The organism is Cellulophaga baltica, from assembly GCF_018861125.1.
GTDB lineage: Bacteria > Bacteroidota > Bacteroidia > Flavobacteriales > Flavobacteriaceae > Cellulophaga > Cellulophaga baltica_A.
Map to the genome: position 1 here is coordinate 33920 of NZ_JAHKQN010000020.1, position 57671 is coordinate 91590.

At 31.2% G+C, this 57671-nt stretch carries 58 protein-coding genes (1 of these 58 cut by a window edge); 21 read left to right on the top strand and 37 right to left on the bottom strand.

Translation table 11 applies throughout. From position 1 onward, the window contains the following. Positions 1–51 precede the first annotated feature (51 nt). The 5 genes from KO500_RS10440 to KO500_RS10460 all read right to left on the bottom strand — a co-directional run bounded on the left by KO500_RS10440 (position 52) and on the right by KO500_RS10460 (position 3560). Positions 52–306, bottom strand: coding sequence for a hypothetical protein (locus tag KO500_RS10440; protein WP_215956491.1), 255 nt, complete (start codon positions 304–306; stop codon positions 52–54). Between the two features lie 173 nt (positions 307–479). Continuing rightward, positions 480–1346 (bottom strand): hydroxymethylglutaryl-CoA lyase, encoded by an 867-nt coding sequence (locus tag KO500_RS10445; RefSeq protein ID WP_215956492.1) that lies wholly within the window; start codon positions 1344–1346, stop codon positions 480–482. A gap of 30 nt (positions 1347–1376) precedes the next feature. Beyond that, positions 1377–2003 carry a LysE family translocator gene (locus KO500_RS10450; RefSeq protein ID WP_215956493.1) on the bottom strand — a complete coding sequence of 209 codons (627 nt, stop codon included), beginning with the start codon at positions 2001–2003 and terminating at the stop codon, positions 1377–1379. A 22-nt stretch (positions 2004–2025) separates the two neighbouring features. Beyond that, positions 2026–3063 carry a quinone-dependent dihydroorotate dehydrogenase gene (locus tag KO500_RS10455; RefSeq protein WP_215956494.1) on the bottom strand — a complete coding sequence of 346 codons (1038 nt, stop codon included), beginning with the start codon at positions 3061–3063 and terminating at the stop codon, positions 2026–2028. Positions 3064–3146: 83 nt separating this feature from the next. After that, positions 3147–3560: a hypothetical protein gene (locus tag KO500_RS10460; RefSeq protein WP_215956495.1), complete on the bottom strand. Its 414-nt coding sequence runs from the start codon at positions 3558–3560 to the stop codon at positions 3147–3149. Positions 3561–3701: 141 nt separating this feature from the next. On the opposite strand from KO500_RS10460, the gene pepT reads away from it, so the two are divergent. Next, positions 3702–4931, top strand: coding sequence for a peptidase T (gene pepT / locus KO500_RS10465; protein ID WP_215956496.1), 1230 nt, complete (start codon positions 3702–3704; stop codon positions 4929–4931). A gap of 68 nt (positions 4932–4999) precedes the next feature. On the opposite strand, the gene yajC is transcribed toward pepT, so the two are convergent. From yajC to nusB, 3 genes are read right to left on the bottom strand one after another with little or no spacing between them, the layout of a single operon-like run. Next, positions 5000–5296 carry a preprotein translocase subunit YajC gene (gene yajC / locus KO500_RS10470; RefSeq protein WP_215956497.1) on the bottom strand — a complete coding sequence of 99 codons (297 nt, stop codon included), beginning with the start codon at positions 5294–5296 and terminating at the stop codon, positions 5000–5002. A gap of 4 nt (positions 5297–5300) precedes the next feature. Continuing rightward, positions 5301–5777, bottom strand: coding sequence for a DUF1573 domain-containing protein (locus tag KO500_RS10475; RefSeq protein ID WP_215956498.1), 477 nt, complete (start codon positions 5775–5777; stop codon positions 5301–5303). Between the two features lie 49 nt (positions 5778–5826). Then, complete coding sequence (nusB, locus tag KO500_RS10480) at positions 5827–6774, bottom strand: transcription antitermination factor NusB (RefSeq protein ID WP_215956499.1); 948 nt, start codon at positions 6772–6774, stop codon at positions 5827–5829. Positions 6775–6948: 174 nt separating this feature from the next. Between nusB and KO500_RS10485 the strand changes: the two genes are divergently transcribed. The 3 genes from KO500_RS10485 (at position 6949) to KO500_RS10495 (ending at position 11749) form a co-directional block, all read left to right on the top strand. Beyond that, complete coding sequence (locus KO500_RS10485) at positions 6949–8703, top strand: ABC transporter ATP-binding protein (RefSeq protein WP_215956500.1); 1755 nt, start codon at positions 6949–6951, stop codon at positions 8701–8703. A 74-nt stretch (positions 8704–8777) separates the two neighbouring features. After that, positions 8778–9143: a PUR family DNA/RNA-binding protein gene (locus tag KO500_RS10490; RefSeq protein ID WP_215956501.1), complete on the top strand. Its 366-nt coding sequence runs from the start codon at positions 8778–8780 to the stop codon at positions 9141–9143. An 86-nt stretch (positions 9144–9229) separates the two neighbouring features. Continuing rightward, positions 9230–11749: a M14 family metallopeptidase gene (locus KO500_RS10495; RefSeq protein ID WP_215956502.1), complete on the top strand. Its 2520-nt coding sequence runs from the start codon at positions 9230–9232 to the stop codon at positions 11747–11749. A 69-nt stretch (positions 11750–11818) separates the two neighbouring features. On the opposite strand, the gene KO500_RS10500 is transcribed toward KO500_RS10495, so the two are convergent. Both KO500_RS10500 and KO500_RS10505 read right to left on the bottom strand, forming a co-directional pair. Further along, positions 11819–12154, bottom strand: coding sequence for a tRNA-binding protein (locus KO500_RS10500; protein WP_215956503.1), 336 nt, complete (start codon positions 12152–12154; stop codon positions 11819–11821). A gap of 18 nt (positions 12155–12172) precedes the next feature. Further along, positions 12173–12715, bottom strand: coding sequence for a YfiT family bacillithiol transferase (locus KO500_RS10505; protein ID WP_215956504.1), 543 nt, complete (start codon positions 12713–12715; stop codon positions 12173–12175). Positions 12716–12827: 112 nt separating this feature from the next. On the opposite strand from KO500_RS10505, the gene KO500_RS10510 reads away from it, so the two are divergent. Together KO500_RS10510 and KO500_RS10515 are read left to right on the top strand one after the other, a co-directional pair. Continuing rightward, on the top strand, positions 12828–13466 hold the full coding sequence (locus KO500_RS10510; RefSeq protein WP_215956505.1) for a peroxiredoxin: 639 nt from the start codon (positions 12828–12830) through the stop codon (positions 13464–13466). A 116-nt stretch (positions 13467–13582) separates the two neighbouring features. Continuing rightward, positions 13583–13774: a cold-shock protein gene (locus KO500_RS10515; protein WP_215956506.1), complete on the top strand. Its 192-nt coding sequence runs from the start codon at positions 13583–13585 to the stop codon at positions 13772–13774. Between the two features lie 362 nt (positions 13775–14136). On the opposite strand, the gene KO500_RS10520 is transcribed toward KO500_RS10515, so the two are convergent. From KO500_RS10520 to KO500_RS10535, 4 genes are all read right to left on the bottom strand, one after another. After that, positions 14137–15069: a peptidylprolyl isomerase gene (locus KO500_RS10520; protein ID WP_215956507.1), complete on the bottom strand. Its 933-nt coding sequence runs from the start codon at positions 15067–15069 to the stop codon at positions 14137–14139. 140 nt (positions 15070–15209) lie between these two features. After that, positions 15210–17258 (bottom strand): M13 family metallopeptidase, encoded by a 2049-nt coding sequence (locus tag KO500_RS10525; protein WP_215956508.1) that lies wholly within the window; start codon positions 17256–17258, stop codon positions 15210–15212. An 83-nt stretch (positions 17259–17341) separates the two neighbouring features. Continuing rightward, positions 17342–18727, bottom strand: coding sequence for a M20/M25/M40 family metallo-hydrolase (locus KO500_RS10530; RefSeq protein ID WP_215956509.1), 1386 nt, complete (start codon positions 18725–18727; stop codon positions 17342–17344). Beyond that, on the bottom strand, positions 18724–19608 hold the full coding sequence (locus tag KO500_RS10535) for a PPK2 family polyphosphate kinase (RefSeq protein ID WP_215956510.1): 885 nt from the start codon (positions 19606–19608) through the stop codon (positions 18724–18726). The genes KO500_RS10530 and KO500_RS10535 overlap by 4 nt, the downstream gene beginning before the upstream one ends. A 313-nt stretch (positions 19609–19921) precedes the next feature. Here KO500_RS10535 and KO500_RS10540 point away from each other — a divergent pair, with 313 nt between their 5' ends. Then, complete coding sequence (locus KO500_RS10540) at positions 19922–20617, top strand: hypothetical protein (RefSeq protein WP_215956511.1); 696 nt, start codon at positions 19922–19924, stop codon at positions 20615–20617. A gap of 5 nt (positions 20618–20622) precedes the next feature. Here the strand turns inward: KO500_RS10540 and KO500_RS10545 are convergent, their stop codons facing one another. The 9 genes from KO500_RS10545 to KO500_RS10585 form a co-directional block, all read right to left on the bottom strand. After that, positions 20623–21786 carry a sigma-54-dependent transcriptional regulator gene (locus KO500_RS10545; protein WP_215956512.1) on the bottom strand — a complete coding sequence of 388 codons (1164 nt, stop codon included), beginning with the start codon at positions 21784–21786 and terminating at the stop codon, positions 20623–20625. Positions 21787–21834: 48 nt separating this feature from the next. After that, positions 21835–22719, bottom strand: coding sequence for a mechanosensitive ion channel family protein (locus tag KO500_RS10550; protein WP_215956513.1), 885 nt, complete (start codon positions 22717–22719; stop codon positions 21835–21837). Between the two features lie 3 nt (positions 22720–22722). Next, a complete protein-coding gene (locus KO500_RS10555; RefSeq protein ID WP_215956514.1) occupies positions 22723–24063 on the bottom strand; it encodes an ABC transporter permease in 1341 nt (446 codons plus the stop codon). After that, positions 24056–24991: an ABC transporter ATP-binding protein gene (locus KO500_RS10560; protein ID WP_215956515.1), complete on the bottom strand. Its 936-nt coding sequence runs from the start codon at positions 24989–24991 to the stop codon at positions 24056–24058. The genes KO500_RS10555 and KO500_RS10560 overlap by 8 nt, the downstream gene beginning before the upstream one ends. Before the next feature lie 235 nt (positions 24992–25226). Beyond that, positions 25227–26351 carry a molecular chaperone DnaJ gene (gene dnaJ / locus KO500_RS10565; protein ID WP_215956516.1) on the bottom strand — a complete coding sequence of 375 codons (1125 nt, stop codon included), beginning with the start codon at positions 26349–26351 and terminating at the stop codon, positions 25227–25229. Positions 26352–26360: 9 nt separating this feature from the next. Then, on the bottom strand, positions 26361–26906 hold the full coding sequence (locus KO500_RS10570; protein WP_215956517.1) for a nucleotide exchange factor GrpE: 546 nt from the start codon (positions 26904–26906) through the stop codon (positions 26361–26363). 201 nt (positions 26907–27107) lie between these two features. Next, positions 27108–28019 (bottom strand): TIGR01777 family oxidoreductase, encoded by a 912-nt coding sequence (locus tag KO500_RS10575; RefSeq protein ID WP_215956518.1) that lies wholly within the window; start codon positions 28017–28019, stop codon positions 27108–27110. A 104-nt stretch (positions 28020–28123) separates the two neighbouring features. Beyond that, entirely contained in the window at positions 28124–28801 is a 678-nt protein-coding gene (mnmD, locus tag KO500_RS10580) for a tRNA (5-methylaminomethyl-2-thiouridine)(34)-methyltransferase MnmD (protein ID WP_215956519.1), read from the bottom strand. 1 nt (position 28802) lies between these two features. After that, positions 28803–29306, bottom strand: coding sequence for a DUF4920 domain-containing protein (locus tag KO500_RS10585; protein WP_215956520.1), 504 nt, complete (start codon positions 29304–29306; stop codon positions 28803–28805). A 106-nt stretch (positions 29307–29412) separates the two neighbouring features. Between KO500_RS10585 and KO500_RS10590 the strand changes: the two genes are divergently transcribed. Further along, the gene (locus tag KO500_RS10590; protein ID WP_215956521.1) at positions 29413–30480 is read left to right on the top strand and encodes a branched-chain amino acid aminotransferase; all 1068 of its coding nucleotides are present in this window, start codon (positions 29413–29415) and stop codon (positions 30478–30480) included. A gap of 57 nt (positions 30481–30537) precedes the next feature. Here the strand turns inward: KO500_RS10590 and KO500_RS10595 are convergent, their stop codons facing one another. Next, entirely contained in the window at positions 30538–30924 is a 387-nt protein-coding gene (locus KO500_RS10595; RefSeq protein ID WP_215956522.1) for a nucleoside triphosphate pyrophosphohydrolase family protein, read from the bottom strand. A 349-nt stretch (positions 30925–31273) separates the two neighbouring features. Between KO500_RS10595 and KO500_RS10600 the strand changes: the two genes are divergently transcribed. The 5 genes from KO500_RS10600 (at position 31274) to KO500_RS10620 (ending at position 35319) form a co-directional block, all read left to right on the top strand. Beyond that, positions 31274–31456 carry a hypothetical protein gene (locus tag KO500_RS10600; RefSeq protein WP_215956523.1) on the top strand — a complete coding sequence of 61 codons (183 nt, stop codon included), beginning with the start codon at positions 31274–31276 and terminating at the stop codon, positions 31454–31456. A gap of 565 nt (positions 31457–32021) precedes the next feature. Beyond that, on the top strand, positions 32022–32360 hold the full coding sequence (locus KO500_RS10605; RefSeq protein ID WP_215956524.1) for a P-II family nitrogen regulator: 339 nt from the start codon (positions 32022–32024) through the stop codon (positions 32358–32360). A gap of 32 nt (positions 32361–32392) precedes the next feature. Next, entirely contained in the window at positions 32393–33673 is a 1281-nt protein-coding gene (locus tag KO500_RS10610; RefSeq protein WP_215956525.1) for an ammonium transporter, read from the top strand. A gap of 118 nt (positions 33674–33791) precedes the next feature. After that, a complete protein-coding gene (locus KO500_RS10615; RefSeq protein ID WP_215956526.1) occupies positions 33792–34826 on the top strand; it encodes an outer membrane beta-barrel protein in 1035 nt (344 codons plus the stop codon). A gap of 157 nt (positions 34827–34983) precedes the next feature. Further along, positions 34984–35319, top strand: a complete 336-nt coding sequence (locus tag KO500_RS10620; protein WP_215956527.1) for a P-II family nitrogen regulator — start codon at positions 34984–34986, stop codon at positions 35317–35319. 67 nt (positions 35320–35386) lie between these two features. On the opposite strand, the gene KO500_RS10625 is transcribed toward KO500_RS10620, so the two are convergent. After that, a complete protein-coding gene (locus KO500_RS10625; RefSeq protein WP_215956528.1) occupies positions 35387–36028 on the bottom strand; it encodes a DUF1684 domain-containing protein in 642 nt (213 codons plus the stop codon). Positions 36029–36170: 142 nt separating this feature from the next. Between KO500_RS10625 and KO500_RS10630 the strand changes: the two genes are divergently transcribed. Continuing rightward, a complete protein-coding gene (locus tag KO500_RS10630; protein WP_252732492.1) occupies positions 36171–36845 on the top strand; it encodes a DJ-1/PfpI family protein in 675 nt (224 codons plus the stop codon). On the opposite strand, the gene KO500_RS10635 is transcribed toward KO500_RS10630, so the two are convergent. Both KO500_RS10635 and KO500_RS10640 read right to left on the bottom strand, forming a co-directional pair. Then, complete coding sequence (locus KO500_RS10635; protein WP_215956530.1) at positions 36832–38244, bottom strand: alpha/beta hydrolase; 1413 nt, start codon at positions 38242–38244, stop codon at positions 36832–36834. The two genes, KO500_RS10630 and KO500_RS10635, sit on opposite strands and share 14 nt — an antisense overlap. A gap of 74 nt (positions 38245–38318) precedes the next feature. Continuing rightward, complete coding sequence (locus KO500_RS10640; RefSeq protein ID WP_215956531.1) at positions 38319–38771, bottom strand: Lrp/AsnC family transcriptional regulator; 453 nt, start codon at positions 38769–38771, stop codon at positions 38319–38321. A 112-nt stretch (positions 38772–38883) separates the two neighbouring features. On the opposite strand from KO500_RS10640, the gene KO500_RS10645 reads away from it, so the two are divergent. The 6 genes from KO500_RS10645 (at position 38884) to KO500_RS10670 (ending at position 47649) form a co-directional block, all read left to right on the top strand. Beyond that, positions 38884–39270 carry a hypothetical protein gene (locus KO500_RS10645; RefSeq protein WP_215956532.1) on the top strand — a complete coding sequence of 129 codons (387 nt, stop codon included), beginning with the start codon at positions 38884–38886 and terminating at the stop codon, positions 39268–39270. Positions 39271–39418: 148 nt separating this feature from the next. Next, positions 39419–40270, top strand: a complete 852-nt coding sequence (gene purU / locus KO500_RS10650) for a formyltetrahydrofolate deformylase (RefSeq protein ID WP_215956533.1) — start codon at positions 39419–39421, stop codon at positions 40268–40270. A 46-nt stretch (positions 40271–40316) separates the two neighbouring features. Then, a complete protein-coding gene (locus KO500_RS10655; protein ID WP_215956534.1) occupies positions 40317–41021 on the top strand; it encodes a DUF4197 domain-containing protein in 705 nt (234 codons plus the stop codon). A gap of 304 nt (positions 41022–41325) precedes the next feature. After that, positions 41326–42630: a helix-turn-helix domain-containing protein gene (locus KO500_RS10660; RefSeq protein ID WP_215956535.1), complete on the top strand. Its 1305-nt coding sequence runs from the start codon at positions 41326–41328 to the stop codon at positions 42628–42630. Positions 42631–42956: 326 nt separating this feature from the next. Beyond that, entirely contained in the window at positions 42957–46196 is a 3240-nt protein-coding gene (locus KO500_RS10665) for a SusC/RagA family TonB-linked outer membrane protein (RefSeq protein ID WP_215956536.1), read from the top strand. A gap of 10 nt (positions 46197–46206) precedes the next feature. Beyond that, a complete protein-coding gene (locus KO500_RS10670; RefSeq protein WP_215956537.1) occupies positions 46207–47649 on the top strand; it encodes a SusD/RagB family nutrient-binding outer membrane lipoprotein in 1443 nt (480 codons plus the stop codon). Between the two features lie 99 nt (positions 47650–47748). Here KO500_RS10670 and KO500_RS10675 read toward each other — a convergent pair whose 3' ends face one another. After that, positions 47749–48528: an alpha/beta fold hydrolase gene (locus tag KO500_RS10675; RefSeq protein WP_215956538.1), complete on the bottom strand. Its 780-nt coding sequence runs from the start codon at positions 48526–48528 to the stop codon at positions 47749–47751. A gap of 223 nt (positions 48529–48751) precedes the next feature. Between KO500_RS10675 and KO500_RS10680 the strand changes: the two genes are divergently transcribed. Next, the gene (locus KO500_RS10680) at positions 48752–48943 is read left to right on the top strand and encodes a hypothetical protein (RefSeq protein WP_215956539.1); all 192 of its coding nucleotides are present in this window, start codon (positions 48752–48754) and stop codon (positions 48941–48943) included. Position 48944: 1 nt separating this feature from the next. Here KO500_RS10680 and pyrF read toward each other — a convergent pair whose 3' ends face one another. From pyrF to KO500_RS10725, 9 genes are all read right to left on the bottom strand, one after another. Continuing rightward, positions 48945–49766, bottom strand: a complete 822-nt coding sequence (pyrF, locus tag KO500_RS10685) for an orotidine-5'-phosphate decarboxylase (protein WP_215956540.1) — start codon at positions 49764–49766, stop codon at positions 48945–48947. A gap of 44 nt (positions 49767–49810) precedes the next feature. Further along, the gene (prfA, locus tag KO500_RS10690) at positions 49811–50887 is read right to left on the bottom strand and encodes a peptide chain release factor 1 (RefSeq protein WP_215956541.1); all 1077 of its coding nucleotides are present in this window, start codon (positions 50885–50887) and stop codon (positions 49811–49813) included. A gap of 102 nt (positions 50888–50989) precedes the next feature. Continuing rightward, positions 50990–52261, bottom strand: a complete 1272-nt coding sequence (locus tag KO500_RS10695; RefSeq protein ID WP_215956542.1) for a DUF3570 domain-containing protein — start codon at positions 52259–52261, stop codon at positions 50990–50992. Positions 52262–52297: 36 nt separating this feature from the next. Further along, positions 52298–52507 (bottom strand): DUF4266 domain-containing protein, encoded by a 210-nt coding sequence (locus tag KO500_RS10700; protein ID WP_215956543.1) that lies wholly within the window; start codon positions 52505–52507, stop codon positions 52298–52300. Between the two features lie 10 nt (positions 52508–52517). After that, positions 52518–53435, bottom strand: coding sequence for an FAD:protein FMN transferase (locus KO500_RS10705; protein ID WP_215956544.1), 918 nt, complete (start codon positions 53433–53435; stop codon positions 52518–52520). Positions 53436–53509: 74 nt separating this feature from the next. After that, positions 53510–53944, bottom strand: a complete 435-nt coding sequence (locus KO500_RS10710; protein ID WP_215956545.1) for a thioredoxin family protein — start codon at positions 53942–53944, stop codon at positions 53510–53512. Between the two features lie 36 nt (positions 53945–53980). Continuing rightward, the gene (locus KO500_RS10715) at positions 53981–54436 is read right to left on the bottom strand and encodes a ubiquinol-cytochrome c reductase iron-sulfur subunit (RefSeq protein ID WP_215956546.1); all 456 of its coding nucleotides are present in this window, start codon (positions 54434–54436) and stop codon (positions 53981–53983) included. 41 nt (positions 54437–54477) lie between these two features. Then, positions 54478–55656 (bottom strand): AIR synthase related protein, encoded by a 1179-nt coding sequence (locus KO500_RS10720; protein ID WP_215956547.1) that lies wholly within the window; start codon positions 55654–55656, stop codon positions 54478–54480. Between the two features lie 84 nt (positions 55657–55740). Next, positions 55741–57671, bottom strand: partial view of a glutamine synthetase III family protein gene (locus KO500_RS10725; RefSeq protein WP_215956548.1) — the 3' portion only. It continues 256 nt past the right edge of the window; only the last 1931 of its 2187 coding nucleotides appear in the window; the start codon falls outside the window, past its right edge; its stop codon occupies positions 55741–55743.

The following is a 57671-nucleotide window of genomic DNA, read 5'->3' on the forward strand; positions in this document are numbered from 1 at the left end:
TAGCTGAAGAATTAACTTTCAAAAATCTATAAGACCTTTATATTTATTTAATTATGCCTGAGCTTGAGCGTTCATTGGTGCCCAGTGAGAACACAACATACCTGATGCAGCCTTTTGAGGATTAGCACAAGACGGACTATTAAATCTTGAACATGTTTCGCAATTTGGATCATTCTTTAATGCTACTTGCATCTCAAAACTATCACAAGTATAATGATCGTTAACTTTTACTTGGTGCGCGCTACAAAATTGTCCTTCAGTGATTTCTTGACAATTAACACAGCTATTTCCTATTCTTATTGACATAATTTTTATTTTTAAATTCATATTAAATCTACAAATAAATCATTACACAATAAAATGTAATGTGCTGTAAAACAAGTATTTATATTTAGACTATATTTAAATAAAAGGCTAAAAATCTTAAAAACAACAGTTTAAAAACTAACTAGAATTAATATAAATAATTTTGAAATTATTTAATGATAAAAATGGAACAATTCAGAGGCTTTGTTATATGCCGCTTCAAAAACCATCCAGTTAACATTACTGTTTGCTTTCACTGAAGTAAAATAAGAAAGCATTTTTTCTGTAGGCATATTACCTGTTAACTCATCTTTAGCCATTGGGCAACCACCAAAACCTTGTACTGCACCATCAAACCTTCGGCACCCTGCCTTATAAGCAGCATCAACTTTTTCATGCCATTTTGAAGGTGTAGTATGTAAATGCGCACCAAATTCAACATTAGGGTATTTAGGTATTAAATTTGAAAACAAATATTCAATCTCAGTTGGTGTGGATGTACCGACGGTATCAGATAAAGAAAGTATATTAGCTCCCATACCAGCTAATTTCTCTGTCCACTCCCCCACGATTTCAACATTCCAAGGATCGCCATAAGGATTACCAAAGCCCATAGATATATAGGTGACTACTTTTTTATTCGCTTTAGATGCTATTGCTAAAATTTCTTCTAGAATAATTACAGACTCATCAATAGTTTTATGCGTATTACGCATTTGAAAGTTTTCAGAAATTGAAAAAGGATAGCCCAAATAGTCTATTTTCTCTTGCTCTACAGCATCTTGAGCACCGCGAACATTAGCAACTATTGAAAGGAATTTACTTTTTGTTATTGAGGTATCAAGCAATGATAACACCTCAGCTGTGTCTGCCATTTGCGGTATCGCTTTTGGTGATACAAAACTACCAACATCTATAGTATCAAAACCACAGTTTAATAATGACTGAATGTATTTTACTTTTTCTTCCGTAGGAATAAAAGTTTTAATGCCTTGCATAGCATCTCTTGGGCATTCAATTATTTTAACTTCGTTTGACATTCGTGTTTTACAAGTGGTATAAAATTACTACTATTTATTTGAAAACAACAAGTAAAGTCCTATTCCTGTAAAAACCACTATTTGCAACCATTTTAAAAATACTCTAAAATTTTTATTCTCTTTTAAAAACTTAGCTAAACTACCCGACAAAAAAGCAATTAATGAAAACACCACAAAAGCTGTAATTATAAATATAAAACCCAATATGCCAAATTGAATAACAGTGCTTAAGCTATCACTGAAAAGGAATCCTGGAAAAAATGCAAGAAAAAATATAGCTACTTTAGGGTTCAGTAAATTCATTAAAAAACCTTGCTTATAAACTTTTAACAAGCTTTGTTTATTAACAAAACTCACTGTCATATCAATTTCTTCTGAACTTTTAAATACTTGGTAAGCTAGATAAAACAAATAAAATGCACCAAATAATTTGATTGTAAAAAATAAGATATTACTCTCCTTAATTAAAGCAGAAACTCCGAATGCTAATAAAGCTGTATGAACTAAACAACCTGAAATAAGGCCCAATGTAGTAACAACACCATACTTTTTACCATTTACAATACTTTGGGTAAGTACATAAATATTATCTGGCCCAGGAGCAAATGCCAACGCTATTGTTGCTACTATAAATGAATATAGAATTTCATAGTTCACGCCAATAGATTTTTAAATTACATTAAGACCTTTCTAATAAAGCTTTATTTATTTTTTTAACTAAAGCAGGTCCTTCGTAAATAAAACCTGTCCAAAGTTGTACTAAATCTGCACCTGCATCTAATTTTTCTAATGCATCTTCTGCTGTATTTATACCTCCAACACCTATAATTGGGAAAGCTTTATTACTCTTTTCCGATAAGAAACGGATAACTTCTGTACTTCTATTCTTCAAAGGCGCACCACTTAAACCTCCTTTTTCTTCTTGTAATAATTGGTGAGATTTTAAACCTTCTCTACTAATAGTTGTATTTGATGCTATAATACCTTCAATTTTAGTATCAGCAACAATCGTAATAATATCTAATAATTGATCATCAGTCAAATCTGGAGCAATTTTAAGCAGAATCGGCTTCTCTTTTACATTCTTTTTTATAGCCAGTTTTGTATTCTGTGCTTTTAACTTGTTCAACAGTTTAGTTAAAGGCTCTTTATCTTGCAACTCACGCAAACCCGGAGTATTTGGTGAACTTACATTAACTACAAAATAATCAACATGATCAAAAAGACTGTCAAAACAAATAGTATAATCTAGTATAGCTTTATCGTTTGGTGTTATTTTGTTTTTACCAATATTTCCTCCGATAATTACTCGGTGTTCTTTCTTTAATTGTTCAACAGCTTCTAAAACTCCAAGGTTATTAAAACCCATTCTGTTAATAATTGCCTTATCATCTTTTAGTCTGAATAATCTTTTTTTGGGATTTCCATCTTGAGGTTTAGGCGTAAGTGTACCTATCTCAATAAATCCGAAGCCAAAATCAGAAAGCTGATTATACAACTTAGCATTTTTATCAAAACCAGCCGCTAAACCTACCGGATTTTTAAAATCAATACCAAATAAATTACGTTCAAGCCTCTTATCTTCTACTAGATAAATTGATTTAAAAATCTTAGAGAACCCAATCTTATCCAAAAATTTAACCGCTCCAAAAATAAAATAATGGACTTTTTCTGGGTCAAATAAGAATAAAACTGGACGTAATAAGTATTTGTACATGATTTGGAAATTTCGTCAAAAATACAAACAACGCTTGTTATCTTTAATGTTTCCAAATAATTTTATTAACACAAAAGTTAACGTTACTTCTCTAAAGCTCTAATTGGTGATCTACCAGCAGTATTACACAATAAAACATAGCGTTCATATTGCTTTTCATTAAAGGTTGAAATCAATTTTTGGTCATATTTGATAGTAGCTTCAAACATTTTATTTTCAATAGCTTTATGTTTTTGACCTAATACTGTTAATTCTTCAGGTGTGCTTTGCGGATGATTTTCAAAAAGGTCTTTTTCTTCTTTTTCTAAAATTGTTAATTCCGCCTTTAAATCACTCTTTAATGTTTTTAAAGTTGTCAATTGCTCATCTTTCAATTGAAAATTTTCAATTATTTTATCAGAATTATTACTCCCAATATCTAAAATACATACTTGAGATTGAGCACTTAAAAACATAAATCCAAAAAAGGACAACAATAACGCTTGTTTAATAATCATAACAGTAACTTAATTTTTATAAAGATTGCACTATAGCAATAACGCAGTATTAAAAAAAAAGTATGTTTTACTACCAAGAATAGACAAATTTAAATTCATAAAACTAACTCCAAATTGTACTTTTATACAAAAAATGACAGCATGCAAGATATTATAGATAGATTTTTAAGCTACGTAAAAATTGATACGCAAAGCGATCCAACATCAAAAGCAACACCAAGTACTGAAAAACAATGGGATTTAGCACATAAACTTGTAAGTGATTTAAAGGATATTGGCATGCAAAATGTTACTATTGATGATAATGCCTATATTATGGCGACATTACCTAGCAATACTGACGCTAAAGATGTACCAGTAATTGGTTTTATTTCGCATTTTGATACTTCTCCTGACTTTTCTGGCTCAAATATAAATCCTCAAATTATCAAAAATTATGATGGAAAAGATATCATTTTAAATCAAGAGAAAAATATTATTCTATCTCCTGATTATTTTGATGATTTATTACAATATAAAGGCCAAACTATTATTACTACCGATGGTACAACTTTACTAGGTGCGGATGATAAAGCTGGCATTACAGAAATTATTTGCGCTATGGAGTATTTAATAAATCACCCGAAAATTAAACACGGAACCATTAAAGTAGGTTTTACTCCTGATGAAGAAATTGGTCGTGGCGCTCATAAATTTGATGTTGAAAAATTTGGCGCAGTATACGCCTACACTATGGATGGTAGCCAGATTGGAGAATTAGAATATGAAAATTTTAACGCTGCAGGCGCAACAGTTACTATCACAGGAAAAAGTGTGCACCCAGGTTACGCAAAAGGTAAAATGATAAATGCTGTTAGCATTGCGAATGAATTTATGTCACTTTTACCAGAAAATGAAGTACCGCAAAGAACAACGGGACGTGAAGGTTTTTTTCATATCCATCATATTTCTGGTGAAATTGAAAATGCAAAATTAGATTTGATTGTTAGAGATCATGACAGAGAAATATTTGAAGCTCGAAAAGAGTTATTATTAAAAATAGCAACTAAATTAAATAATACTTATGGTGAAGATTGTGTAGCGGTTACTATAAAAGATCAGTATTATAATATGAAAGAAAAAGTAGAACCTGTTTTTCATATTGTAGAAACTGCCAAAGAAGCTATGGAATCATTAAACATCACTCCTATTTTAAAACCGATTAGAGGTGGTACTGATGGGTCACAATTAAGTTTTATGGGTTTACCTTGCCCTAATATTTTTGCTGGCGGACATAATTTTCATGGCAAATATGAATATGTACCTGTAGAAAGTATAAAAAGTGCAATTGATGTTATTGTAAAAATATGTGAATTGACAGCTTTGAAATAACAGTTATTTAAAATAAAAAAGCACCGTAACGGTGCTTTTTTTTTATTTTGTGAAAAAGGAAAAGTATATTATTTCTTTTCAGTTACAGGGGCATTAAGCTTAGCACTCATTTCCATTGAAAGAGCTGAACGATCAAACTTAATTTTACCAGCCATAGTTTCAATAACAACAGACGCATCTTTGTCATTTAATTCTACAACCTTTCCGTGCATACCACTTTTAGTAACTACTTTATCTCCTCTTTTTAGTTCTTCCGAAAATTTCTTTTCTTGTTTTTGACGCTTTCTTTGAGGCATTAACATAAAAAAGTAAAAAACAGCAAAAATTGCTAAAATTGGAAGAAACTGTGTAATATTCTCTGACATAAAATTATGAATTTTTCAATGGCCCTACTGGCGCACTATCTTTAGGTGTAACAAATGCTTTAATTTTCAATTGCTCTGTACCTTTTGCTGTATTTGCTGATACTGTAATAACTTTAGTTACAGCATTTTTACCTGAACCGTTAAATTTAACTAACAGCTCACCAGTTTCACCTGGAGCGATTGGTCCTTCTGGTTTTTCAGGAACTGTACAACCACATGTACTTTTTGCATTTGTAATAATTAAAGGTGCATCACCAGTATTCGTAAATTTAAATACCGTTTCTTGTGGTGTACTTTGAATAATATTTCCGAAATCATGCTCAACTTTTTCAAAAGTCATAACAGGAAGTTTTTTAGCGGCATCATCTCTTTCTGCTGCTGCTTGTACGTTTGTAGTATTAACTTTGCTTTTAGCATCGTCTTTACATGAAACTAAAGCAATTAATAGTAATACGTTTAATGTGATAACTATTTTTCTCATAACAGTTTTTAAATTATTTTATTAAATTTTAGAGTAAATGTAACAATATTTACAATAAGCCTCTACCCATTTTATTGAGTTTGCCATTTTTTTGGTATTCTTTAACAAGTTTATCCAAAATTCCGTTTATGAAAGTGCTACTTTTTGGGGTACTATACTCCTTTGCTAGCTCTAAATACTCATTAATAGTAACTCTTTCAGGTATTGATGGGAAGTATAACAATTCTGCAATTGCCATTTTCAATAAAATACCATCAATATCTGCAATCCTATCTTTATCCCAGTTAGGTGTTTTGCCTTCAATTTCTGATATTAAAGATTCATTATTCAATAATGTTTTTGATAATAATCTTTTTGAAAACTCAATATCATCTTGGTCTTTTACCAATGGTGGTAAAAAGTACGATGCTACAGTATCGGGCTTTGCTTTTTTTAATAATTTTAAAATGAATGTATTTACTAATGGTATATCATCTACCCAGGTTAGTTTATCATCTTCAAAATAATCGTAGATTTTTTCGTTTGGTGCTATAATTGTTTTAAACACATCTAAAACAAACTGCTTATCTTCTTCAAAAGTAGAAGCGCCAGAGTCCATATACTTCATATACAAATCACTCGCGATAATTTCTTTATAAAGTAACTTAACATACTCTTCGTTTAAATACCAGTTTTCTAACTTACGTATTTTAAACTCTTCTATTAAAACCTCATTTTCAGAAATTAGTTTTAAAAATCTGTTTTTCACAAACTTTTTGTCATCTTCAAAACTCTTAGTAGAATTTTTAATGTATTTTTTTGATGACAATTCAACTTGTTCTTTAGTTAAATCATGAATTTCTTTTAAAAGACTCATCATCAACAAGTACAAATTGTACGTGTTTTCAATACTGAACTTTAAAAATTTTTGTTGTTTTTCTAAAGAATCATCTTTAGAACGGTTTAATGCATAGATACCTTGCATTACTTTTACGCGCACATGCCTTCTTGTAAGCATTTTTAAAGAACTTAATTGGTTAAACTTGAAGTTGCAAAAGTAGAACTATATTTTTAAAAGTATGTAATGCTTTGATTATATCTTATCAGTTTTATAACATTTAGGTTTCTATTAATAAATTATCTTTGCATGATAATTTATCAAACTCAACTATATTATTAGGTTAACCGCTATATGAAGGAATTAAAGTATATTAATAAATATTTAAAAAAATACGCTGTACAACTACTTCTTGGACTAACTATCACTGTCATTGCTCGAGTTTTTTCACTTTTCACCCCTTCGTTTGTAAAAAAATCTATTAAAGTTGTTGAAGATTATGGTAAAGATTTAATTTCAAAAGACGAAGCCAAAGAACTTTTATTAGAGAATATATTTATTATTTTAGGTACTGCAATTTTGGCCGCTCTTTTTACTTTTTTAATGCGCCAAACTATTATTAAAGTATCAAGATACATTGAATATGATTTAAAAAATGAGATTTTTGACCATTATCAGTTCTTAAGTTTAAACTTCTACAAAAAAAATAGAACTGGAGATTTAATGAACAGAATTAGTGAAGATGTTGGTCAAGTACGTATGTATTCAGGTCCGGCAATTATGTATGGTATGAATACCGTTACCATGTTTTCATGCATTGTCCCTCTAATGTTTTTAACAGCTCCTAAATTGGCTGCTTACACTTTAATACCACTACCTATTTTATCGGTTTTAATATATCAAATCAGTAAAGTAATACACAAGCGTAGTACTATCGTACAAGAATACTTATCTAAATTATCAACTTTTACCCAAGAATCTTTCTCAGGCATATCAGTAATTAAAGCTTACGGATTAGAAGATAATATTAATAAAGAGCTTGAAGAACTAGCCATTGAAGGTAAAATTAAAAGCATGAATTTAGCAAAAGTTAATGCTTGGTTCTTTCCTTTAATGATTTTACTTATTGGTATTAGCAACATATTTGTAATTTATATTGGTGGCCAACAATACATTAATGGCGAAATTGATTCTATTGGTGTTATCGCTGAATTTGTAATTTATGTAAATATGCTTACTTGGCCTGTTGCTGTCGTAGGTTGGCTAACATCAATTGTGCAACGTGCAGAAGCATCTCAAAAAAGAATAAATGAGTTTTTAGATGTGCAACCAGAAATTATTAATGAAGTAACTGAAAGTACACCTATAAATGGAAAAATTGAGTTTCGGAATGTTACGTTCACCTATGATGACACTGAAATTACTGCTCTTAAAAACATATCATTTACCATTGAAGCAGGTGAAACTGTTGCCTTTATAGGCAAAACAGGTTCTGGAAAATCTACCATTTTAGATCTTGTTGCTCGTTTGTATGATGTTACCTCTGGTGAAATTCTACTTGACGATGTTCCTATTAAAAAGTTGAATTTAAATAGTGTTCGTAATGAAATTGGCGCTGTACCACAAGATGCTTTTCTATTCTCTGACACTATAAAGAATAATATAAAGTTTGGTAAAAAAGATGCTACTGACGAAGAGGTCATTAATGTAGCCAAAAAAGCAGTAGTTCATAAAAACATTAAAGAATTTGCTAACAAATACGATACCATTTTAGGTGAAAGAGGTATTACACTTAGTGGTGGTCAAAAACAAAGAGTTTCGATTGCTCGTGCCCTATTAAAAGATCCTAAAATATACTTGTTTGATGATTGTTTATCTGCTGTTGATACTGAAACAGAAGAGAAAATATTAAACAATTTAAAGAATGCTTCTGAAAACAAAACCACATTGATTGTGAGCCACAGAGTTTCTTCCGCTAAAAATGCTGATAAGATTATCGTTTTAAAAGATGGTGATATTTTACAACAAGGCATTCACAATTCGTTAATAAATACCGATGGTTATTACAAAGAACTCTATAATAACCAACTTATTGACAAAGAAAACTAAAAAAAGTTGTCAGATTAGCTTTTTTTTTTCACTTTTGAAAGATACACTAATTATAACTATAGAATATTTTGCAAATGGGGGGAAAAGATTCAATAGAACAAGAGGAAATTTACTCTAAAGTTCTAAGAGCTGGAAGAAGAACTTATTTTTTTGATGTTAGAAGCACAAAGGCTGGTGATTACTACCTAACAGTAACTGAAAGTAAAAAGTTCACAAATGATGACGGATCATTTCATTACAAAAAGCACAAAATTTATCTTTACAAGGAAGATTTTTCTGCTTTTAAAGACAACTTAGATGACATGATGAATTACATTATTGATGAAAAAGGTGAAGAAGTGATATCGGAACGACACCAAAAAGACTTTAAAAAAGAGGATGAAGTTCAAAAAGTTGAAACTACAGAAAGTTTTACAAATGTAAGTTTTGACGATATATAACGTATTCTTTCTTAAATTATTTATAACGGCTCTTATTTTTAAGAGCCGTTTTTTATTTTTATAAAAAACTAATCTAAAACTCAAAAATGAAAAAACTGCTCTTACTCGCTCTTGTCTTAGTTACTATAACATTACAGGCGCAAGAAAACTTATCACTTAACTATTACCTACCTGATAATGTTAGTTACAATAAAAGCATTCCTACTCCTGCCTCAATTATTGGGCATGAGGTTGGTGAATGGCACGTAACACATGATAAATTAGTTTTTTACATGAAAGCTTTAGCAGCTTCAAGTGACCGGATTTCTATTGAGAATAGAGGAGAAACTTATGAAGGTAGGCCATTGTTATTACTAACTGTTAGTTCTCCTAACAACTTAAAAAATATAAATCAAATACAAAAAGAACATCTTGCTATTACAACTAATGAAGGCTACAGTAACGATGTTAATGACCTACCAATTGTAGTATATCAGGGTTTTTCAATTCATGGTAATGAAGCTAGCGGTTCAAATGCCGCTTTAGCTTACGCCTATTACCTAGCCGCTGTTGAAGGTCCTGAAATTGAAGACTTATTAGCTCATACAGTAATACTTTTAGACCCTTCATTTAATCCTGATGGTTTACAACGTTTTTCATACTGGGCAAACACAAACAAAAGCAACAATTTAAATGCTGACAATAACGATAGAGAATATCATGAAGTTTGGCCTGGTGGCAGAACTAATCACTATTGGTTTGATATGAACAGAGATTGGTTGCCCGTACAGTTACCTGAAAGTAGAGCAAGAATTACAACTTTTCATAAATGGATGCCTAATATTTTGACTGATCACCATGAAATGGGAACAAATTCTACCTTCTTTTTTCAACCAGGTGAACCAACAAGAGTACACCCTTTGACACCCAAAATAAATCAAGAATTAACTGGCGAAATAAGTACTTTTCACTCAAAAGCATTAGATAAAATTGGTTCACTTTATTTTTCCGAAGAGAATTATGACGATTATTATTATGGTAAAGGTTCAACTTTTCCTGATGTTAATGGTGGTATAGGTATTTTATTTGAACAGGCAAGTTCTCGTGGTCATATTCAAGAAAGTGACAATGGTATACTTACATTCCCTTTTACCATTCGCAATCAATTTACAACAGCTATATCAACAATTGAAGCTGCAAAAAACATGCGTGTAAAATTATTACAATATCAGCAAAATTTTTTTAAAGATGCAGCTATTGAAAATTCTAAAAATAAAACAAAAGCAATCATTTTTGGAGACTCTAAAGATGCTGCTAAAGCATGGCACTTGGCAGAGATATTACAACGTCAGAAAATTAAATTTCAAAAATTAAATAAAGATGTTGTTATAAACGGTAAGTCTTTTAAAAAAGAAACTAGTTACGTAATACCTAGCAATCAAAGAAACAGTCGTTTGGTTAAAGCAATGTTTGAAAAAAGAACTACGTTCACTGACAGTCTTTTTTATGACATTTCAGGCTGGACATTTCCTTTGGCTTTTAATTTAGATTATACTGAAGTTAACTCGTTATCAAATGCTGGTGATGAAGTAACAGATTTACAGCCTTTGACTGGGAGCATTGAAACTAAAACTAATTATGCTTATTTATTTGAGTGGAATGAGTATTATACACCCAAAGCATTAAATAAAATATTAAATAAAGGCATTAGAGCTAAAGTTGGCGAAAAGCCTTTTACTGTTGGGGGTAGAACTTTTGATTACGGAACTATTATGATTCCAGTACAAAACCAAAACTTAAGTACAGACGAGCTTTATACTTTTTTAACCGAAGTTGCCAAAGAAAATCATATTATTATTTCTTCCGTAGGAACTGGTCATACATTAGGTATTGATTTAGGAAGTGGAAAGTTTAACACTATAAAAAAACAAAAAGTTGCAGTTATTGTTGGTAATGGAATTACATCGTATGATGCTGGAGAGGTTTGGCATTTATTTGACCAACGTTATGACATTAACATTACCAAGCTTGATACAGATTATTTTAGCAGAGCAGATTTAAGTAGATATACGGCAATAATCATCCCAAATTCAAGAAAAGCTTTTGATAAATCCGAAACTGAAAAACTTAGAGAATGGGTAAAAGATGGTGGTACCGTAATTGGGTACAGAAGTACTACTGAATGGCTTTCGAAAAATGAGTTTATTGATTTAAAATTCAAGAAAGATACGTTGATAGCGAAAGATATTAGCTATGAGCAAAAAAGACAATTTTCGGGTGCTCAAGTTACTGGCGGTGCTATTTTTGAAACTAAAATAGATAGATCTCACCCAATTTCATACGGTTACAAAAATAATATGTTACCCTTTTTTAGAAACACTAACGTTTATATTGAGCCGAATAAAGAAAGTTATAACAACCCTATTCAATATACTAACAATCCTTTGTTAAGCGGTTACATTTCTGAAGAAAAAATCAAATTACTTAAAAATAGTGTGCCTTTTCAAACACAACATTTAGGTAAAGGAAGAGTCGTTGTTTTTACAGACAATACAAACTTTAGAGGTTTTTGGTTTGGTACCAATAAATTATTAATGAACGCAATTTTCTTTAGCGACCTCTTATAATCATTTACAAAATTATAATTACAATAAACGGTTCTTTTATCAAGAGCCGTTTGTTGTATAATACTACCTTTAAGATACTTTGAGTCCGTTTTTTACTTTTAAGCCCGGATGCAGTAAAGTAACATCTTTACCCTCAACAGCACCCATCACCAAACATTCACTCATAAAGTTTGCTATTTGTTTTTTCGGGAAGTTTACAACCGCCATTATTTGCCTATTCAATAAATCTTCTTTTTTATAAAGCGTAGTTATTTGAGCAGAAGTCTTCTTCACCCCTATTTCATCTCCAAAATCAATTTCTAATTTATAAGCAGGGTTTCGTGCTTCTGGAAAATCATTCACGCTTATTATTGTACCTATTCTAATATCAACTTTTACAAAATCGGACCAACTAATTGTTTCCATAATTTTTTTATATAACTATTACCAATTATTACGTGCTACGATGCCTTTTAAATGTGCTACATGATGATTACTATGCCAAGCATATCTACCAATATTTTCAGCAACAGTAACCTTTTCATTACTTTCAGGATGTATATAATATTTTTTTAAATCTGTTTTAGATAAACCCTTTAATAAATATACTAGCTTGGCGTGCAAAGCTTTCAAATAATCTAACGATAACTGTATTGGAGCCGTTTTAGCATCGAATAGTTCACTCCAATCTTTTTCTTCATACGCTTTAATTATTGGACCATCTTCAGTTAGCGCCCATTTAAAACGCGTGTAACAGTGATGATGACTATCTGCAAAATGATGCACTAATTGACGAATAGTCCAACCCCCTGGCCTATATGGTGTTTCTAATTGTTTAGCAGAAAGTGTTCCTATAGTTTCAAAAACACTTTGAGGCAACATTTCTAAAGCTGCAATCCAAATTTTAATTTGCTCTTCAGTTATAACGTCTGGGCATTTAAATTCACCTATTGGATATTTTAATTTTTCTAAAGCTAAATCTTTCATCTCTTAAAAATAGTAAATTTTAATACATTTTTAACCTCAATTTGATGGAATAACCTTTTTAATCTACTAATTTTATAGGATAATATAATTTTTAACTTAAAAAACATATACAATGCCAACATTAAGATTAGGAGATGCTGCTCCAGATTTTACAGCAGATAGCTCAATGGGGATGATTAACCTGTATGATTATTTAGGTGATGGCTGGGGAATTTTATTTTCACACCCTGCAGATTTCACACCTGTTTGTACGACAGAGTTAGGTACAGCTGCAAAATTTAAAGATGAGTTTGATAAAAGAAATGTAAAAATGCTTGCACTTAGTGTTGATGGTGCCGCATCACATAAAGAGTGGATTAAAGATATTAACGAAGTTCAAAAAACCGAAGTTAATTTCCCAATCATTGCAGATGAAGATAAAAAAGTATCTGATTTGTATGACATGATTCACCCAAATGCAGATAGCACGTTAACAGTACGTTCAGTATTTATTATTGCTCCAGATAAAACTATTAAGTTAATGATTACTTACCCGGCATCAACAGGGCGTAACTTTAATGAACTTTTACGTGTAATAGATTCTTTACAGTTAACAGCATACCATAAAGTAGCTACACCAGCAAACTGGAAAAATGGCGAAGATGTTGTAATTAGCCCTGCTATTGCTACAGATGATGCTAAAAAAATATTTACAAAAGGGGTTGAAGAAATTAAACCATACCTACGTATGACACCGCAACCTAATTTGTAAAGTGTAATCTATTGTAAATTAATGGTTAACAAATTAAATATAACATTCAAAAAAAGACTGCGTTAAATATTAATACACTACCTTTGTGACTTAATTAATTTTTTTAATATTTTATAATGAATAAAGGAACAGTAAAATTCTTCAATGATTCTAAAGGTTTTGGATTTATCACTGAAGAGGGCTCAAGCGAAGATCACTTTGTACACATCTCTGGTTTAATAGATGAAATTCGTGAAGGTGATGTTGTAGAATTTGAATTACAACAAGGTAAAAAAGGATTGAACGCAGTAAACGTTAAAGTACTTTAATACATACGTAACAATTTTTTTGAAAAAAATTAAAAGCTCAACCGCCCGGTTGGGCTTTTTTATTACACTAAACTTTAAGAAAGTACTTATCTTAAATAAATATTAAAAAAAATTACACAATAACGCAACCATTTTAGAGTTATAACATCTATATAGAAAAGCTAGTTACTCCTATTTTTATAACAAAACTAATAACTCACTCATTATGGGCACATTTTTTCAGATTTTCGGATTGTTACTTTTCATTAATCTTGCATTACTTGTATTTAGCGTAAATCAAAATAAAACAAAGTCTAAAAAATAAAAAAAGGAGCTTCAATTTACATTGAAGCTCCTTTTTTATAAATTATTTTGAGATAGTTTTAGCTAACCTTCATTAACTCTACATCAAAAATTAATGTTGCATCTGGTGGAATTACACCTCCTGCACCTGCACTACCGTAAGCTAAATTAGAAGGTATTACAAACCTTGCCTTATCACCTACGCTTAATAAACAAATACCTTCATCCCATCCCGGGATTACTTGACCAACACCAACTTGAAAATCTATTGGCTCTTTTCTTTTGTAAGAAGAATCAAAAACAGTTCCATCAATTAACGAACCTTCATAATGAACAGAAACTTGCATACCAGCTTCCGCTTTTTGACCATTACCTTTTTGTACTATTTTATAGCGTAAACCACTTTCAGTTTCGTCAAAACCTGCTGCAACTTTATCTAATTCCGCGGCTTGCTTTGCTTTTTCTTCTGCTAATCTCTTTTCTCTTGAACCTTCAAATGTTCTAAAAGCTTCAACTGCATTCCACGCTTCAGCATCAGCACCAACGCGTACAATTTCTAAAGAATCTATTTTATCTCCTTGCGCAATGGCATCAACAACATCTTGTCCTTCTGCAACTTTACCAAAAACAGTATGTTTGTTATCTAACCATGGTGTAGCTACATGTGTAATAAAAAATTGACTGCCATTAGTTCCAGGACCTGCGTTTGCCATAGAAAGAACACCAGGACCATCATGTTTTAAATCTGTGTGAAACTCATCATCAAATTTATAACCTGCATCACCAGTACCTGTACCTTGAGGGCAACCACCTTGTACCATAAAATCAGGTATTACACGGTGAAATTTTAAACCATCATAATAAGGTGTTCCTTGTGGTTTTACTTTATTTTCTAAGTTACCTTCTGCTAATGCAACAAAATTACCTACTGTACCAGGCGTTTTGTCATGCGTAAGTTCAACTAGTATTTCTCCTTTTGAAGTATTGAATTTTGCGTAGATTCCGTCTTTCATTTTACTTTATTTTTTGTTGCGCAAATGTACTACTTTGTTTTGGCTTAGAAAACACCTGATACTTTTAACCTCCAAGTATTTATAATAAAAAAAGGGAATCAATTTTTGATCCCCTTTTACTAATATTTAATATATTAGAATTACCAAATTCTTACTCTAGCTTCTGGTGCTAAATACATTGAGTCTCCTTTTTGGATATCAAAAGCTTCATAAAAAGCATCAACATTTTGCAATGGTTGTGTAGCTCTATATCTACCAGGAGAATGTGGATCAGTTTTTACTTGCGTACGCAATGCATCTTCTCTTGATAAAGTACGCCAAACAGTTGCCCAAGACATAAAAAAGCGTTGCTCTGCTGTAAAACCATCAATTGGATCTGGCTTATCATTGTCTTTAAAATATTGCTGTAAGCCATCATATGCCCCTAAAACACCACCTAGATCTCCAATATTTTCGCCTAATGTAAATTTACCATTTACAAACACACTATCTAGCACTTCAATTTTATCATATTGGTCAGATAAAGCTCCACTACGTTCTGTAAATTTAGCTAAATCTTCTTCTGTCCACCAATTTACAAGATTTCCATTAGCATCAAAACGAGAACCACTATCATCAAAAGCATGAGAAATTTCATGTCCTATAACAGCACCTATACCTCCATAGTTAACTGCGTCATCAGCTAAATAATCATAAAAAGGTGGCTGTAATATTGCTGCTGGAAATACAATCTCATTATTTAATGGATTAAAATATGCATTTACCGTTTGTGGAGACATTCCCCACTCAGTACGATCAACTAGCTCTCCAATTTTTTCTAAATCTTTAGCCTTATTCCACTTTTGCACTGCTAATATATTATCAAAATAACTATTGTTTTCTGTAACTTCTAAAGAAACATAATCTTCCCACTTGTCAGGATATCCTATTTTAACAGTAAACTTGTCTAACTTTTCTACAGCTTTAACTTTGGTTGAGTCACTCATCCAATCTAAAACTTTAATTCTATTTTGAAATGCAGAAATAATATTTTTAATCATTATTTCTGCTTTTTCTTTGGCTTCTGGCGGAAACATTTCATCTACATACAATTTACCTAATGCTTCACCTACAGTACCATTTACAGTTGCTAATGCTCTTTCATCTGCTGGTCTTTGTTTTTTATCTCCTCTTAAATACTTACTATAAAAATCCCAATCTGCAGTTTCAATTTCAGTTGTCAACCTACCAGTGACATTATTAAAAGTAGTCCACTCAACTAACTTTTTTATATCTTCAAAAGAGGTTTTATTTAAAAAATCATTTAATTCTTGCACATACTTAGGTTGTGTAACTATTAACGTATCAACATTTTTAGTAACCCCCATATCTTCCATCATTTTAGAAAGATCAATTGCCGGAATAAGATTTTGTGCCTGTTGTATTGTTTTAGGATTATTCAAATTTCTAGCATCACGCCTTGCTACTTTGTCTAATTTAGGTGTCGCCAACGTTGTCTCCATTGCAAGGATTTTAGTTGCAATTTTCTTTGATTCTGCTTCATTTTCACCTATATACTTTAACATTCTTGTTATATGTTCTACATATTTTTCTCTTATTTCTTTAGATTTTTCATCTTGATCTAAATAATAATCACGATCGGGTAAACCAAGTCTATTATCTCTTAAATAAACGGCATTCATTTTACTATTAGCTAGGTTAGCACGAATATTAATTCCTAAAAATGGTGCACTTACAGCAGGATTAGTAACTATTAATGTTTGTAATTCAGAAATATTTTTTGTTTGATTAATTGCTTTAATTGCAGGTAATATAGGTGTAACTCCTAATTGATTTCTTTTAACTGTATCTAACTTAGATTCAAACAAATACAATGCTTTAGCCTGATCTGTAGAAGCTGCATATTTTCCACTTTTTTCGGCTTTATCTATTATTTTTAAAACATCTGCATCGGTTGATTTTCTTAATACACTAAATCCTCCCCAAGTAGATCTATCATCAGGAATTTCAGTGTTTTTTAACCAGCTTCCGTTCACATATTTATAAAAATTATTCTTTGGACTTACTGTGGTATCCATATTTTCCAAAATAATACCTCTAGATGGTTCTTTTGATGTTTCTGTTTTTTCGTTTTTACAAGAATAAAACATACTAATGCCTACAATTGCAATAATAAACTTGTTTTTCATTTGTTGATGTTTTTAAGTATAATTATTAGTCAAGACCAAGATACAGCAAATTGCCAATTTATATTTACAAACAGTTTACGTATTTAATTTTCTTCAATACCATAGTTATCAAACAAATACACCAAACTTGCCATTGTAGCTGCTCCTAATTGAAGTTCACGCTTATTCACATGCTCAAAAGTATCATTTGCCGCATGATGGTGATCAAAATAGCGTTGAGAATCTGGCCTTAAACCCGCTAAAACCATTTTATCATTATTTAAAGGTCTAATATCAGCACCACTAAAACCTCTATCAAAAAGATGAATTAAATAAGGTTCAAAAAGTGATTTCCAACTTTGCACTTTTTCAAAATTAGCATCGGTACAATTAAACGTAAAACCACGTGGAGAAAAACCACCAGCATCACTTTCTAATGCAAAAATGTGTTTCTCATTTTTATTCTTTGCTACCTCTGCATATTTATTTCCTCCTCGTAAACCATTTTCTTCATTCATAAACAGAACTACTCTAAGTGTCCTTTTTGGCTTATAACCAGTCTCTTTTAGTAAGCGAAGCACCTCCATACTTTGTACACAACCTACTCCATCGTCATGTGAACCATCACCTAAATCCCAAGAATCTAAATGCCCACCTACAACTATAATTTCATCTGGGTTTGTAGTTCCTTTTATCTCTCCTATCACATTGTAAGATTGCACATCATTATACTGCTGGCAATTTTGTTTAAAATAGAATTTTATATCAGGATTTAAACTTAAAGAAATACTCAATAAATCTGCCGCATTAGTACTAATTGCTGCTGCTGGAATTCTATCTTTTACAGGAGTATCACCATAGCTCATTGAGCCTGTATGCGGAAAATCATCTTGCCTAAGATTCATTGAACGAACAATTACACCTACTGCACCATATTTAGCTGCTTCTGCTGCACCAGAATATCGTTGGTCTACACAACCAGAATATGCGGTAAACGTAGTAATTTCCGTAGCATCCATCGGTCTGTTAAAAAAAACAATATTACCTTCTAATCGTTGTTTCCCTAAAATGGCTAAATCATCTAAGCTTTTAACTTCAACAACTTTAGTTTTTATGCCTATTGATGGTGTACTAACAGACCCTCCTAATGCACAAATTGGAACATTAGTAGTAATTCCTGGTTCTGTTTCAAAATAAGCAAACTCAGGTAAACCACGTGTCCATTTTGGCACCATTACAGGTTGCAACCACACGCGATCAAGCCCTACTAAGGTTTCTAGTTGACTTTTTGTATAATCTACAGCTTGTTGTGCTTGCACTGATCCTGAAAGGCGACCTCCAATTTGGTTTGATAAATGGTTTAACCAATCATACCCTTTACCATTTGTAAGTGCTGTATCATAAATAGATTTTAATTGAGCTTCATCAGTATTCTGTGAAATAGCAGATGATATTATAAAAAAAGTAACTAAGCTTAATAATCTTTTCATTCTTGTTCGGTTTCTAATTGTTTTTTATAATCCTCTAAATTAGCTTTTATTTTATCGTTCAGCTCTGGTTCCTTAATATCTTTATACTTTTTTAACTCTTTTAATAAAATTTGTGCTACAATCACGCGAGCTGCTTTTTTATTGTCTGCCGGTATTACAAACCAAGGTGCATTTTTTTTTGAAGTTTTATTAATTGCTTCTTCATAACATTCTTGATACTTATCCCAAAGTTTACGTTCTTTTAAATCGCCTGGAGAAAATTTCCAGTTTTTCTCTTTTAATGCCAACCTACGCAAAAGTCTTTGGCGCTGTTCTTCTTTTGACAGATGTAAAAAGAATTTAAATACTATAGTACCATTTGCGGTTATATGCTTCTCAAAATTATTGATTTGTTCAAATCTACTTTCCCAAAACTTTTCATCTAAATCTTTAACGGAATGAATACCCGGAATATGCTCACTCAGAACATATTCTGGGTGAACCCTTGTTACCAAAACATTTTCATAATGAGTTCTATTAAACACCCCTACTTTACCTTTTGCTGGTAACGAAATATAATGACGCCATAAATAGTCATGTTTTTTTTCTAATTCTGTTGGCACCTTAAAGCTATGCACCACCACACCTCTAGCATTAAAATCTTTAAAAACCTCACGAATCAAACTATCTTTACCAGAAGTATCCATACCCTGTAAGCATAATAAAACACTATACTTACCATGTGCATACATTGTGTCTTGAAATTCACCTAGTTCACGTCGTATTTTTTTTAATACTTTTTTAAGCTTATCATCATCTGTGTCAAAATCTTCAAAAGTATTTATCGCCTTTAAATCAACCGGTTTGATTACCTTATATGTATCTGTATTTATTTTCTTCATCTCATGAAGATAATTTTTTTTAGAAAATAAAACTAAAAGTATACCTAAATGCTTATAAAATGTTAATTAGGGTTTCTATAACTCTTATTAAAAATAGCTATTGTAATTTTGAAAAAGTGTGAAATCACGACTTATCTGTTTTTTGTATATTTAGATTAAATAGCTTTTGATCAAATAAAGCAAAACCTCATACTCACAAACCTGAGTTAAACTAACAACCAAGCAGTTTATCGAATAAAAAAATAAGTTTAAAACTCGCTATCTATATTTGTGGTGTAACACCCCAAATGTTATTAAACTCAATTCTTAACCTATGAAAAACAAAATCCTCCTACTTTGTTTATCGCTTTTATTTTTTTTAACATCTTTTTCTTCGGAAAAAGCATGTGAATATGTAGGTTCAAATATTGAGTATATTACTTCACAGACGCAAAAAGCACTACTAGAAACTGACTTAAATAAAACAAAATATCAGACCTACAAAGCTATTAATGCCATTGAAAAAACAAAAAAACAATTGAATGACTGTGGCTGTAGCGAGGCTTCTAAAAGCTTATTTAAAGGTTTAGAAAATTTAGTAAAAGCTACCAGAACATCAACAATAAGTGCTGCTCATGTATTATTAAACAGGGTTTTAGAAAACACATCAACAAGTTTAGAGTCATTAAACAAACACCATTTACACCAAAGCAAGTATCAAAATGATGTTTTAACTTTAAATACCACAGAGCCTGCCGAAAAAACGCCCAGCCTTTATTCTAAAATGCCTAGCGAAAGAGAAATGCATCAAAAAATTGATATTTCTCTTAAAAAATTTAAAAATTCATTAGACGAGGTTATTAAAGTTCTTGATTGTTCTAATGCCAAGGGATATATGGTAAAACTTGAAAACGAGTGCCAAGATCAATTATTAAGACAAGACCTTACTGACAGTAAAAGATATTACAATTTAAGAACTAAAGAAATAGTAACTGATGCGCTTAAAAAATTACCTGAATGCAATAATTAAACTATTTACTTACTAGCAAATAGTTTAACATCATCTACATCTACTTCAGGTTTTCCTAGAATTATAAGTCTTTCAACTACGTTTCGTAGTTCGCGAATATTACCTGTCCAGTCGTACTCTTTTAGTAATGCAATAGCTTTATCACTAAATATCTTTGGTACTGAGCCCTGTTCTGAAGCTATTTTTTTTGCAAAATGCTTGATTAGTAACGGAATATCATCACGCCTATCGTTTAAAGCAGGAACTTTAACTAAAATTACAGCAAGTCTGTGGTATAAATCTTCTCTAAAACGACCTTCTTCAATTTCTAATTTTAAATCTTTGTTAGTTGCCGCTACTACTCTAACATTTACTTTTATATCCTTATCTGTACCAACTCTTGAAATTTTACTTTCTTGCAAAGCCCTTAATACTTTTGCTTGAGCAGATAAACTCATATCTCCTATTTCATCTAAAAAAATGGTTCCGTTATTAGCTGCTTCAAACTTACCTGCTCTATCTTTTACAGCTGAAGTAAATGCACCTTTAACATGTCCAAACAATTCGCTCTCTATAAGTTCAGACGGAATTGCCGCACAGTTAACTTCTATAAATGTACCGCTACTACGTTGGCTTTTTTCATGAATCCAATGAGCCACTAACTCCTTACCTGTACCATTCGGACCTGTAATTAGTACACGAGCATCAGTTGGGGCAACCTTCTCAATCATCTCTTTTATAGATGATATAGCATCACTCTCACCAATCATTTGGTAATTTTTACTTACCTTTTTCTTCAGAATTTTATTTTCAACAACCAATTCTTTTTTATCTAAAGCATTACGAACAGTTGTCAATAATCTATTTAAATCTGGTGGTTTAGAGATATAATCAAAAGCTCCTAAACGCATTGTATTTACGGCAGTATCTAAATCTCCATGACCAGATATCATAACAAATGGAATTTCTGGTTTTATCTTTTTACACGCTTCTAACACTTCAACACCATCCATTTTTGGCATTTTAATATCACAAATAACTAAGTCGTAATCCTCTTTTTTTAAAATCTCAATACCTTTTAAACCATCTTCAGCTTCATCAACAGAATAGGTGTCATTTTCTTCTGAAAGTATTTTTACTAAAACTCTTCTAATTGCTGCTTCGTCTTCTATAACTAGTATTCTTGGCATATTTTTTATTTTAAATTTCAGATACTTAACAGTATAAATGAAATGTGTTTAACTTCTTTTTATATAAACATCGCGTTGTGGAAATGGTATGCTTATATTGTTTTCTCTAAACTTGGCATCAATTTTATACCTAATAGCACTTTTTATTCTTGGGTCAGAAAAACTATCACTTATATAAAAATTGACTGCAAAAATTAAAGCTGAATCTCCAAAATCTTCAAAAATTACAAATGGTTTAGGATTCTTTAAAACTCCCTTTTCACCAATTACAGCTTCTATAAGAAGTTTAGTGACCAAATCCACATCACTACCATATGCTACACCTAAGCGCACTGTTTCACGAGTTGATTTATGGTTTTGAGTGTAATTGTAAATAGTTTCACTAATAAACTTATGGTTTGGAATAATTACAACCTTATCATCTCTAGTAATACATCGCGTTGTCCTCAATTTTATTTCAAAAACCTTACCAACTTTTCCGTTTATTTCAACAATATCACCTACACTTAATGATTTATCTACAATTATAAAAATACCTCCAATAATATCTTGAAAAAGTTCTTGTAACGCAAGTCCTAAACCAACAAAAAGTGCTGCTGATGCTGTTAGTAAAATAGATATATTAATACCCGCCGCACTCATGGTTACTACAATAACCACCAAATAAACTACATACCTAATAAACTTAAAAACACTTATAAATTTTAGTTTATCATCATTTTGCATGTTACGCGTGAAAAGAACACGCAACCATTTGAGCACAAAACTGGTAAATAAAAAAGCTACAAAAAGAAGTAATATAAGACCAATGGTAATGTGAATTTCTTTTTCACCCTTACCGAAATGAACGCCTATTTCAAGAAAATTTTTAATAGACCCCCAAATATCATTTTCTATGATCTCTTTTACTGTTTCGGCGTTATTTTGTTGCATTATTTAATACTTTAACCACTTGTACAATTCTTTGTAGCTAGGTTTTTTACCATACATTAAAATACCTATTCGGTATATTTTGGCTGCGAACCATACAATACCAATAAAAGTAATAATTAATAATAAAATAGATACAACTAATTGCCAAATAGGAACACCACCTTCACCTAAACCACTAGACAAACGCATTAGCATTACAATTGGTGAGGTTAGCGGAAATAATGAAAACGCTACTGCCGTTGGACCATGTGGATTATTGAATACTGAAAAGAAACCTACGTAAATAGCCAACATTAAAGGCATTATTACTGGGAACACAAATTGCTGTGTATCAGTTTCATTATCAACCGCAGCACCAATAGCCGCATAAATTGAACTGTAAATTAAATAGCCTAACAAAAAATATACGATAAAAAAACTGATCAACATTACCCATGGAATTTTGTAAACCTCCATACCTAAAGCAATTATTTTTTCATTTACCATACCTACAGATGGCATAGCCGCAGGAACTGCTTGAACTCCCATTTGGTTGGCAGCATCAAAACTTGATGGATCAATATCAAAAAAGAAAACAACGGCAGTTAATAATATTGATGCAGAAATAATCCAGATTGCAAATTGTGTTATACCTGCAAGTGAAGTACCAATAATTTTTCCCATCATTAACTGAAATGGTTTAACTGATGAGATGATAACTTCAATAATTCTACTTGTTTTCTCTTCAATAACGCTACGCATCACAAAACCACCATAAATAATAATAAACATCATTATTAAATAACCAAAGCCACCACCTATAAAAGCTTTAATTTCATTAAAACCTTTTACATTAAGTTCACCGGAAAATGTTGCAGTCTGCATCGTATAAGGCTCTTGGATGGTTGCAAATTGTTGTTTAGACACTCCAATTTCATACAACCTATCTTGTTCAAGTCTGGTTTTAAATATACTTTCTAACTTTTCTAAAACAGTAGTGCTTGGCGCCTCTTTAGTATAGAAAAAAGTTTTTATTGCAACATCTTCAATATTGGATGCTTCGGGAATATGCAACATGCCATAATAGCCCATATTTTCAGTAGAATCTATAGCTACATCTAAAGGCAAGTCTTTTAAATTTATATATGAAGTTGTTTCTGTAGTAACAAATTCATTACTAAAAAAATCACTTTCGTTTAAAACAGTAATAATTTGTTTTTCACTGTCATTTAACTTCGTTAAAAAAGCAATTAAAACAACCATAGCTACCATTAAAAGGGGGCTTAAAAAGGTCATTATAACAAATGATTTATTACGAACTTTAGCTAAATATTCTCTCTTAATTATAAGTAATAATTTATCCATTTGAGCCTTTATTTTGGATCGTTTCTATAAAGATATCGTTTGCTGTGGGTATTTTCTCTAAAAAGTGATTAATAGGAGCTTTAGACGCTAAATGCGTTAAAATTTCTCGTGAAGTTTTAGAGACAATTTGCAAATTGAAGTTAAGTTGGTTTTCTATAGCATCAAAGCTTTCTTCAGAAATTGTAAAATGATTTTTTAAATCACTCACAATTTCTAATCCGTTTGAAGTTTGCATACCCACTTCAAATATATTTTTCTTGTACTCTCTTTTTATATCTGTAAGTCTACCATCTAATATTTTTTCAGATTGATAAATGAGTGCTATATGTTCACATAGCTCTTCAACAGATTCCATACGGTGCGTAGAAAATATAATTGAAGTTCCTTTTTTCTTCAACTCAAGAATTTCATCTTTTATGATATTTGCATTAATTGGGTCAAAACCACTAAATGGCTCATCAAAAATTAAAAGCTTTGGCTCATGCAATACAGTAACAATAAACTGTACTTTCTGTGCCATCCCTTTTGAAAGTTCTTGTACTTTTTTATTCCACCAATCACCAATCTCAAACCTATCAAACCAATATTTAAGCTTTTTTTGAGCTTCGGTTTTAGACATGCCTTTTAATTGTGCTAAATATAAAGCTTGCTCACCAACCTTCATACTTTTATACAAACCACGCTCTTCTGGCAAATAGCCAATCATAGCAATATGATTAGGATTTAAAAGTTCTCCGTTAAAAAAGACCTCCCCAGAATCTGGATGAGTAATTTGATTGATTATTCTTATTAGTGAAGTTTTACCTGCGCCATTAGGGCCAAGTAAACCGTAAATACTATTTTCAGGGATTTCTAAAGAAATTTTATTTAAAGCGGTATAATCGCCATAACTTTTGCTTACTTCTTTAGTTACCAAAATATGGTTCATGCAAACAATTTTATCAAAGATATTGATTTGGTTTAAAAAAGGTTAACAGTTTGGTCAATTTAATTTTAAAAACACTAACCCTTTTTAAGTTAAAAATAAGTGTATTTAAAAGCAAAACCCACCCTTAGTTAGATTAAGGATGGGAAAAAAAATTGCTATGAAAAAGAAAATTAACATTGGTTACCCAATGTTATTTTCAAATATACATTTTTTTTAATAATATTTTCTCATATTCTTAAGAGAACATATCTTTTACTTTTTCAAAGAAAGATTTGTCTGACTTTTCTGGACTTGGTACAAAATTTTCATTTGTCTGCATTTTCTCAAAAAACTCTCGCTGTTCTTTATTCAAAGTTTTTGGTGTCCAGACATTTACGTGTACTAATAAATCACCAGCACCATAACCATTTAAGCTTGCAATACCTTTACCTCTTAAGCGTAATATTTTACCTGATTGAATACCTGGCTCAAGTTTAATACGAACTTTACCTGTTACAGCATCAATTTCTTTTGATGTACCTAAAACAGCTTCAGAAATACTTACATACAAATCGTAATGCAAATTATCACCTTCACGTTTTAATGTTTCATGCTCTTGCGTTTCAATAGCTACAATTAAATCACCAGGAATACCGTTGCCTGGAGCATCGTTACCTTTTCCTGAAACTTTAAGTTGCATACCATCTTCAACACCACCCGGAATTTTTACAGAAACAGTTTCTTCTTTAACAATCATACCTTGAGCGTCTGCCTCACTAGGTCTGTTATCTATAATCTGTCCGCTACCACCACATGTAGTACAGGTAGCTGCTGTTTGCATTCTTCCTAATATTGTATTGGTAACTTTAGCTACTTGCCCTCTACCGCCACATGTTGCACAAGTTTTATAGGTCACCCCTTTTGCTTGTACTTTTCGTTTAACTTTTATTTTCTTTTCAACACCATTAGCTACATCTTCTAATGTTAATGAAACTCGAATTTTAAGGCTACTACCTTTAGTTCTACGTTGGCCTCCGCCACCGCCGCCAAAACCACCAAAACCACCTCCGAAGCCACCGCCTCCGAAAATATCACCGAACTGGCTGAATATGTCATCCATATTCATACCACCTCCGCCTCCGCCAAAACCACCTGAACCATCAAAGGCTTGGTGACCGTATTGGTCGTAACGCGCTTTTTTATTTTCGTCGCTTAACACTTCATAAGCTTCAGCCGCTTTTTTAAACATTTCTTCGGCTTTAGAATCTCCAGGGTTTTTATCTGGGTGATACTGTACTGCCTTTTTACGATATGCTTTTTTTATCTCTGCTGCTGTAGCACCTTTACTAATGCCTAATATGTCGTAATAATCTTCCTTCATACCTATTTTTTAATTACCAACAACCACTTTTGGATGACGGATAATTTTATCACCTAGTTTAAAACCTTTTTCGATGACATCAATTATTTTTCCTTTCATTTTTTTATCTGGCGCTGGTATTTGAGTTATTGCATCATGAATTTCTGCATCAAAAACATCGCCCGCTTTAGCCTCAACTTCTTCTAAACCTTTAGCTTTTAATACCTGCTTAAATTTATTTTGAATTAGCTCAACACCTTTAAACATCTCTTTATCTTCTGATTTAGCTAATTCAGGTAAAGCCCTGTCAAAATCATCAGAAACCGGTAAAAGTGCTACAATAACCTCTTGTCCTGCAGTACGGAATAAATCCATACGTTCTTTTGAAGTTCTTTTTTTGTAGTTTTCAAATTCAGCAAAAAGTCTCAAAAATTTATCTTTTTCTTTAGCTAAATCTTCTTTTAACTGCTCTTCAACAGAAAGTTCTTCAACTTCAACTTGCTCTTCTTGAGTTTCAGGAACTTCTTGTTCTAAATTCTCGTCTACTATATCTTCTGATTTATTTTTATCGCTCATTTGTGATTCAATTTTGAAATCTGCAATTTACAATTGGCAAAAGTACTGCCAATTCTTTAAAAATGTCAAAATGTCACCAAACTTTATGGCAAAACATGACTATTGACTAGTTTTTGACTGAAACTAGAATTATTTAAACTTAAAAAGGAATAGAAACTAACTTTATGACACTGCTTGATAATAACACTACTTTAAACTTCCTTACTTACCATAAAATGAAGACAATGCATTGCAAACATTTTGATACTTAAAATCAAAACCTTCGCTAAGAATTTTTTTATTACTTACCCTTTGGCCATCTAATAATAAGGCTGACATATCACCTAAAACAATTTTTAATACTGATGCGGGAACGTTGGGTAAAAATACAGAAGTACCAAGTATCTTTGCTGTTTCTGAAACCAACTTCTCATTCGTCACTGGATTTGATGCAACACCATTAAAAACACCTTCAAGTTCATTCTCTGAAGCAAATAAAAATATACGGGCTAAATCGTTAATATGAATCCAAGATTGCCACTGTTTACCTGAACCAAAAGGACTCCCCACATACCATTTGATTGGCTTTACCATTTCTGGTAACGCACCACCTTTATTTGATAAAACCAAGCCTATCCTCACTTTAGCTACAGTCATATCAAAATTCTTAAAAGTATCAATTTCTTTTTCCCAAGCATTTACAACTTCAGATAAAAAACCATCAATTTCAAGCTCATCATCTTCATTATAGAGTTTAGATAATGAATTTGGATAAATTCCTATTGCTGATGCTGATACAAAAGATTTTATAGTAGAAGCATCTATTTTTTGCAAGCCTTTATTTAATACTCGTAAAGAATTTATTCTACTTGTTAATATCCTCTTTTTATAAGATTCAGTCCATCTTTTTGATATGGTAGCCCCTGCTAAATTTATTATTGAAGTAACACCTTTAAAACAATTAGCATCAATTTCAGAATTATCAGGGTTCCAATAAAAACCTTTATAATTATCTAGAGTTTCAATTTTATCTTTACTAGTCGTTAGATAATTTACCGCAACATTATTTTTATGGCAAATAGCTACAATAGCACTACCTACTAAGCCAGTTGCACCAGTAATCAACACTCTCATAAATAATTTTTAATAAAGGTACTTTTTTTGTAGTTAGAAACTCATATTTAATGTAGGTTTAACACTAATTAAAGGCAACATTTAAGACATTATTAATTAAATAATTATCTTATATCATTTAATAATTTAGTTGCTCTAAGCATTTCTCTTTTTCCCGGAGGACCAGGCAAACGCTCTACTTGAAAACCTACTGCTTGCATTGCCCTACGTACACTACCTTTAGCAGCATAAGTTACCAAAACACCATTTTTCTTTAAAGCTTTAAACATTATTAAAAAGATATCTTCAGTCCATAACTCAGGTTGAACACGTGCACCAAAAGCATCAAAATAAATAAGATTATACGCATCAACATCTTTAATATCGATAAAAAATTTTTGCTGTTTTGTTAATGAAAAGGTTTCTGAAATTTCGCAAGGTTTTCCCCATTCTGATGCATGCATTTCAGTAAATTGATCTTTATAATCGGGCACATTTAATTCTTCAAGATAATTTAACTGTAAAATCTCTTCATTATTAACAGGGTATGCCTCTACTCCAACAAAATCTATTTTTAAGTTTCTTTTTTCAGATTCAATACTTGTAATTATAGCATTTAAACCTGTACCAAAACCTATCTCTAAAATAGCAATTGATTCATTTTCAAAAAGCGAAAGTCCATTTTTAATAAATACATGATAGGCTTCTTGTATTGCACCGTGAATTGAATGGTATTGTTCGTTCCAATCAACAATCTGAATTGTTGTTGAGCCATCAGATGTTTTAATTATTTTTCTTTCCAAATTATTCTTTTAACAAAACACCATCAGCATTAAACCTAAATGTTTTTTTGGGTTTTATAATTTTAGCTATCTCTTCTTCCGATTTTCCACCATCTAAAGCATAGTGTTTTTGATCTTCAACAGACATTTGCTCAACAAAAGCCAAACCATTTACAACTACATCCTTTCCTATTATATTTTTAGGTACAAAAAAGCCATAGTCTTTAAATTTTACCATTGTAGTATTTTTATCATCTAACTGAAGTTTCATCCAACAGCCTTTAGCTTGACAAACATCGAGTACAGTTGCTGAAAAGGTAGTTTGTAACGTATCTAAAACATTTAAATTTTCATATACTTTAGACATTTCTTTCACATTACTAGAATTTTCTAAATTAAATCTAGCACCGTAAGAAGTGTATTTCTGTTGTTCTGATACCGTTTCAACTTCTAAAGGTTTTTTAGACTGCCCTTCACAAGAGATTATAAGCAACAATAATACAAGTAAAATGTTAAATCGTTTCATAAATATTAGTATTTACCCTTTACATACAAAGTTGCTCATTTTTATAGAAAAAATGAAGCTCAAATTACTATAATTCACTAATTTTATTCCTTTAAATAAAAAACAAATGGAAACTACCGGAAAAAACTTTGTTACGGTTGAAAAAAGTACGACATCAAAAATTGACCAGATAGATTTTGATAATTTATCATTTGGGAGCGTTTTTACAGATCATATGTTAGTCTGTAATTACAAAAACGGAGCTTGGGAAGCTCCTCAAGTTGTCCCTTACGGGCCACTAACCCTTGATCCGTCTGCTAAAATTTTCCATTACGGACAATCTATTTTTGAGGGAATGAAGGCTTATAAAGATACTGAAGAAAAAGTATGGCTTTTTAGACCTTTAGACAACCATAAAAGATTAAATATATCTGCTAAAAGATTAGCAATACCAGAAATTCCAGAAGAATTTTTCATGAAAGGATTGAAGACCCTTTTAAAAACTGATGAAAACTGGATACCTAAACAAGATGGAAGCTCCTTGTATATTAGACCTTTTATTTTTGCATCAGGTCAAGGTTTTCATGCGTCACCAGCAGATGAGTATAAATTCATGATTTGCTTGGCTCCTTCAGGTGCTTACTTTTCAGGCAAAGTAAAAGTTTTAATTGAAGAAAAATATTCAAGATCAGCAAATGGTGGCGTTGGTTATGCTAAGGCTGGCGGTAATTATGCTGGGCAGTTTTACCCAACACAACTTGCTGTTGAAAAAGGATACAATCAAGTTATATGGACCGATGATAATACACATGAGTATATTGAAGAAGCTGGTGCAATGAATATTTTTATTCGTATAAACGATACTTTAATTACTGGACCCACAAGTGACAGAATACTAGATGGGATTACTCGTAAAAGTATTTTAGAGATTGCTAAAGATCAAAATATAAATGTTGAAGTGCGAAAAATTACAGTTTCTGAAGTTGTTGAAGCTGCTAAAAACGGGTCTTTAAAAGAAATGTTTGGCGCTGGTACTGCAGCTGTAATATCTCCAATAGCAACATTTGGTTATAAAGGTACAGATTATGATTTACCAGAACTACCTGAAAGTTATGCCAGTTCTTTAAAAAAGTTAATTACAGATATTCAATACAATAGGTCTGAAGATAAATTTGGCTGGAGATTCGAAGCTTAATTTTAATTTAAACCTTTTTTATACATAAAACTAAAAACCGCCTAATAGGCGGTTTTTTTATGACTCTAATATTGATTTTATATTTGGCTTAAAATAATTAGGTCCCTTTAATATTTTACCATCTTCCCTGTAAATAGGTTTGCCGTCTGCATCTAATTTACTCATATTACTACGTTGTATTTCATCAAATACTTCTTCTATTTTATATTCCATGCCATGTTCTAATATAGTCCCACATAAAATATACAACATATCTCCAAGTGCATCGGCAACTTCAACCATATCATTATTCTCAGCCGCATCTAAATATTCTTGATTTTCTTCTGCCATTAAATTATAACGAAGTAAATTTTTACGCGAACCTATATCTGCTTTCATTACTCTAGGAACGCCCATCCCAAAAGTTTCATGAAAAAGCGCCACAGCATCAAGTTTATTTTTCATCCTTTGTATTATTAATTTATCTTAATTAGATTATTTTCGCATAAAAATATAAAATATGTTCAGCAAAGGACAATTAATTTTCGGTATACTATTTTTTATTGTTTTTACAATAATTACCTTTTTTACATACAGAAAAGATATTAATCTACACCGCAAAAACTATAAGGGAGTTATCTGGATTGTAGCAACATTCATATTATTCATCATAACTTTGTTCGTAATTAAAGAATTACTCAAAAATTAACTCATTTTTTAGACTCCTTACAAAAATCACCACTTTTGTATTATTTTTAACTTTTACGTAAGAAAAGTCGTATTTTTGCGTTGTAACACTATAACACGTAGTTCTATGGTAACGTTTTTCAGTATTTTAATGACTTTAATTGCAGTAAATGCAATTTTATTAGTTTTTAGTGTAAATAGAAATAAATCTAAACAGAAGAAAGCTACATCTAGTTTTTCCAAATTATCTACAACATCTCGTGTTTACCCTATGAACTACTCTGAGGCTAAATACAAGAAAGCAGTTTAAACATAGATTGATAAAATCTCAATAATTACACCTCATTAGTAAAAAGTTATTACTATAATTGTATAGTAAGCTTCGATTGAATGAATAGTTCAAACTTCAAGAACTTTATTTTAATTTAATGTTTTTTTACTCAGAATAAGTTTTGATAAGCTTATTTAAGTAACCAATCGTATATCCTATTAAAGTTTAAGCATAAGCACTTAATACGTAGACATATACGTAACTATACTTACGTCTATTTCTCAAATTTTAACAAAAATAGATTTTGTTACAAATAACACATTGAGTGATAGTAATTTTATTTTTTTCATTTTCTCTTCTTTTTTATCTGTTTATTAAACAATTCTCAAAAAAACAAGTGATAAAATCTATATATACCACAATTTTCACAAAAACAACCAGAGCCTCTTTAATTAAAATTAATAAAATCGATTTTTTTTATCGATACCCATAAAAAAAAGGGGGCTTAATTATTATAAACACAAAAATATAATATCAAACCTCTATTTTTTTAGGGTGTTAAACATTTTAACATACATTTGTTTTGTCAACAAACAAATCAATTATGAAAAAAATCGAGGCAATTATCCGAAAATCAAAATTTGATGAAGTAAAAAAAGCGCTACATCAAATTGAAGTAAACTTCTTTAGTTACTGGGATGTAACTGGAGTTGGTAACGAGAAACAAGGTCATGTTTATCGTGGTATATCATACAGTACATCTGATATACAAAGAAGGTATTTAACTATTGTTGTATCTGATGAATTTCTTGAAAAAACTGTTAGCACAATTTTAGAAGCTGCTAGTACAGGTAATGTAGGCGACGGAAAAGTATTTGTTTCCGAAGTAAATGAAGCTTACAGAATCAGAACTAAAGAAAGCGGGCAAGCTGGAATAAACTAACTAACTCAAAAAATTATTAAAACACATTTATTATGAATGACGTACAACAAGAAGCATTAGACGCAGCCGTTTCAACAATAAACGGTGACATGGGAGCATTGTGGATTACCATTGCCGCAGTTTTGGTATTCTTTATGCAAGCAGGATTTACATTAGTAGAAATTGGTTTTACACGTAGTAAAAATTCTGGTAATATTATTATGAAAAATGTAATGGACCTTTGTATTGGTTCTATTATGTTTTGGGCCGTAGGTTACGGTATTATGTATGGTAGTGACCTTGTAATGGGTGGCTTCTTCAGATCTAGCCCTGCAGATCAAGGATATTTCTTTTTCTCTGCAACAGATTGGTATAACTTATTCTTCCAAACAGTATTCTGTGCAACAGCAGCAACAATTGTTTCTGGAGCTATTGCAGGAAGAACAAAATTTTCTACTTATTTAATATTCTCTGCAATATTAACAACTATCATCTATCCAATTTCTGGTAGCTGGTACTGGCCATTTGACGATGATGCATGGTTAAATGTTGCTGGTTTTGTAGATTTCGCAGGTTCTTCAGTAGTACATGCTGTAGGTGGCGCAGCTGCCTTAGTTGCTGCTATATTAGTAGGTCCACGTATCGGAAAATACGAAGATGGAAAAGTAAACGTAATACCTGGTCACAATATGACTTATGGTGCATTAGGTGTATTAATCCTTTGGTTAGGATGGTTCGGATTTAACGGTGGTTCTCAATTAGCTTGGGGTGGTGACGATACTGTTGCTGCTGGTAGCGTAATTATAAACACAAATTTAGCTGCTGCAATTGGCGCAATGGCTGCCTTGTTCCTTACATGGATTAAGTATGGTAAGCCAGACATCTCCATGACATTAAACGGTGCATTAGCTGGTTTAGTTGGTATTACCGCTGGTTGTGGTGCTGTAGATGCATGGGGAGCTTTAGCAATAGGTTTAGTTTGTGGTATTTTAGTAGTATTCTCTATTGAGTTTATTGATAAAAAATTAAAAATTGATGATCCAGTTGGTGCAATATCTGTACACGGTGTATGTGGTTTTATAGGTACTGTATTAGTTGGTGTATTTGCACTTGATGGTGGTCTTTTAAATGGCGGTGGCGCTAGCTTATTAATTGTTCAAATTTATGGATCATTAGCATACATAGTATGGGCGGCAGTAGCTTCATTCATAGTATTATTTATTCTTAAGAAAACAATAGGATTAAGAGTTACTAAAGAAGAAGAAATTGATGGTTTAGATATTCATGAGCATGATTCTAGTGCTTACCCTGAATTTACTATCAACGATAAATAAAACTCAAAACTCATTATTAAACTCACTCACTATAAAGGGTGTATCAACAGCACCCTTTATTTTTAATATTCAATAAATCAAAAACAACAATCCCAAAGAGGGAAACAACAAATCAATTATGAAAACAATTTCAACAAAAAAATACGTAAAAAATATTTTCTTTTTAGCATTAGCATTTGTAGGTACAACAGCAGTTGCTCAAGAAGAGGAAGAAAAAAAATTAAACATCAGTGGTAGTGTTGATGCTTATTATAGAACAAACTTAAGCACTACAGATGTAGCTGATAACGTTACTGGTGGTTTTGTTAACCCAGGTACATCTTTTGCTGATGAAACTGGATTTGCTTTAGGTATGGCTAATGTTATAGCAAGTTACGAAGGCGCTAAAACAGGTGCTGTAGCAGATTTAGCATTTGGTCCTAGAGGTCTTAGTGCTGTTGGTGGTGATACCGGAGTTTTTGTTAATCAATTGTATGCTTATTGGAATGTATCTGAAGGAACAACATTAACTCTTGGTCGCTTTAACACTTACTTAGGATATGAGGTAATATCTCCTGTTGGAAATTTCAACTATAGTACTTCTTATTTATTCTCAAATGGACCTTTTTCACATGTTGGTTTAAAAGCTGATTTTGCTTTATCAGAAGATTTTAGCTTAATGCTTGCTATAATGAACCCAACTGATGTTAATAATAATTTTACTGGAGAGTATTCATTAGGGGCTCAATTAGGCTACTCAGGACAATATTTAAATTTTTATTATGACAACAACACAAGTTTAGGTTTTGAAATAGACTATACTGGTGGTTTTGATTTATCAGATACTTTCTTTTTAGGACTTAATGCTGCTTATGCTGATAATGAAGGTGCTGGTTTTGCTGGTGCAGCATTATACCCGCAAGTTGCAACTTCTGATAGCTTCTCTTTAGGATTAAGAGGTGAATACTTCTCTACTTTTGATGGAGTTGATGGTACAGATGACCCTAGTGTTTTTGCTGCTACATTAACTGGTAGCTATACTGTTGAAAATTTAATCATCAAGCCAGAAATAAGATTAGATTCTTGGAGTGACGACGAGCCATATATTGATAATGACAGTGCTGCATCTAGTAGCTTATCTTCATTCTTAATTGCTGCTATTTATTCTTTCTAAGAGGTAATACAGCAATAACTTATAGTAAAGCGAGAGTTTCAAATGAAACTCTCGCTTTTTTTATGTTTGAAAACTAAATTTATACGATATAAAAATTTTATAAGTTATATATTTAAATAAATTAACAATACTTCACTTACACCAAACACAATAAACCATGAAAAAAATTGAAGCTATAATTAGAAAGTCAACATTTGATGACGTAAAAAAAGCATTAAACAGAATAGATAATATTTTTTACACTTATTGGGATGTTACTGGAGTCGGAAATGAAAAGCAGGGTCACGTTTACCGTGGTATATCCTATAGCACAAGTGAAATTCAAAGACGACAATTATCAATTGTTGTTACTGATGAATTAATGCAACGTACAGTAGATTCTATATTAGATAATGCCTATACTGGTAATTTAGGAGATGGTAAAATTTTTATTTCAGATATTCAACAAACATATCAAATAAGAACAAAAGAAAAACTACAGGTCGTGAGCTAAAAATAAATCAAACTTAAAGGATCATTTATAACACACAAACTGCTTTCAAAATAAACCAAAACATATTCTATTTTTTAAACGCCTTTACCCCTGCTTTAATTGATACATTTAACGTATTAACCTTGGGTACAACCGGACAAGAATATTTTTTATTATAAGCACAATAAGGGTTATATGCCTTATTAAAGTCTAATAAAATAGAATCTCCATCGGGTATTCTTAAATCAATATACCTGCCGCCAGAGTAGGTTTCTTTCCCATTAGTTTCATCTAAAAAAGGTAAAAACAAATAATCTTTAAAACCACTTCTAAGTTTTAATTGTGAATTTTGATACACTTCTAATTGATAATCATCACCTAACAATTTAAAATATAAAATACCAAATACTACTTCTTTTGATTTTCTATTAGTGGTAGTAGGCATAAAAAAAGGTAAAGCATCGGGTGTTCTTTCAAACCTAGCCATTACCCTATATGTGGTATCAGGTGCAAAAAAATCTAAGGATTCAAAATTCACCCTATCCTTATCATATAGAGGTGAAGTTTCAGGGTCTTTATACTCCTCATTTAACTCTTTCTGAAATTCTAGAATATCAGCAATAGCATTAGGTGTGTCTTGAGTTATTTTATTTTCAACGATATCATGGTATTTCTTTTTTCCGTTACAACCAACAATAAAAACCGTTAAAACTATTAGTAAGAGTCTCATAATTCTATATTTGATATCAAAAATACAACATATTGTTTTTAATATATTTATCATTTGTTTGTACTTTCGAAGCAAACAATTGTCATTAAGAATGAAAAGAACCACCCTACTTTTATTATTTTCATTTTGCATTCTATCATGCATGAACCCAAATGCTCGTAAAAATAAGGCTAATAAGGAATTAATTATTAAACCTGACCGCTATAATGTTGCTTTTTTAATCATGAATGGAACCTATAACACTGAGTTTACTGCCCCTTTTGATATTTTTCAGCATACACAATACCGAGAGAATATTAAAGCAATGAATGTTTTTACTGTTGCAAATACTTTAGACCCAATTACTACTTTTGAAGGTGTTAAAATATTGCCAGACTTTGATTACACTAAAAACAACATGCCCAGCATAGATATTTTAGTAGTACCAAGTGCTGAACACCATTTAGACACCGATTTGGAAGATGTTGTAATGATTAGTTTTGTAAAAAAAGTAGATGAAAAAGCTAAATTTATGACTAGCCACTGTGACGGTGCTTTTGTTTTAGCTAAAGCGGGTTTACTTGATACAATTATCTCAACAACTTTTCCTGGTGATTTAAATAAATATCAAAAAATGTTTCCTCAATTAAATGTGAAAAAAAACTCTCTATTTGTACATGACGGAAAATATATTACTTCTGCCGGAGGTGCAAAAAGTTTTGAAGCTTCACTTTATTTATGCGAATATTTGTACGGTAAAGAAGTTGCACAATCGCTAGCTAAAGGCTTAGTAATTGATTGGGATGTAAATAAAGTACCACATTTTATTGCTCAATAACTTCATAACGGGCACCTTTTAAATACTTATTTATCAAAACATTATACTCAGGTGTAATTTTTAAAAGCGCAGTGTTTTCAATAGTATATAGTGATTCTTTATTTTTATAACCTGCCTTTAATAATTCTTCTAAGTAAAAAAGAGCCGTGTCGTAATCTTCATGTTTTGCACTATATGAAATAATATTTTTATAGGCCTGAAAATCATTCGGATGAATAATTGTATTTAACATCCAAAGAAAAAGAAGTCCTTCTTCATCAAGATTTTCTTCTCCATTTAAAGTTTTTAAATTGCTATCAACCAAATAATCAACAAAACCGCTCAAGCGTTTTCCCATGTTACTAACTTGAGCATCATTATCCGCAATAAACTTTTCTATTTCTTCTGATTGATACTTCCACCAACCTAGGTTGTTAAAATTATACGTTAAAACATCTTCATAAATCGCATAATCAAAATCTTCTCGCAACAGTACTTCTTTAAAGTAAGTATTGGTTTCAGTGCGTTTTAATGCTTTATAAGTTTTCTCTTTTTTTAAAGTTTTATATTTCGATTTAAGATCTTCAACCTCTTTTAAAGGTCTGTAAATTTCCTCAACTATCATCATTAAATCAAACGCTGCTAAAAGTTTTTTCTTTTCTACTAATTTGTTAATTTGACTAAGATTAGTATTATATGTTTCATTAATAAATATTGAATCTTTAGCTATAACACCTTTAGCCATAGCACTCAGAGTGAAAGATTCAAAAGCCTTATCTATTATATTGAAAACATTTAAACTTTGTTTATCGTACACATATAATTGATTTGAAAAACGTAATTTATTTAATGATTTCTCTGTTAATTGCATTTCTTGTAAATTGAAATTTTCAATACTCGAAACACCTATATAATGGAAAGGTTTATTAGGATTTAATACATCTGAATTTGAAATTGGCTCTTCGAATGATATTACGCCGTTTAAATTTTTGATTACAATTGGTAAAATTGAAGCATACCTTGCTCCATAATCAAAACCTGCAACATAAATCCTCTTCTGATGAATAGGCAATATAGAAAAAACATTATTCATCATTCTACTTGTTACAAGTATATTTTTAGTCAATGAGATGGAATCAAACACATTATTAGTCGCCGCCAAAATATAACCGTTCTTTTCTGCACCTTGCCTGAGTTTTTTTAAAGACATACTACCCTGACCATTCACATCAAAAGCAAAAACTATTGGCCATTTTTTAGTTGTATCAAAATTTGAAGGCAGAAAAAGAGCATAACTTTCTTGTATTGTATCATTAATTATAATTGAATCAATAATCACCCCCTTTTTTAAGGTCAATTTTTGTGCATTTACAGATAGTAAACTTGTAATAACAAATGCGTAAAAAAATAAATTTCTCATATATGAACAATTATCAAAAACCTAGCCAACAACTACTTAAAACTACAAAATATAACAAATACACTTTTACACTTTTATGACATTTTCTTTTTAATTGGTGCGTTAGACACAACCTCTGATAAAATTATGTGAGTTCTAGTTTCTCCATATTGAATTAATCGATCAATAAATTTTTCTAAATGAAATTGATCTTTAAGTACCACTTGCATAATAATATTTTCATCACCAGTAATTCTGTAACAATTCACCACCTCTTCATAAGTTTTAACCGCTTCTAAAAAAGGTTTTAATTTTCCCATAAATGCTCTTAAGGTTATAATTGCGGTTAATTGATAACCTGCATGTGTATGAGAAACAATTGTTCTATAACCACTTATAACTCCTAAATCCTCCATTTTCTTTATTCGCTCCGCTACTGCAGGTGGCGTTAATCCAATTTTTCTACCAATTGTAGCAAAAGTTTCTCGAGCATTTTTTTGTAAACTTTGGAGAATACTCCAGTTAAAGTCATCTATCTTTTGTTTCAAAGGTTTTTTTGTTTAAAAAATTAGTAATACAAAGCTAATTTAAACATTTACCAACTAATAACAAGTTAAAAATTAAAATCTGGTCGTAATTTTATAAAAAAATTGCTCTAAAATGCCTTATCGAAATTTAAGTACATTACCGGTATATCGTAAAGCTCTTGATTTATGTCATATAAGTCGAGAAATTGCAGCATACGTTTCTTATAATAAAGATCTATTACACTTATATAAATCTAAAAGTCATAGAGATATCATCGCTGATTCTATATTGACAGATGCAATTTTAATTCCTCAAAAAATAGAATTAGCTGAAAGATCTGATTCTAAACACATTAGAACTTCAACTATTCACCATATAAATATAATGACAAAAAATATTTTGTCATACTGTATGGGACTTGAAAAAGATGGCTTAAAAGAAAAGGAATATATAAACTTACTTAGGGAAGAAATAAAAATTTTTAGAAAATCATACAAAATTTGGAAACGCTCTTTATAAGAGCGTTTTTTATTTTTAAATCAATATTTTTACCTAACCTTTCTTACCGTATTATTCATAAATATTTAAGTTGAATATCGTAAAAACAATATACTTATAAGCATTGTTGTTTTATAAAATTATAATTTAGCGATATAAACATTTACATTTGAAAACTACAATACTCATACACTGCCCTGACCAATCTGGAATTATATGCACAGTAACTGGTTTTATACACATGCAAGGCGGTAATATTATCTATATAGACCAACATGTTGATAAGGAATCTGGTGAACTTTTTATGCGATTAGAGAGTGAATTTTCTGATGACATATTTTCGTTAGAAGGTTTTAAATCCAAATTTAACAATGACCTTACCGAGAAATATAGTATTGAGTGGAGTATTCATACCAGTGAGATAAAACCCAAAATGGCTCTTTTTGTTTCAAAATACAATCATTGCTTATACGATTTATTGAGTAGGTTTAATTCTGGAGAACTAGAGGTTGAGATCCCATTTATTATAAGTAACCATAAAGATTTAAGCTTTATTGCTGAGCAGTTCAATATTCCGTTTTATCATATACCTGTTACAAAAGAAACCAAAACAGAAGCAGAAACACAACAATTAAAATTACTGAAAGAGCATCATATAGATTTTATTGTATTAGCAAGGTACATGCAAATTGTTACGAGTAGAGTAATTAATGAATACCCAAATAAAATTATCAATATTCATCATTCATTTTTACCTGCTTTTGCAGGTGCAAAGCCTTATCATGCCGCTTTTAAAAGAGGTGTCAAAATAATTGGAGCAACTGGACATTATGTAACTGAAGAATTAGATGCAGGACCAATAATCGAACAAGACACTACAACTGTAACACATACACATTCTATTGAAGACTTTGTGACTAAAGGTCGTGACTTAGAAAAGATTGTTTTATCAAGAGCAGTTAAATTACATATTAAAAGAAAAACAATGGTTTACAATAATAAAACTGTTATTTTTTCTTAAAGAAATATATAAAATTAAATTTGTGAAAAATTAATATAAATAAACTATGAAAAATAAAATTTTAGCACTTAGTATTTGCTTTTTAATGTTTAGCTGTAATGAATTACAACAAGTTGTTAACCAATTACCACAAACTACGTCTATAGGTAATGATCAAATTGCTAGTGGCTTAAGAGAAGCCTTAGAATTAGGAATTGACAAACAGGTAACCAAGCTTACACAAGAAGATGGCTTCTTCAAAAATGAATTGGTAAAAATTGCTCTACCTGAAGAGTTACAAAAAGTTGATGACGCTCTTAGAAAAATAGGTTTAAGCAGTTTAGCTGATGAAGGTCTAAAAGTTTTAAACCGTGCAGCTGAGGATGCAGTATCAGAAGCTACTCCAATTTTTGTTAATGCTGTTAAGGGAATTACTTTTAGTGATGCAAAAAACATTTTGTTAGGTGATGATAATGCTGCTACAACCTATTTAACTACTGCTACAGAAACAGATTTATACGCTTCATTTAGCCCAGTAATTAAAAATTCTTTTGATAAAGTTGGTGCCGATCAAGTTTGGAGTAATTTAATTAACAAATACAATAACATTCCTTTTGTAACTAAAGTAAATCCTGATTTAACAGATTATGTTACACAAGAGGCATTAGAAGGTGTTTATACCATGATAGCCGTTGAAGAAAAAGAAATTAGAACACAAACATCATCAAGAACAACAGATTTATTAAAGCAAGTTTTCGCTTTGCAAGATTAATCTTACATTTTTTTATAAATAATACAATAACTTAAAAAAGGTTACGTTAAATATTATATAAGTATTTATAACAATTCCCTAAGGTTATTTTAACTTTGGAAAATTAAATACATATTACTTTTGTAATCAAATAATATTTGAGTTTAGTAATTTTTTGAGTTAGTTAGTCTAAAACCGGTGGGAGCACCGGTTTTTTTATGCTCAAAATTTAAATAAATTTTACAAATATCACTATCTGTTAAGTTTTAGTTATAAATCAGCTAGGCTTCTTAATTATTTCTATTTTTGCGGAAATTCATAAATTTTGAACAACAGACGTTTATTTACTTTTACCGTATTTATATTTACGCTACTATTTGCTATAAATAAGTCGTATACTACAGTAAATAATAGTATTAAACTTATTTACAATCAAGAAAAAACAAAACAAAATTTAAATAAAAGTATATTATCTGAAAATATACAACCTTCATTTTCTAATACTGAGAGTGCAAGTTCTGAAATTTTTAAAGAACCAGACAATAATAACCTCAAAACCTTTATAGATTGGTTATTTATGCTAAATGCACTGTTTGGCATTTTTGTCGCTAATAAGATATTAATCAATCACTATAAAAAAGATGGTAAAAATATTTACTTCGGTATATTTTTAAATGGTGTATCATTAATGCTTTTAGAACTATCTATATATTGGTGGAAAGGATTAAACTACAATCCCATAATTCCTCTTTTTCGTGCTCAATATTATTTTTGGCTTCCAACTTTATATTTATATCTGTCAAAAAAAAGAAATAGAAATAATCCATCATCTAAAATTACATTACATTATTTAATTCCAACTTTAATGCTATGCTTTTACATATTTATTAATTTTTATGAGAATGAATTCCTAACAGGAACACTAAATAATGTGTCTCTAAAAGCTATTTACACTGGTTTATACCTTTTATTACTAATCAAGTTATTTACAAAAAATAAAAGCCAACTAAACACTATTAACAAAAAATGGTTTATTACTATACTTACATTCACTATTATATTATTTGTAATACTTACCGCTAGGTCTTACTTTGAATATGATGAACTTGTAAACTCTTTAACCATATATTTTATAGCAATACTTTATGCTGTAATAATTAGTTTTATAGGTTTTATATTGTTTATACAACCAAATATGCTGTTGATAGAAGACAATGAATTGAAAAATGAAGTTAACACTAAATATAAAAATTCAAGTCTAACAGATGACATGCTTAAAGCTCTTAAAACCGAATTAGAAAAATCATTATCACTTGACAAAATTTACCTTGAGAACGGATTAACTTTAGAAAAACTTGCTACAAAGCTTGATACTGATCGTTATAGTTTATCACAAACTATAAACCAAGAGTTTGGTAAAAATTATTATGAACTAATTAATGATTACCGAATTAATGAGGCCATAAATATTATTGAAAACTCTAAAAAGGAAATAGTGGTTGCAGATTTAATTTACGAATCTGGTTTCAATAATAAAGTTTCTTTTTACAAAGCCTTCAAAAAAAGACATCAAAAGACTCCTTTAGAGTATCAAAAAGCATTAAAAAAGTCTTTTAAACACTTCGCTTAACATAAAATTAGCTTAAAATTTAACACTCTTTAAACTTCAATCCAAAAACCTGTTTAACAGTCACTTAAACTAAAAGTTAACGTTAATTTAAGTCGGGAATAGTTTACTTAGGTCGGAAATTAACAGTTAACTAACACTATTCACTTCTTTTGATAGATATAGTTGGTCAAAAGAGGTTAGTTAAAAAAATTATCGTAAAGTTCTTTTTACTTTGATTCGTTTTTTATTAGAATTAGTCACTCCTTAAAAAAATAGACTAACCTCTCACACCTTCTATTTAGACGACTAAATATTAATTATTAACAACTAACTCAAAATTAATCTTCATGAGAATTAAGTATTTATTATTTCTTAAGATTTTTCTTTTGTCCTTGATAGTTCATGGACAAGAAAAAACAGTATCTGGTGTGGTATCAGATCAAAACGGCTTACCATTACCTGGTTCAAGTATTCTTATTAAAGGTTCATCCGTAGGAACCCAAACAGATTTTGATGGTAATTATACCATCAGTGCACCACAAGGAGCAATTTTAGTCTTTTCATACATTGGACAAAAAACTGTTGAAAAAACTGTGGGTACATCTAACAAAATTGATGTTACGCTTTTAGAAGATGCACAATCACTTGATGAAGTTGTTGTAACAGCTTTAGGAATTAAAAGAGAAAAAAAATCTTTAGGTTATGCAACTCAAGAGGTTAAAGGTGACGCTGTCTCTAATGTAAAAAGCAACAACTTTGTTAACTCTCTATCTGGTAAAGTAGCAGGTTTAAGTATTAAAAGCTCAGGAAACCTAGGTGGATCAACAAACGTAGTCATTAGAGGTAACAATTCTATATCAGGAAACAACCAAGCTTTATTTGTAGTAGATGGTATTCCAATTGACAATGGAAACTCAAATACTGATGGTCAACAAAGTGGTACTGGTGGATACGATTATGGTAATGCTGCATCTGACATCAATCCTGACGATATTGCTACCATTAACGTTCTTAAAGGTGCTGCTGCAACTGCATTATACGGATCAAGAGCATCAAATGGCGTTGTTATGATTACAACTAAAAAAGGTAAAAAAAATAAGGGGCTTGGAGTAACAGTCACTTCAAGTATCACTTTAGGTACTGCTGACTCATCAACATTACCAAAATACCAAAACAAATATGGTGCTGGTTATGGTGCGTTTTATGGACCAAATGAGGATTCTTACTTTAATGAATATGACGTTAATGGAGATGGAATTGATGATTTGACCACACCTTTTACTGAAGATGCATCTTATGGCGCTGCATTTGATGAAAATTTATTGGTATACCAATGGAACTCTATTTATCCTCAATTAGATACTTACCAAGAAGCTACTCCTTGGGTAGCAGGTGCTAATAACCCTAATTATGTTTGGGAAACTAGCACAACTGCTGTTAACTCTTTTGCATTAGATGGAGGAACAGAAACAAGTAGCTTTAGATTAGGTGTGACTAACTTAACACAAAGCGGTAATTTACCTAACAGTTCTATAAAAAGAAATACTGTCTCGTTTAGTGGTTCTCAAGATTTATCAGATAAACTTACTGCTTCTGCTTACTTCAACTTTGTAAAAACAGATGGTAAAGGTAGAAATGGTACAGGGTATAGCTCAGGTAACATTATGCAACAATTCAGACAATGGAGTCAAATGAATGTTGATTTTGCTCAACAAAAAGAAGCTTATTTTGCCACAAGAGAGAATATTACTTGGAACCCTAATGGGCCAGAGGATTTATCACCTATCTATTCAGACAACCCTTATTGGACTTTCTATGAAAATTATGAAACGGATACAAGAAATAGATACTTTGGTAATTTCGCATTAGATTATGAGGTTACTGATTGGTTAACTGCAATAGGAAGATTCTCTTTTGATACTTATGCAGCCTTACAAGAAGAAAGAATAAATGTTGGTAGTGCTGATGTTTCTTCTTATTCTAGATTTAACAACAATGTTGCAGAATACAATTATGATTTCATGTTAAATTTCAATAAATATCTTTCTGAAAAAATAAGCTTGGAGGGTACGGTTGGTATGAATATTAGAAGAAATAAAACCAATAGTATTTTTGCAGAAACTAACGGAGGTTTAAGTTTAGCTGGTTTCTATGCATTATCAAACAGTGTGAGTTCTATTGAAGCTCCTACTGAATACGATGCAACATCAATGGTTGACGGTGAGTATATTAGAGCAAGTTTAGGTTATGATAATTTCGCTTATATAGAAGGGTCTTATAGAACAGATAGATCTTCTACTTTACCTACAGCAGATAACCGATATGGTTATTTTTCTGTTTCAGGTAGTTTAATATTTTCTCAATTAATTGACGCAAATTGGTTGACCTTTGGAAAATTAAGAGCAAACTATGCAGAAGTTGGTAATGCTACAGATCCATATAATGTATTCAATACATATTCTATTGGTACTCCTTTTAATGGTAACGGAATAGCATCTAATTCTACTACTAAATCAAATTCTGATTTATTACCAGAAAGACAAGAAAGCACTGAATTTGGACTTGAAATGGCATTTTTAGACAGAAGAGTTAGTTTTGATGTTTCTTATTATAATACCCAAAATATAAATCAAATTACCAGCATACCATTATCTTCTTCAACAGGCTATGGATCTTCTATTTTAAATGCAGGAACTATTGAAAATAAAGGATGGGAAGTGCAATTGAGTGCAACCCCTATAAAAACAGATAACTTTCAATGGGATGTAACTGCTAACTGGGCTAGAAACAGAAGTTTAGTTGTTGAATTATTAAATGGTATTGACAACCTTCAATTAGCATCTTTACAAGGTGGTGTTTCAATTAATGCAACACCAGGTGAAGCTTACGGAACAATTAGAGGATCTGATTTTATTTATGCTGATGATGGTCAAAAAGTAATTAGCCAGACAAGTGGTGCTTACTTAAGAACATCAACTAACAATGACGTTATTGGAGATATCAACGCTGAATGGACTGGAGGATTATACAACACTTTTAAATATAAAAACTTTAGTTTAGGTTTTTTAATTGATGTTCAAAAAGGTGGTGACGTATTTTCATTAGATACTTGGTATGGATATGCAACTGGTTTATATGATTGGTCAGTAGCTGATAATGATTTAGGTAATCCATTAAGAAATCCTATAACAGGAACTGTAGGTAACTATGGTGCAAATTCTGGAGGTTTAATCTTAAAAGGTGTTGATGAAAATGGTAACACTAATGAAGTAAGAGCAGATTTTAGTAATTATGCAAACCCTTATGGATATGCAAGAGCTCCTAATAAATTACATGTTTATGATGCTGGTTATGTAAAATTACGTGAGGTTAACTTAACTTACAACCTTAGTTCAAAAGTACTAGACCAAACACCATTCTCTAACGCTTCAATTTCATTTATTGGTAGAAATTTATGGATTATACATAAAAATGTACCATATGCTGACCCTGAAGCTGGATTAAGTTCTGGAAATGTTCAAGGATACCAATCAGGTTCTTATCCGTCAATTAGAGAAATAGGTGCAAGTATTAAATTACAGTTTTAAAATGAAAATTATGAAAAAAATATTAATAACCGCTCTGACTATAATTACATTAGGATCGTGTCAATCAGACGACGTTTATGAAAGCTTAAATACAGATCCAAAAAATCCTGTTGAGGTAGAAGCGAGTTCTTTATTTAATTCTGCTACTAAAAGTTTATTTGATCAAATGACTAGCACCAGTGTAAATACTAACATTTTTAGAATGTTAGGACAACATTGGACTGAAACTACTTATACAGATGAAGCTAATTATGATTTCACGACAAGAAGCATACCGGGTACTCATTGGTCAGAAATGTATGAAAATGTATTATTTGACTTAAAGAGTGCTAAAGAAATCGTTGATGCAGATGATGAATTAACACAAGAAGAAAAAGATTCTAGAAATGCCCAAATAGAAGTTTTAGAAATATACACATGGGCACAATTAGTAGAAACTTTTGGAGACATTCCTTATAGTCAAGCATTGAACGATAGTGAATACATTTTACCTGAGTATGATGATGCAGTAACTATTTATAGTGATTTAATATCTCGTTTAAATACAGTAATTCCTACTATATCAGGAACAGGGTTTGATTCTTCTGATCCTATTTACTCTGGTGACGCTACTTCTTGGACTAAATTTGGATATTCATTATTATTAAGAATGGGTTTAAGAGTTATTGATGTTTCTGAAATGACAGATGAAGCTACAGATGCTATTAATACTGCAATTAGTGGAGGTGTTTTTACTTCAAATGATGACAATGCTGAAATTACTTACGAAAGCTCTACACCTAATACCAATCCTGTTTGGGTAGATTTAGTTCAGTCCGGCCGTTCTGATTTTGTTCCTGCTAATACATTAGTTGATTTTATGAATAATTTAAATGACCCTAGAAGAGCCTATTATTTTGACGACAATTTAGGAGAAGACACCTATCTTGGTGGTATATATGGCGCAACTAATGCTTATACTAGTTATTCTCATATTGGTGATCCCATGCTTGATCCAGAAAACCCTGCATGTTTAATTGATTATGCTGAAGTATCATTTTATTTAGCAGATGTTGCTGAAAGAGGTATTTCGAGTTCTTCAGGTGATGCTGAAACCTTATATAATGCAGGTATTACTGCTTCTTTTGATTATTGGGGAGCTACGAATGTTGAAGATTATTTAGCTAACGCTGATGTAGCTTATACAACTGCACCTGGAACATGGAAAGAAAAAATTGGAAATCAATTATGGATAGCGATGTACAATAGAGGTTATGAAGCATGGACTTCTTGGAGGGTTTATGACAGTCCTACATTCAATTTGCCAGGAGATGAAGATGAAAAGAGTCCTGTTCCAACTAGATATACATACCCAGTTGATGAACAAAATTTAAATGAAGCAAATTACAACGAAGCTTCCAATGCAATTGGTGGAGATACGCAAACAACAAAATTGTTTTTTGATGTTGAATAAACAAATCTAAAAACCAATTATATACAAAACAGCCATGAAATATTTCATGGCTGTTTTTATTTATGAAGTTTTTGAATAACAAGAAAATGTTTAAGACATTTAAATCTTATTTAAATACCCTATAACTTTATCATTAAATATTTGTGGTTGTTCTACATTTACAACATGACCACATTCTTCAACAATAAATAATTCAGAGCTTTCATGTGATTTTACAATTTTTTGAATTGATGGTAAAAACAAATAATCTTCTCTTCCCATAACATATAGCGTAGGAATTTTTATATCTACCATTCTAAAAAAACGTAGTAATGGATTAATTTCTGAAGTTAATTTAAACCATTTTATAAATTCTTTTTGATACAATTTCTTAGCTTCTCGCACAAAAAGAGATCTTGACTCTTTATGGTTTTTATTAGGCATTATTATAAAAGCAAAAAACTTATATAACCAGATATATGGTACTACCGATTTAAAAATAACTCCCAAACGTATCAACACTTGAGATCTTAAATTTAATTTCATAATAGCGCCACCCATTATCATGCTTTCAACACGATTAGGATATTTTTCTGCTAAATTTCTAATTAAAATAGTCCCCAATGAAATACCTACAAAATGTGATTTCTGAATATTTTCATGATCAATAACATGTAGAATATCATCCGTTATAAAATCAAAAGTATACTTATCACTAAAAGCGTCTTTTAAATTAACTTTAGAGTTTCCATGCCCTCTTAAATCTAAAAGTAAAACATTAAAATGCTTTTTAAATTCTCTTACCTGCCTAAACCAAATTGTAGAACTACCTCCTGCTCCATGAACGAAAGTCACCCATTTTGTAGACGTTTTATGAATGTGTTTGGTATAGCTTAACAAGTAATTAGTTTTTTGTAAATATACTCCATTTTTAAAAATAAATTAAAAAAGCTTTTACAGCAACTATTTTTCTTTTATACAAAACCTTTCATCGATACTTTTTTGCAGTTCACCAATTTAAAAAATTATTAATATCACGATAACTATTATATAACTATGTATATCGATTTTTGTAAGAAAATTACCAATTCTACATTAAATTCGAAAATAATAAAACACAATCATGAAAAATCAATATTGTAAAGTAGGTGCTGTTCAACCAATTAACAGTGAAGCACAATCAATAAAGCGCATTGAAAATCTACTTCAAAATTTCACTAATAAATCAAGTAATTTGAAATATGCAAACACTAAATTAGGTGAGTTTTTTCAATCAAAAGCAGAAAAATTTGAAAAGTTATTAAACGATTTATAGTTTAAAATCGTGCTTTTAATTCATTTGCCATTTGTTCTTGTAATTTTTTAGCACTTGCTTTGGCTGCTTCAGCAAAATTTCCCTCATTTGAGGAATAAATGATTCCTCTTGAAGAATTTACAAGTAAACCAACGGTATCAGTCATACCATATTTAGATACTTCAGTTAAGCTTCCACCTTGCGCACCAACACCCGGAACTAAAAGAAAACTATTTGGAACAATTGCTCTTATATCTTCTAAAAAAGTAGCCTTTGTCGCTCCCACTACATACATTAAGTTATCAGCATTCTCATACGTCTTAGAAGTCTCCAATACTTGTTTATAAAGTTCTTTTCCATCAACCTCTTTTGTTTGAAAATCAAATGCTCCTTGATTTGATGTTAGAGCCAATAGTATTGTATGTTTATTTTTAAAAGCTAAAAAAGGTTCCACAGAATCTTTACCCATATAAGGTGCTATAGTAACAGAATCAAAACCTAGGTCCTCAAAAAATGCTTTTGCATACATTGTTGATGTATTGCCTATATCACCACGTTTAGCATCAGCAATGGTATACAAATCTGGATAATTTGTATTTAAATATTGAATTGTTTTTTCTAATGCTTGCCACCCTTTTATCCCATAGGCTTCATAAAAAGCGGTATTAGGCTTATATGCAACGCAGTGCTCGTGCGTAGCGTCAATAATGGCTTTATTAAAAGCAAAAATAGGATCTTCCTCTTCTAATAAATGTTTAGGAATTTTATTTAAGTCTACATCTAACCCTACACATAAAAAAGATTGTTTTTTATGAATTTGTGCTACTAACTGCTCTGTGGTCATTACTCTGGTTTTAAACGAATATAGTTTTAATGCTAGTTTTTAGTTTAAAAAATCTCAGAAGCTTCTTTCAGCTTTTCTGTATTTTCCACCAACATTAATTCATCAATAATTTTTTGAATATCACCATTCATAATATTTGGCAAATCATATAATGTAAAACCTATTCTATGATCTGTAACCCTACCTTGTGCATAGTTATACGTTCTAATTTTAGCTGAACGGTCACCACTACTTACTTGCGAACTACGTTTAGCAGCATCTTCTTCTTGCTTTTTCGCTAACTCTTGATCGTATAAACGAGAACGCAATACTCTAAATGCTTTTTCTTTATTTTTATGTTGAGACTTTTGATCTTGACATTGTGCAACTAACCCTGTTGGAACGTGTGTTAAACGCACCGCAGAATATGTTGTGTTTACCGATTGACCACCAGGACCTGAAGAACAGAAAAAATCTATTCTTACATCTTTAGGATCTATTTGCACATCAAAATCTTCTGCTTCTGGCAAAACCATTACGGTTGCTGCACTTGTATGCACACGACCTTGGGTTTCTGTTTGTGGTACACGCTGTACACGGTGTACACCTGCTTCAAATTTTAAAGTACCGTAAACATCTTCACCCGTTACTTCAAATTGAATTTCTTTATAACCACCACTTGTACCTTCACTTAAATCTATAACGTTGGTTTTCCAACCTTTAGATTCGCAATACTTAGTATACATACGGTGTAAATCTCCTGCAAAAATACTTGCTTCATCTCCACCAGTTCCTGCACGCACCTCAACAACCACATTCTTAGAATCTTCAGGGTCTTTTGGTATCAGCAGTAGTTTAATCTCTTCTTCTAGTTCTGGTATTGCTGATTTAGCTTCATCTAGTTGCATTTTGGCCATTTCGACCATCTCAGCATCACTACCATCGGTTATAATCTCTTGAGCTTCTTCTATATTGTTAGTGTACTCAATGTATATATCTCTTTTCTTTACAAGGTTACTTAAATCCTTATATTCTTTATTTAGCTGTACATAACGTTTTTGATCTGCAATCACATCAGGTTGAATAATCAAATCTGATACCTCATCAAAACGTTGTTTTACTATATTTAATTTATCTAACATAATCGTGCTAACATTTTGTGCAAATTTACGATAAATACTCTCGTAATCATAGCGCTATTTTTATCGATGGGTTAAGTCACAAAAAAGCATATTTTTCACTCATTAACGAACAAAAGTAGTTCCAAAACTGAAAATATAGGAATCTAAACCATCATTTCGGTCATATTTACTGAACCTAAAATCAATAATTTTTAAACCAAAGGTCAGTAATTTAGCAGTTGTAAATATGTCTTTATATCTAATTCCTAATCCATATTGGTGTGCATTAAAATTCGACAAATCATAATCCGAAGTGTAATAATCTGATGTAGAGAGTGCTACTTCTTTTGGGTAAAAATAATCAGAAGCTGATTGTGTATAAAACCTGTAATTAGGGTACAGTGTAAATAAGCTTCCTAATTTAACAGGCACTTCAACACTTGCTGTATGTGCACTAACCCCCCAATCATCTGTGTAATAACGATAATAACTTTTTATAATAAAAGTATCACTCAAATAATAGTTTAAGCGACCACCAATTGGCAATTTAAATCGAGAATCTGGCAACTGTTCTACATTGTCTGCTAACTGAAAATCATCAATAAAAAAATCATCAACATTGGCAAAATATACTCTCTGAAAAGGTGTACTCAACAACCCATTTTGGGTAACAAAATCAACGGATATAGACCCTTGTAAGCGTTTGCTTAAAATTTGCGAAAAACCTAAAGACAATGAATACGTGTTTCTGTTTTCATTATCAAATACGACAAAAATCGGACTATATGTACCTTCTCCTTCTATTCTGCTATCAAAAAAACCATTTTTTAGTTCCACTGGGTATTGCGGATTCCATTTATCTAAATACACTTTTATATTTGCTGATAGTTCTGTGTTTTTCTGATTAAACAAATAAGAATAACCACCACCGAAACCTATAGAAGAATAATCATATTCTTTAGAAAAATAAGCATTTACGTTCCATATTTTATTTCGATTGTCTGAACTATGTTGGTATGTCGGGTTCACATAAGTTAAAACATCTGATTGAGATGCTCCCGATGACGCTATATAAGATGAAACTGTTGTTGAAAAATCACCATCTAATGGATTTATATTGCTTGAAGATGCTGATGAATATGCCGAAACACCTACATCAACGGTTAAAACATCATCTTCATTTATAGGTAAACGGACTATAAGGGAAGCTGTAGTGTCATCTAATTCCTCTGTTCCTTCACCACCTGTAACTGCCGCATGTTCTCCATCTTGATTGTAATAACTAAACAATGCATCAATTTCTGTAGCTTCTAAAACACGTTTTTTATACGTAGTGTCTTGAGCTACAACTAAAAATGAAACTAATAAAAAAATTATAAAAAGTATTTTTTTCAAAAGAAATCTTTTTCTGAATTGTCTATTTAATATTTTTTAATTACAACCGCAACCGCCACCTGTTTTACCTCCGTTTGCACCAGCCGAAGCTTCTCGATACACTTGAAAATTAGTTTCAGAGCGTTCTATATTCTTTGCAGAAAGTAACATATCATCATCATTTAAATATACTTTATCATATTGTTTAACAGCTACACATGATGTACTACTAACAACTAATAATAGTATATATAACAACTTTTTCATTGACTTAAAATTACTGATTTTTAGTGAATTCAATACCTTCACTTTTATGAATTTCATTATTTGAATCTACAATTATAACATCAACGCCTTTTAATTGATTAATAAACGACAAACCAGTGTCTTTTCCCATTATAAATACTGCTGTTGCTAAAGCATCACATAACTCCGCGCTTTTTGAAAAAATAGTAACACTGTTGATTCCTTTTGAAGGGTATCCTGTTCTTGGATCAATGATATGAGAATATTTCTCTCCTTTACATAGTATAAATTTCTCGTAATTACCTGATGTTGCAACAGAAGAATCCATAATTGGCAACCAAGAAAACACTTTTTCTTTGTCTAAAGGATTTGAAATTCCTACTATCCATTTTTCGCCACTAGCCTGTTTTCCCCAAGCAGATAAGTCCCCAGATGCATTTATAATACCCGCAAAAATATTTTTTGATTTCATCAAAGCTTTTGCTTTATCAGCCGCATAGCCCTTACCAATAGCACCAAAGCCAATCTTTACACCTTTATTTTTCAAAAAAACAGTAGATGCCTCTTTATCTAAAACAATATTTTTATAGCCAACTTTTTTTACGGATTGTTCCATTTCTAAAGCAGTAGGAATGTTTTTCATAGTACCGTCAAACTTCCAAATTTTATCCATTGATGCGTAAGTAATATCAAAAGCACCATCTGAAATTTCAGAAATCTTAATTGCTCTCTCTATCAAACTTATTAACTCAGCACTGACTTTTACAGGTTTAATCCCTGCATTTTTATTAATTTTTGAAGTTTCAGAATCGGAATCCCAAGAAGATATTATTTTTTCAATTCTATTAATTTCAGCAACAGCTTCTAGAATATGTTTATTTGCTTTTTCTTCGGAAGTATCAACAATAGTAATATCAAACCTTGAACCCATTAACTTCATGGATTTCATTACAGTAACATACTTATTTTGTTGGCTATAGCTGGTGAACGACAAAATAAATACAATCAGGGGGATAATTTTCTTCAATCTATAAATGCATTTAAGATTGCAATATAGTCTTTAGGAATTACTTTTATATACCCCGTTTCTCCTAAAAATTCATTTTCTGAATTTAAAACCACAACTAATGGGTAATACCCTTTTGTATTGTATTTTTCTGCTAAAGCTTTGTTTACGTCCAATAAATCTTCAGGAAGTTGATTTACTTTTTTTCTTGGAAAATCTGCTTTATATAACGAATAATGCTTTTCTGCATAAACAACAAATTCTTCTGATTGCCATATTTTTCTATCTAATTTAATGCACGGAGCGCACCAATCTGAACCAGAAAAAACAAGAATTAAAGACTTATTATTTTCTTTAGCATCAACAACTGCATCATTGTAAGTTTTATGCCAATTTTGACTGCTTACAATATTTATTAAAAAAAGAAATATGATTGCGATTATATTTTTCATTTTTAAAGTACAGCGCATTTCAAACCTATTTGTTTCTTATTCAAAAACATGTAATAAATCTCCATCTAACAATTCTATATTGTATATAGTCAATGGCTTAGCTTCATTTTCGTCAACTTGATTTAATGGCGTACCATCTTGTGCAAATCGTGATCCGTGAACTGAGCAATAATAAAAAGCTTCTCCATCGTCTGTAACAAAACGGACATCTTCATTAGCTTCGTGACTACAAATTTGCGTAGCAGCAACATAGTCCCCTTCTAAATTTCGGGCTACTACTACCAAGTTCTTAAGAATAAAACCACCGTTATCAGCTAAATTTGAAGCTTCTTCTGAATTTAAGTCTATAGTAAAATCAATATTAGTTGGTGTTTCAACTTCATCATCAATCGTACTATCTCCACTATCAGAAGAACAACCGTGTAAACAAGGGAAACTTACTGCAAATGCAGCACTTGCCCCTATTGTTTTTAAAAATGCTTTTCTATTCATAATCGTTGCTTATTTAAAGAAACAACGATAAACAAAAAGTATTAGTATGTGAAAGTACCGTATTCGCTATTAATTGTAAGCTTTTTAGTAGATGCATCCTCTACCCTACCAATAATTTGGCCTTTTACGTTAAAGCTTGTTGCTATTTTTATAATATCTGAAGCCACAGCTTCATTTACATAAAACTCTAAACGGTGACCACAATTAAACACTTGGTACATTTCTTTCCAATCTGTTTTTGATTGTTCTTGTATTAACTTGAACAATGGTGGCACATCAAATAGATTATCTTTTATAATGTGTAAATCTTCAACAAAGTGTAATATTTTGGTCTGCGCACCACCACTACAGTGTACCATACCGTGAATATCATCTGAATTAAATTTACTTAATACCTTTTTTACTATTGGCGCATAGGTTCTTGTTGGTGACAATACCAATTTACCTGCATCAATAGGTGAGTTTTCAACAGCATCAGTCAATTTTATATTACCAGAATACACTAAATCTTCAGGAACCTCAGCATCAAAACTTTCGGGGTATTTATCTGCTAAATATTTTGAGAAAACATCATGGCGAGCAGAAGTTAAACCGTTACTTCCCATACCGCCATTATACTCTTTTTCATAGGTAGCTTGACCAAATGATTCTAAACCAACTATAACATCACCAGCTTTAATCTTTGCATTATCAATAACATCGGTTCTTTTTAAACGTGCTGTTACGGTAGAATCTACAATAATAGTACGTACCAAATCACCAACATCAGCAGTTTCACCTCCTGTTGAACGAATTGTAATTCCGTGATCATTTAAATCAGAAATCAATTCCTCTGTACCATTAATAATTGCAGAAAGCACTTCTCCTGGAATTTTATTTTTATTTCTACCAATAGTAGAAGAAAGCATAATATTATCTGTAGCACCTACACATATTAAATCATCAATATTCATAATAAGTGCATCTTGTGCAATGCCTTTCCAAACAGAAACATCTCCTGTTTCTTTCCAATACATGTATGCTAAAGAAGATTTTGTTCCTGCACCATCTGCATGCATTACCAAACAATAGTCATCATCATTCGTTAAATAATCTGGCACTATTTTACAGAAAGCTTGAGGAAATAATCCTTTGTCAATATTCTTAATGGCATTATGCACATCTTCCTTTGACGCAGAAACACCTCTTTGATTATACCTTTCACTATTTGATGAACTCATTGAAATCTTGATTTTGCACAAAAATAGTAGAATCATTAAAAAAGCACACGTAAATGTGTGCTTTTAAATGAAAATTATTGTTTTTTATTTTTGGAATAATAGTTCTCTATACTTCGTTAATGGCCAAAGTCTATCATCCATTAACCTTTCTAGTCTATCGCAATGCGATCTTATTTGATCAAAATAAGGTTTTACATTATCGCAGTATGCAAAAGCTTTTTTATTAACGTCTTTTAAACTATTTGCACTTCTACGCGCATCAATCATTAAATCAGTTAATTTTTTTAATGCTACAATATGTTCTGCAATTTGTTCTATAATTGATAATTGACCGTCTGATAATTTTTTATGAGCAGCACCATATATATCTTTTAAACCCATCACATTTTTAATTAACTCGTTTTGGTAATCAATTGCTGTTGGAATAATATAGCTATACACCAACTCATTATACACTCTACCTTCTATTTGAATTTGAAAAATGTAGGTTTCTAAATCAACTTCTTTTCGAGCCGCTATTTCAACTTCACTCATTACTTTCATAGACTTAAACAAAGCGATGCTTTCTTTAGCTGTCATTATTTGCAATGCACTAGGTGTATTTTTATTATTACTCAGTTTTCTACGTACAGCTTCATTTTCCCATTCTTTACTATAACCATCACCATCAAAACGAATTCTTTTTGAAGTCTTAATGTATTCACGTAAAACATTAAATACAGCCTCATCTTTTTTAAGACTCTTTTTATCTATAAGTACATCAACTTCTTTTTTAAAGTCTTGTAATTGTTTGGCTACAATTGTATTTAAAACCGTCATTGGTTTTGCACAATTTGTTTTTGCACCAACACCACGCATTTCAAATTTATTACCTGTAAATGCAAAAGGAGAAGTTCTATTCCTATCTGTATTATCTAATAATATTTCAGGTATTTTACCCACAACATTAAGTTTAAGCTGGGTTTTTTCTTGTGGTGATAATTTTCCTTTTGAAACTCCTTCTAATTCATCTAAAACATTGCTTAATTGAGAACCTACAAATATTGAAAATATGGCTGGTGGAGCTTCATTTGCGCCCAACCTATGATCATTACTTGCTGAAGCTATTGATGAACGCATTAGTTCTTCATAATTATCAACCGCCTTTATCGTATTAATAAAAAAAGTTAAAAACTGAAGGTTTTTCATTGGTGTTGAACCAGGACTTAAAAGGTTAACCCCTGTATTTGTTGCTAAAGACCAGTTATTATGTTTACCTGAACCATTTATACCTGCAAATGGCTTTTCATGAAAAAGAACTTTAAAACTATGTTTATCAGCAATTTTATCCATCACATCCATCAATAACAGATTATGATCTACCGCTAAATTTGCCTCTTCAAAAATTGGCGCTAATTCAAATTGATTAGGCGCAACCTCATTGTGTCTTGTTTTTACAGGAATACCTAATTTAGTACATTCCTTTTCAAGATCACTCATAAAGCTCAAAACACGATCAGGAATCACTCCAAAATAATGGTCATCTAACTGTTGACCTTTAGCTGCTTTATTCCCAATTAACGTACGACCAGTCATTACAATGTCAGGTCTTGAAAAAGCCAATGCTTTATCTAACAAAAAATATTCTTGTTCCCAACCTAATGTTGCACTAACCTTAGATACATTTTTATCAAAATATTTAGCTACCGCAGTCGCTGCTTCATCAACAGCATTTAATGCTCTTAAAAGCGGAGCCTTATTATCTAAAGCCTCGCCTGTATAAGACACAAATATTGTGGGTATACATAATGTTGTACCATAAATAAAAGCTGGTGAAGTAGGATCCCAAGCAGTATAACCACGAGCCTCAAAAGTATTTCTAATACCTCCACTAGGGAAACTTGAGGCATCAGGTTCTTGTTGCACTAATTGTCCACCACCAAATTTTTCTAAAGCTCTACCATCAGGTAATAAATCAAAAAAAGCATCATGCTTTTCTGCTGTTGCCCCAGTTAAAGGTTGAAACCAATGAGTAT

Coding starts and splice junctions, on each gene's coding strand:
- KO500_RS10645 (WP_215956532.1), top strand. CDS start 38,884: ATGCCTTATCGAAATTTAAGTACATTACCGGTATATCGTAAAGCTCTT.
- KO500_RS10515 (WP_215956506.1), top strand. CDS start 13,583: ATGAATAAAGGAACAGTAAAATTCTTCAATGATTCTAAAGGTTTTGGA.
- prfA (WP_215956541.1), bottom strand. CDS start 50,887: ATGTTAGATAAATTAAATATAGTAAAACAACGTTTTGATGAGGTATCA.
- KO500_RS10665 (WP_215956536.1), top strand. CDS start 42,957: ATGAGAATTAAGTATTTATTATTTCTTAAGATTTTTCTTTTGTCCTTG.
- KO500_RS10485 (WP_215956500.1), top strand. CDS start 6,949: ATGAAGGAATTAAAGTATATTAATAAATATTTAAAAAAATACGCTGTA.
- KO500_RS10710 (WP_215956545.1), bottom strand. CDS start 53,944: ATGAAAAATATAATCGCAATCATATTTCTTTTTTTAATAAATATTGTA.
- KO500_RS10635 (WP_215956530.1), bottom strand. CDS start 38,244: ATGAGAAATTTATTTTTTTACGCATTTGTTATTACAAGTTTACTATCT.
- KO500_RS10655 (WP_215956534.1), top strand. CDS start 40,317: ATGAAAAATAAAATTTTAGCACTTAGTATTTGCTTTTTAATGTTTAGC.
- KO500_RS10720 (WP_215956547.1), bottom strand. CDS start 55,656: ATGAGTTCATCAAATAGTGAAAGGTATAATCAAAGAGGTGTTTCTGCG.
- KO500_RS10510 (WP_215956505.1), top strand. CDS start 12,828: ATGCCAACATTAAGATTAGGAGATGCTGCTCCAGATTTTACAGCAGAT.
- KO500_RS10590 (WP_215956521.1), top strand. CDS start 29,413: ATGGAAACTACCGGAAAAAACTTTGTTACGGTTGAAAAAAGTACGACA.
- KO500_RS10490 (WP_215956501.1), top strand. CDS start 8,778: ATGGGGGGAAAAGATTCAATAGAACAAGAGGAAATTTACTCTAAAGTT.
- nusB (WP_215956499.1), bottom strand. CDS start 6,774: ATGCTTACAAGAAGGCATGTGCGCGTAAAAGTAATGCAAGGTATCTAT.
- KO500_RS10500 (WP_215956503.1), bottom strand. CDS start 12,154: ATGGAAACAATTAGTTGGTCCGATTTTGTAAAAGTTGATATTAGAATA.
- KO500_RS10625 (WP_215956528.1), bottom strand. CDS start 36,028: ATGAGACTCTTACTAATAGTTTTAACGGTTTTTATTGTTGGTTGTAAC.
- KO500_RS10600 (WP_215956523.1), top strand. CDS start 31,274: ATGGTAACGTTTTTCAGTATTTTAATGACTTTAATTGCAGTAAATGCA.
- KO500_RS10555 (WP_215956514.1), bottom strand. CDS start 24,063: ATGGATAAATTATTACTTATAATTAAGAGAGAATATTTAGCTAAAGTT.
- KO500_RS10615 (WP_215956526.1), top strand. CDS start 33,792: ATGAAAACAATTTCAACAAAAAAATACGTAAAAAATATTTTCTTTTTA.
- KO500_RS10705 (WP_215956544.1), bottom strand. CDS start 53,435: ATGAAATCCATGAAGTTAATGGGTTCAAGGTTTGATATTACTATTGTT.
- KO500_RS10560 (WP_215956515.1), bottom strand. CDS start 24,991: ATGAACCATATTTTGGTAACTAAAGAAGTAAGCAAAAGTTATGGCGAT.
- KO500_RS10630 (WP_252732492.1), top strand. CDS start 36,171: ATGAACCCAAATGCTCGTAAAAATAAGGCTAATAAGGAATTAATTATT.
- KO500_RS10495 (WP_215956502.1), top strand. CDS start 9,230: ATGAAAAAACTGCTCTTACTCGCTCTTGTCTTAGTTACTATAACATTA.
- KO500_RS10530 (WP_215956509.1), bottom strand. CDS start 18,727: ATGAAAAGATTATTAAGCTTAGTTACTTTTTTTATAATATCATCTGCT.
- yajC (WP_215956497.1), bottom strand. CDS start 5,296: ATGTCAGAGAATATTACACAGTTTCTTCCAATTTTAGCAATTTTTGCT.
- KO500_RS10610 (WP_215956525.1), top strand. CDS start 32,393: ATGAATGACGTACAACAAGAAGCATTAGACGCAGCCGTTTCAACAATA.
- KO500_RS10460 (WP_215956495.1), bottom strand. CDS start 3,560: ATGATTATTAAACAAGCGTTATTGTTGTCCTTTTTTGGATTTATGTTT.
- KO500_RS10505 (WP_215956504.1), bottom strand. CDS start 12,715: ATGAAAGATTTAGCTTTAGAAAAATTAAAATATCCAATAGGTGAATTT.
- KO500_RS10550 (WP_215956513.1), bottom strand. CDS start 22,719: ATGCAACAAAATAACGCCGAAACAGTAAAAGAGATCATAGAAAATGAT.
- KO500_RS10620 (WP_215956527.1), top strand. CDS start 34,984: ATGAAAAAAATTGAAGCTATAATTAGAAAGTCAACATTTGATGACGTA.
- KO500_RS10545 (WP_215956512.1), bottom strand. CDS start 21,786: ATGCCAAGAATACTAGTTATAGAAGACGAAGCAGCAATTAGAAGAGTT.
- pepT (WP_215956496.1), top strand. CDS start 3,702: ATGCAAGATATTATAGATAGATTTTTAAGCTACGTAAAAATTGATACG.
- KO500_RS10575 (WP_215956518.1), bottom strand. CDS start 28,019: ATGAGAGTGTTGATTACTGGTGCAACTGGCTTAGTAGGTAGTGCTATT.
- KO500_RS10715 (WP_215956546.1), bottom strand. CDS start 54,436: ATGAATAGAAAAGCATTTTTAAAAACAATAGGGGCAAGTGCTGCATTT.
- KO500_RS10525 (WP_215956508.1), bottom strand. CDS start 17,258: ATGAAAAACAAGTTTATTATTGCAATTGTAGGCATTAGTATGTTTTAT.
- KO500_RS10700 (WP_215956543.1), bottom strand. CDS start 52,507: ATGAAAAAGTTGTTATATATACTATTATTAGTTGTTAGTAGTACATCA.
- KO500_RS10440 (WP_215956491.1), bottom strand. CDS start 306: ATGTCAATAAGAATAGGAAATAGCTGTGTTAATTGTCAAGAAATCACT.
- pyrF (WP_215956540.1), bottom strand. CDS start 49,766: ATGACCACAGAGCAGTTAGTAGCACAAATTCATAAAAAACAATCTTTT.
- KO500_RS10585 (WP_215956520.1), bottom strand. CDS start 29,306: ATGAAACGATTTAACATTTTACTTGTATTATTGTTGCTTATAATCTCT.
- dnaJ (WP_215956516.1), bottom strand. CDS start 26,351: ATGAAGGAAGATTATTACGACATATTAGGCATTAGTAAAGGTGCTACA.
- KO500_RS10540 (WP_215956511.1), top strand. CDS start 19,922: ATGAAAAACAAAATCCTCCTACTTTGTTTATCGCTTTTATTTTTTTTA.
- KO500_RS10570 (WP_215956517.1), bottom strand. CDS start 26,906: ATGAGCGATAAAAATAAATCAGAAGATATAGTAGACGAGAATTTAGAA.
- KO500_RS10455 (WP_215956494.1), bottom strand. CDS start 3,063: ATGTACAAATACTTATTACGTCCAGTTTTATTCTTATTTGACCCAGAA.
- KO500_RS10595 (WP_215956522.1), bottom strand. CDS start 30,924: ATGAAAAATAAACTTGATGCTGTGGCGCTTTTTCATGAAACTTTTGGG.
- KO500_RS10475 (WP_215956498.1), bottom strand. CDS start 5,777: ATGAGAAAAATAGTTATCACATTAAACGTATTACTATTAATTGCTTTA.
- KO500_RS10670 (WP_215956537.1), top strand. CDS start 46,207: ATGAAAAAAATATTAATAACCGCTCTGACTATAATTACATTAGGATCG.
- KO500_RS10535 (WP_215956510.1), bottom strand. CDS start 19,608: ATGAAGAAAATAAATACAGATACATATAAGGTAATCAAACCGGTTGAT.
- KO500_RS10605 (WP_215956524.1), top strand. CDS start 32,022: ATGAAAAAAATCGAGGCAATTATCCGAAAATCAAAATTTGATGAAGTA.
- KO500_RS10445 (WP_215956492.1), bottom strand. CDS start 1,346: ATGTCAAACGAAGTTAAAATAATTGAATGCCCAAGAGATGCTATGCAA.
- KO500_RS10520 (WP_215956507.1), bottom strand. CDS start 15,069: ATGAAAGACGGAATCTACGCAAAATTCAATACTTCAAAAGGAGAAATA.
- KO500_RS10680 (WP_215956539.1), top strand. CDS start 48,752: ATGAAAAATCAATATTGTAAAGTAGGTGCTGTTCAACCAATTAACAGT.